Origin of the sequence: Chryseobacterium sp. RLHN22, from assembly GCF_051011795.1 — a bacterium.
Lineage (GTDB): Bacteria > Bacteroidota > Bacteroidia > Flavobacteriales > Weeksellaceae > Chryseobacterium > Chryseobacterium zhengzhouense.
Genome location: NZ_JBPCHW010000026.1, coordinates 1 through 40,728 on the forward strand (window position 1 = coordinate 1; position 40,728 = coordinate 40,728).

Below are 40,728 nucleotides of genomic sequence, written 5' to 3' on the forward strand. Positions count from 1 at the left end.
CGGCCTTCTTTCCCCTTTTTCCCCCCCCCCCCCCCCCCCCCCCCCGAAACTTTATATTTATAAATCAAAGAAAATTATTTTTCTTTTGATCTCTGTAAAACTTCATCTACCATTCCGAAATCTTTTGCTTCGGTAGAAGTCATCCAGTAATCTCTGTCTGAAGCTTTCTCAACCCATTCGTAAGTCTGTCCCGAGTGGTCTGAAATAATGTCATACAACTCTTTTTTAAGTTTTAACATTTCTCTCAAGTTGATTTCCATATCAGAAGCAACACCTTGAGCTCCGCCCGAAGGTTGGTGAATCATTACTCTTGAATGTTTCAACGCAGAACGTTTTCCTTTTTCTCCTGCAACCAAAAGCACAGCTCCCATCGAAGCAGCGATACCGGTACAGATTGTTGCTACGTCTGGCTTAATAATCTGCATCGTATCGTAGATTCCTAAACCTGCATAAACACTTCCACCAGGAGAATTGATGTAAATCTGAATATCTTTTGAAGGATCAGCACTTTCTAAGAATAGCAACTGAGCTGTTACGATGTTTGCCACCTGATCGTCAATTCCTGTTCCCAAGAAAATAATTCTATCCATCATCAGACGAGAAAAAACGTCCATCTGAGCAACGTTCAATCTTCTTTCTTCCATGATGTAAGGTGTAAGATTGGTAGGATTGAACATTCCCATATACTGATCGGTTACCAAACCGTTGTTTCCTAAATGTTTTGTAGAAAAATCTCTGAATTCTTTTTTAATGTCCATATTTCTATTGGTATTATTTTAAAAATTTATTTACCCTGTAAATTACAACTTTTATTCCTAAAAATTTATAAGACTTTTTGTCCGATTTTAAATTAATCTTCATGTGTTGTACATTTAGATTTTGTTTTTCATCAATAAGCATTAGGCCTTTGTTTAGCTTAAAACTAAACATAATTTTAATTTTTTGTCTACCCTTGCGTTATTTTTTTATTGCTAGGTTAAACAAAGAAAAAAGAGTTTAATTAGCTTATGAATTTAGGATAAACAAAGCCACTTCGTTTATTTAAAGAAACACAATTAGTTAATTTTGAATATTACGTTTTAAATATTTAAATACACAACAGGCTAATCTTAAATATTTAGGCTTCTTAAAACTGATTATTTATAAGTATAAATCCCTGTAATCGCAGAATAATCAAGAATTTTGGCTAACTCAACACGAACTTCAGATAGCATCTGAATTTTCTTTATCGCTGCAAAATAGATTTCAGGATCTGGAATTTCAGAAAGTTCTTTGGTAAATTTAGCAATCAGGAAATTTACATACCTGAATTTATGTACCAGAATATCACCTGCAACCTGTTCAGGCATTTTATCGCCGTAATTTGGCGCAATAATATTTCTTGTTGTCCAATCCTGAAGGTCATTGTAAATATTCATAGAATTTGCTGCGGCGGAACTTATCTCTTCATCCATTAAAGTAAAAAAGAAACTTCCCTTTCGTAGCTCTTCGTTTTCAATACCTTCTTTGATGTGCCTTACAATTTCTTTATTAATCTCAACCTGAAACTCATAGTTATCTTCTTCAAAATGATGCAGAATTTCTTCAATCACTGTAATGTCATACTTTTGATTGTCTGGTGTTGTACGATGCAGAATCATATCGCCGTAATTCAGAATATGTTTTATCAGATCATTTTCAAGTTTTGTAACCGGAAAAAGTATTAAATCCAATTCAGATACAGGTTCATCGGAAACTTTCAGCTGAACAGGTTTTTCTTCTGCTTTTACCTGAGCTTTCTGAGTCTGATTCTGGGTAATCTGCTTCTGAATATCAAGTTCATTAAACAAACTCTGCTCTGAAAGCCCGAATTTTGTAGAAACTTCCTTTAAATAAACTTCCTTTTTTAAAGCATTCTGAACAAACGAAACCGATTTTACAATATCACGAATCGCTTCAGCTTTTTTTATAGGATCATTTCCAACTTCTTTTAAAAGGATTTCAGCTTTAAAATCAATGAAATCCATCGCCTGATTTTCGATGAATTTTTCAACATATTCCTGCGGATGTTTTCTGGCAAAAGAATCGGGATCGTCGCCATCAGGAAAAAGAAGAACTCTGATGTTCATTCCTTCCGTTAGAAGCATATCGATACTTCTGAAACTCGCCTTAATTCCTGCATTATCACCGTCAAAAAGAATCGTCACATTTTCCGTGAGTCTTTTAATCAGTTTAATTTGTTCGGTTGTTAAAGAAGTTCCTGAACTTGCCACTACGTTTTCAATTCCGGACATATGAAGTGAAATCACATCCATATAACCTTCTACCAAAAGGCAGACATTTTTTCTGGAAATTGCCTGTTTGCTTTGGTTTAAACCATACAGAACATTTGATTTATGATAAATCTCGGTCTCCGGAGAGTTGAGATATTTGGCCGTTTTAATATTATTCTTAAGAATTCTGGCTCCAAAACCCAAAACTCTTCCAGAAAAACTGTGAATAGGGAACATCACTCTTTCCCGGAAACGGTCTAATCCGTTCGGAGCATTTTCAGGAAAAATTGAAAGCCCGGATTTTTCTAAAACTTCTTTGCTATAACCTTTTTCAATCGCAAATTCGGTAAAAGCATTTTTCTTTTCAGGAGAAAAACCGAGCTGAAATTTTCTGATGATGTCATCTTTGAGTTCACGCTCTCTGAAATACGAAAGTCCAATGGCTCTACCCTCTTCATTTTCCCAAAGAATATTCTGAAAAAAATCGTTGGCAACTTCATGAATTTTATAGAGTAAATCCCTTTCGGATTGAGCATTTTTAGCTTCTTCAGAAAATTCACGCTGGTCTTCTTCAATTTCGATTCCGTATTTTTTTGCAGCGTGACGAAGTGCTTCAGGATAGGTAAAATTTTCAATTTCCATTAAAAAAGAAATCGCTGTACCTCCTTTTCCTGTTGAGAAATCCTTCCAAATCTGTTTACTTGGAGAAACCACAAAACTGGGCGACTTTTCTTCATGAAAAGGACTCAAACCTTTAAAATTTGATCCCGCCCTCTTCAGCTGCACATATTCCCCTACAATCTCCTCTACGCGGATTGTGGAAAATATTTTATCGATCGTCTGTTTGGAAATCATACTGCAAAAATAATGAAATGATTTTGAGCTTGAGCTAAATTATATCTAATTGAAAATATTTTAGTTTAAGTCGTTGTTTTTTAGTGTATTTTTAGCAAAAAAAATAAATGAAAAAAATTTACTTTGTGTTGGCTTTTATTTTCAGCATGCACCTTCTGATGTCAACAGATTGTTCAGGGTTTCATCACGAAGTTGAGGAAATACCCAATAAAATAAAAGTGAGTTTAGATAATTCAAAAGTTTATCATATTAATGATACGATAACGATTCGGGGGCGTGTTTCTGTAAACGGACTTAACTCGATTTCTCAAGATTCGGTAAAACTTCAGGGAAATCCACTTTTTATGATTACAGTTTCTAAATTAATAAAAAATAAAACCAGTTACAATTTACAGTACGCTCTGAATAAGTTTAAAATTATAGCTAAAGATTTTCAGATCGATAATTATGCAAACTGTCCGAATGCTAATTTATACGCTTCAGCAACGGAATATACAGCAGCAAAACTGTACCGTTATGAAGTTAAACTTATTCCTTTGGAAACAGGCGATTTTTCAGTTTATTTTAATGATACTTTTTCGCTTCAGAATATCATCAAAAAGCAAAATTTATTACAAAACTACCCTATTACAGGTACAAATTCTATGGTTTGGGAGGTTTGTGGAAATAGCAATGTGACAGCAAATCTTACGGATGGTGATGTTTTTATTGAAGTTCAGTAAATAATCACAAAAAGACAGTCCGACTTTCATCAGACTGTCCTACGCAACCACCAAAATAACTATTATGAATAGTCTAAAATTATATTTACAAAGTCGTATTTACAACTCCAAAATCAATGGTGAGTACCGGCTCATAAAATGAAATCGGACCATTATCGCCACTTCCCAGATATAATTTTATCCCGTTAGTAATCATTTCCTGCGTAATAATTATAGGTGAAAGAACCAATTCATCACGAATTGTTGTAAAACCACTCGTCTTGGTCTGTTTAAACATTAAATCTTTAATTTTAGTACCTCCGGTAACTGTTCCTGCAGCTGCATTATAAACTGCATTTCCTGTATAGGCAACAAATCTAGAAGCACCCGCATTGGCTGTAATTTCCTGATATTTTAGTGAAATATTGATGGACATTATATTCCCTAACAATTGCTGCGGAATATTGATTTTAGAATTAGCATTATCCCAAATCACAAAATTATTTGGCGGCCCCGAAAGTGGATTATTTTCTATGATAACATCTACAGGGCTTAGATAACTGCAGTCAAACAGTTTTAGTTTAGGAGAATTCGGTACTACAAATGCGTTTGTACTGTAAGGATATGTGTTTACATCATTCAGTAATATATTCATAGGTTTCACAAATGCAAGTAAGTTATTGATGGTTGTGGTTGTATTGTCTAATGTAGCCCAAAGATTCCCATCCCAATAAAAAAAACCTTTATTTTTTAAATTAACTCCTATCCCTACCTGATTTACCAATGAAGCTGGAGAGGTAGCATAAACAAGATTTGATTCTAAGGCAGCTCCCGTAATAGGCATATTGAATATAGCGTCACCTGTTAATCTTGGAATCATTAATCCTTCGACAGTGTTAGAAGAAGCTTTTCTGTCGATTTGAAGTGTAGTTGTAGGAACAGTTGTATTAATCCCAACTTGCCCATAAAACAAACCATGCATAGAAATGCAAAAAAGTAGAATTAAACTTTTCATATCGTATTTTTAGAATATAAATTTACGACTACGTTATAAAAATATTCAATAAAAAAGTATTTTATTTTAATTATTTTATTCTTAAATTTGTAAAACAGTCAATTTATCATAATAAATTAAAATATTTGTTTAAAAAATCACAACCACCAATTTAATTCATTTTATATTTTAATTTTAACTCAAATAACTTAATTTTGATTTTTATTCTAAAATGAATTTTAATATAAATCAAATCCAAGACTGGCAAAAAGTAGTTGACTCCATTTTACCCGAACTGAAACACAATATCCTATTATTAAAAGGAAATTTAGGTGCCGGTAAAACAACATTCACGCAGTTTCTACTGAAAAATTTAGGCAGTGATGATGAAATAAGCTCACCTACTTACTCTATAGTAAATGAGTACAATTCGCCTAAGGGAAAAATATATCACTTCGATTTATACCGTTTGAAAAATATTGATGAGGTATACGACATCGGTATAGAAGAATATCTGGACAACGCATTTTTATGCATCATTGAATGGCCTGAAGTGTATGAAGAAGAACTTTACGGACTGGATTATCATTCGATGAGCATTAGTAATACCGGAGAAAGCAGGGAAATTAAATTCGATTAAAATATTATATCTTTGCTTAAAGAAATCGATTGTACAAAATAATTTTCTGTAAGCCATAATTGTATCAAAAATGAGTACGACAAATATTTTTACTCCTTTTTCCGAGGAAGAACTGATTCCAAAGGAGGAAAAGTTGGAAGTTATAAAAAAAGGAAAGCAATTCAGTATAGGAATTCCTAAAGAAACCTGTCTCAATGAAAGAAGAGCATGTATCACACCGGATGCCGTACAGGTTTTGGTAGAACACGGCCACGAAATCATTATCGAATCCGGAGCCGGACAAGGTTCATTTTTTACAGATTTACAATACTCAGAATCGGGTGCAAAGATTACTCAGGATGCAAAAGAAGCATTTTCTCAGGATCTGGTTTTAAAAATTAATCCGCCTACAGAAGAAGAAATAGATTATTTTAAACCCAATACTTATCTGGTTTCTGCACTTCAGATCAATCTTAGAGATAAAGATTATTTCATTAAACTCGCCGAGAAAAAAGTCAACGCTATTGCTTTTGAATTTATTGCTGATGAATACAAACAGCTTGCTTTGGTAAGACTGATCGGTGAAATTGCAGGATCGGTATCAATTTTATATGCTTCCGAGCTTCTTGCTTTATCAAACGGCTTAATGCTTGGCGGAATTACTGGAGTAAGACCTACTGAAGTTGTGGTTTTAGGAGCAGGAATTGTAGGAGAATTTGCTACAAAAGCCGCAATCGGTTTGGGAGCAAGCGTAAAAGTTTTTGACAATTCACTTTCAAAACTGAGAAGGCTTCACACTTTGGTCGACAGTCGCGTTCCTACATCGATTATTGATCCTAAAGAATTAAGCAAAAGTTTAAGAAGGGCTGATGTTGTGATCGGAGCTTTGCCAAGACTTAATATGCAGCCGATTGTGACCGAAGATATGGTCATGAAAATGAAAAAAGGCAGCGTCATTATAGACATCGTCATTGACAATGGGAAAGCCATCGAAACTTCCGAGTTAACGACAATGGAAGATCCTTACATCATCAAACATGGCGTCATTCACTGCGGATTACCGAATCTTACATCAAAAATGCCGAGAACAACAACAAAGGCAATCTCTAATTTCTTCCTTTCTTATATTTTAAATTACGACGAAGAAGGCGGTTTTGAAAATATGCTGATCCGCAAAAACGAAATGAAACAGAGTTTGTACATGTACAAAGGCAGACACACCAAAAAAATTATCTGCGACCGTTTCGGACTGACGTATCACGATATCAATCTTTTAATTTTCTAAATGAAAAAAATAAAATTCTTTTTAATTGGTCTTGTTCCGGGATTGATTATTGTATTTTTTGTGCTTAATAAAAAAGGAGTAAGCTGCAGTGGTTATTTACCAAACAGCCGTGTTATTGCAGAAACACTTTCAAAAGATTTTACGTATTCAGATGATTTTAAAGCTGAAATGGTCCATCTAAAACTCAACGAAAAATTCTTAAAAGACAGCATCATTACTTCAGGAAAAATTGATTTTGATCGAAGCCATGCTCAGAAAAAGCCTTGTCCTGATTATGTTTTGACTTATCCTGAAAAAAATCCCGTTTATGAAATCACATTCGAAAAGTGTGATGAAAAAGCAGTTTTAAACAGCCTAAAGAAACTTAAATAGTTCTAAAATACAGACTTAAAAATGGAAGGCAATCTCTATCTGATTCAGGATTATCTGATTTTCATCGGAGTTTTTGCCATTTTCCTTTTTCTTGCAATAAGCATCTATCTTTTCGGGCAAAACCAGCGTTTAAAAAACAGAAACCTGAGACTGAATGCAGCCAATAAACTGATTGAGCAGAAACTGAATGAAGTTCAGCTTGAACATATCGGAACCAAACTTAACCCACATTTATTTAAAAATATTCTGAACTCGGTACAATCGCACGCTTATCAGACGTATATGTCTTTGGACAAGCTTGCCAATGTTCTCGATTACATTTTATATGAAAGCAACAACAAATTTGTAAGCCCGAAAGAAGAGCTTCAATTTGCCTTAAGTCTTATAGAAATTAATAAAATAAAGATCAATCCCCTGTTTGATTTCAGAATTAAATCTAAAATTGACAAATCGGATTCTATTTTTGAAGAAAAAGTATTCGCCCCGCTTATTTCGGTTGATTTAATTGAAAATGCTTTTAAACACACTGATTTTCTGGCACAAGATTCGTTCATTTCTATTAACCTGGAATTTGAGAACGGAATTTTTTCAATGAAAGTAAGCAATAAAGCTTCCTTGAAAAATATTTTACCTAAAGAAAACGGCGGATTTGGAAGTCAGTCTTTGGATCAGAGATTAAAAATGATTTACACTAATTTTTACTCGCTTCAGAAAAATTCAAAAAGCGGTATCTTCACAGCAGAATTAACAATCAATTTAGGCGAATTCTATGATAAAATGCGTTATTCTTGATGATGAATTACTGGCGATAAGCTATTTAAAACTTCTTTGTGAACAAATTGAAAACGTAGAAGTTGTAAAAGCCTTCAATGACCCAAAAGTCTTTTTGAACGAAATCGGGAATATCGATTGTAATCTCTGTATTCTGGATATCGAAATGCCGGGAATGACCGGATTGCAGGTTGCCGAACTTATTTCAGGATCAAAAAAAATCATTTTTACGACCGCATATAAAGAATATGCAGCCGAGGCTTTTGACCTGAATGTCGTAGATTATGTACGAAAACCCATCAAAAAAGAAAGGCTGATTCAGGCATTTGAAAAGGCAGCAGATCTTTTAAACAACAGCCAAAAGAAAGAGTACATCGAATGGAACACCAACATCGGTAAATCAACAATTTTTACAGAACAAATTGCTTATATCAAAACTTCTGAAATTGATAGTCGTGACAAAGACATCATTCTGAAAGACGGAACCACCATCGTACTGAAAAACATGAATTTCAAATCTCTTCTGGAAATGCTCCCTTCAAAAGATTTTGCACAGGTGAATAAGAAAGAAATCATTGCTTTATCTTCGGCAAAGGTTTTGTCGACCAACGAAATTATCACTACAATAGCCACAGATTCTGATCAGTTTCTGAAACTTCATATTGGTGAAACATACAGAAATTCTCTGATGGAAATGTTCGGAAAATAGCCATTTATATTACATTAAGTTAAGCTATCTTAAAAATTCCAATCTTTATTTCTAAAAATCTTAAATTGCAAATCTCTTTTATATTCTGAAAGGGATTCATTTTTAAACAAAATAGTATGAAAAAAATAAGCATTCTCTTTATTTTGATTTCGGCATTTGTTTTTGCCCAACAATCTGTTTTAGACCAGAAAATAAATTCCATTATCAAGGATAAAAAAGCGACAGTCGGAGTTTCGGTTTTAGGATTTGAAGATGGTTATAATTACAATAAAAACGGATCTACAAAACTTCCAATGCTTAGTGTATTTAAGTTTCATATTGCAGCTACAGTCCTCGATTTAGTAGACAAAGGGAAGCTTTCATTAGACCAGAAAATTTTGATTAAAAAAAGTGATTTGTTGGAAAATACATGGTCACCAATTCGCGAAAAATATCCTGACGGAAATATAGAACTTTCTTTAGGTGAAATCATTAATTACACCGTTGCATGGAGCGACAATAACGGTTGCGATGTATTATTAAGGCTAATTGGAGGCACACAAGTTGTTCAAAAATTCATGGACTCTAAGGGCGTGAAAAATTTCCAGATTAAGCATAATGAAGAACAGATGCACAAAGGAGCAAAATATCTGTATGAAAATTACACCACCACAAATTCTTTGAGTCAGCTTTATAAAAACTTCTACTACGGTAAGATTTTATCTGAAAAGTCAACAAAGTTTTTATATGACATCATGCTGAACACTACTACAGGAGTAAATAAGCTGAAAGAGCAGTTACCTGCAAAATCTATAGCTCACAAAACAGGTTCTTCAGGAAAAGACGGAGAACTAACAATCGCAGAAAATGATTCCGGAATCGTAACCTTACCGAATGGCAAACATTATGCAATAGTAGTATTTATTAGTAATTCTACCGAGACAGAACAGGTGAATTGCAAGATGATTTCAGACATTTCAAAGATTGTCTGGGATTATTTTAATAAGTAAAATTTTAAGCTTAATTTTAAAACCAATAAAATGAAAAAGATATTTTTGATTTTCGGAGTCTTCGTAATCACACTTTTCTTTGCACAGAAAAGCGAGAATTTCTACGAAATAAGTTACAACAGCATTTGTTGCGGGCCGCCTTCTACATCTCCTGTTATGAGTTATATTGAATCTTTCCAAAAGAAAAACAAAGGAAAGACAGTCGAAGTTTTCAAACAATCCGGTTTAGGAAGAGAAGGCGAATTTAAACTGTTTATCGGAATCGATGCGCTATCAAAATCTCAAAAAAGTAAATTTTTAAAAGGTCTTGAAGCAGCTGTAAATTCTCAAAACAGTGCAAAAAATCAAAGCAGTGACGGTACAGTGAATTTCAACTCTCAGCCTGTGAAGAAAGAAAGTCTTAAACAGATTAATAATTTAACTATATATAAAAAAGAAAAAGTAAAATGATCAAAAACATTGTTGTTATCGGAGCAGGAACCATGGGAAATGGTATTGCACATACTTTCGCACAAAGCGGTTTTAAAGTAAATTTAGTTGATGTATCTCAGGACGCTTTAGACAGAGGATTAAAAACGATAACCACTAATCTTGACAGAATAATTGCCAAAGGAAACCTTACAGAAGAGCAGAAAGCTGAAACTTTAGGGAATATCACAACCTTCACTGAACTGAAAGATGCTGTTACAAACGCAGATTTAGTCGTGGAAGCTGCAACAGAGAACCAGGATCTGAAGCTGAAAATTTTTGCTCAGATGGATGAGTTTGCTCCTGAAAACTGCATTCTATCAACCAACACCTCTTCAATTTCCATTACAAAAATTGCTGCGGCAACAAAAAGAGCAGATAAAGTAATCGGAATGCACTTTATGAATCCTGTTCCAATCATGAAACTGGTAGAAATCATTAAAGGGTATTCTACTTCCAAAGAAACTTTTGATGCGATCTATGAAATGAGCAAAACACTGGGAAAAGTTCCGGTAGAAGTGAACGATTATCCGGGTTTTGTAGCCAACAGAATTTTGATGCCGATGATCAACGAATCTATCGAAACTTTATACAATGGTGTTACCGGCGTTGAGGAAATCGATACGGTGATGAAATTAGGAATGGCTCATCCGATGGGGCCGCTTCAATTGGCAGATTTTATCGGTCTTGACGTTTGTTTGGCAATCCTTAACGTGATGTATGATGGCTTTAAAAATCCTAAATATGCTCCAAATCCGTTATTAGTGAATATGGTCATGGCAGGGAAATTAGGCGTGAAATCAGGAGAAGGTTTTTATGATTATTCAGAAAGCAAAAAAGCTGAAAAAGTAGCGAAAATGTTCGCAAAATAAATTAGAAAATCATTCAATAATCAGTTTGAATTATAAATTGAATTCAACAAAATTATACCTCAAAGAGAACAAATACCAATAATTTTATTATCTTTGATTTAAAGTTAAAACATTAAAAAAATGAAATTACCAAAGTTTTTATTAGCAGACAATTCGGAATTTCCTGAAGATTTATTCGTAGTTCATACAGAATATCCAAGATTCATCCTAAACGTTGAAGAAGAGGAAGTTGAATGGCTTGATGATTTGGAAGGTGACGATGAAGAAACAATGGCAGACGAAGCTACCAAAGTAGTAGAAGCAGCTTTCAAGTGGTGCGACGAAGAGTTGGCTAAGTACGATGAAGAAGACGAAGAATAAGAAAAATACTTATAAAAAAAGGAACTCACTACGAGTTCCTTTTTTATTCTATCTATTCTGACTTATTAAACTTCAATAACAGCAAATTATCCTGGTATAATTCTAAAGTAGTTCCTGAAACTACATATTTGTTGGCTTTCTGAAGCATATCCATAAAGTTTTTCTCTACGCTCATATTTTCACAAGCCATTTTGGTAGATCCCAATCCTGAAGGCGAGAATTGTCCTGAAGCCGTTTCCATTACTACCGAACCGAAATATCTGTTACATCCTGCATTACCATTCAGTTTTGAACCTTCAATATTCAATGTAGGAACCTGCCCTTTTACGTTATCTGCTAAAGTCCACTTTGTATTGGCGATTGATGGTTGCGCTTTGCCAACTTTAGACGCAGAAGTATTTTTCATTGTTCCGCACGAAGCGACAAGCGCCATTGCGAATATTCCTAGAACTATATTTTTCATTTTACTTTTTGATTTAGCTCAAATTTACGGAAAACTATTTAATTTTTATAAAATGCTTTTTAAGATTTTCGGCGTCTTCATTGTTCTGAAAATTTATACCAATTAGGCTGGCGTGTCCCAACTTATAATCTTTATTCGTTAATAAGAAAGTTTTTTTTCTAAGATTTTGGTCTAAAGTGCTCATTCCAATACTCTTCCGTCTTCTGTCGATATCTTTCACCAAAGCATTTCCTTTTTCTCCTCTTTTCTCAGGATAAAACCATTCATGTACGTAACAGCAATCTGCTTTTTCCAACATTTCTTCAACTCCATCATGAGGTCTTTCAGAATTACCCTCATTTTTTAAAATCTGAACAATATCAAAATATTTAGCAGAGTAATCGGTAGTTCCGTTACTTAAATCTAAAAGAAAAGCTGCATTATCAGGAGTAATTTTTCCTCTGTTTAAAGCCTTAATAATTTCACTTGAAAAATTGACAACTTGTGGTTTGTAAAGACTAGTTGCCAATTGATGCCAAATAATAAAATAAAAATTCTGAAAAAATACAGGATCCGCCGAACTCAGGCTCAAATCATATTCATTGGGAAACCCTTTTTTCTGAATTAGCTGTAAAAGTTTTGTACTTGTAATACTGTCGTTCCTGGTAATCTCTTTTTTATATTTTGCATAATCTCCGCCGGAAAGCTTTCTGTAATGTTGGTCAGTGACAAACAATTCATCTAATTGTTTTCTGTAATCATTATCAAACTTATTTGTGCATTTCAGTTTCTTATAATTTTCATGGTTGGGGAAATTTACTGAAATAAAATGGTCTTCAAATTTATAATTCATGCAGTTCAAAGACTGATAATGTTTAAATGCATTTTCATATTCCTTTTTATTCAGCAAAACTTTCATATGATTATATATATCATTCGCATGAGGTTCATTAAAATGTTTAAAGGCCTTTCGATAATAAAAATCAGCACTGTCTAAATCATCGGTCACAATTTTATCTTCAGCCGAATTTACCGCTTCATGGTACTTTATTAATTTTTTGTTCGTCAGTTCACGATTTTGGGAATTTATAAAAGCAAAAACGAATAGAAAGGCAAGTAATGAAAATGATTTCATGTTAATTGGCAATTAGTTTAAAACAAAAAAACGGACAAATGTCCGTTTCTATTGTGTGAAAAAAATATTTTTTATCCTCTCAATTCTGCATTAAATTCTTTCTGGAAAGATTTAATTAAAGAATCCATTACCTGAGAAATTTCTTTTTCTTCTAAAGTTTTTTCTTCGTTCAGCAATTCAAAGCTCATCGCATAAGATTTTTTCCCTTCCGGAAGGTTTTTTCCTTCGTACACATCAAAAAGATTAATGTTTTTAATGAATGGAGATTTATTCTTTTTAGCCGTCTGATACAATTCCTGATACGTAATATTTTTATCGATCAACAACGCCAAATCTCTTCTGATTTTGTTGAATTTCGGAATATCTTTAAATTTCAGCTCATTCTTAGAACGTAATTCCTGAGCAAACTCCAATTCGATTTCTGCGTAGAAACATTCCTGGTCTACATCGAAATCTTTCAGCATTTGAGGAGCTACTTTTCCGATTCTCACTAAAGTTTTTCCTTCAGATTCGTAAGCAATTGCGTCTGAGAATCTTTCTTCATCTAAAGCAACTTCCTTATAATCAATTGCTAATTTTTCCAGTAAAACTTTCACGTAAGCTTTTAAATTGTAGAAATCGGTCGCAGATTTTGGCTGAAGCCAGTTTTCAGCAACATTTCTTCCTGAAACTAAAATTGCCAACTGCTTTCTTTCTTCGTATTTCTCTTTTTTATGATAGATTTTTCCGAATTCGAAAAACTTTATATCCTGATTTTTTCGGTTGATGTTATACACTGCATTCTGCAAAAGACCTTCCAACAAAGACTTTCTCATAAATGCCAAATCTCCGCTTAATGGGTTTAATAACTTCACAGCATCGGTTTCATCTTTCACAGAAGTCAGCGAATTATTAATCACTTCGTTGAAACCTAAACTCTGTAAGGTTCTCGCCCAAGAATTTTCCAGTTCATCCTGATCGTTTGCACTTAGTTTTACAGGGGTAAAAGATATTTTTTGCGGAGCATCAATTTTATTGTATCCGTAGATTCTTAAAATCTCTTCAATCACATCGATTTCTCTCGTCACATCAGCTCTGTAAGCAGGAACAGAGATTTCAAAACCATTCTGAATTTCATTCAATACCTGAATTTCAAGCGCTTTTAAAATTTCTTTAACTTTCTCTCTGTGAATTTTTGTTCCTAAAATCTGTTCAATTTTTGAAAATCTAATGATCACATAATTATCTTCAATCTTCTTAGGATATTCCTCCAACAACTCTCCTACCAATTTTCCTTCCGCTAATTCTTCGATTAACTTAATTGCATGTGTAATGGCAGTTCTTGTAATGTTTGGATCAACACCTCTTTCAAATCTGAAAGAAGCATCGGTATTCAAACCATGGAATTTAGCTCCTTTTCTTACCGCAACCGGATTGAAATAAGCACTTTCCAGGAAAATTGTTTTTGTTTCATTAGAAACTCCTGAATTTAGTCCCCCGAAAACTCCGGCAATACACATCGGATTGTCTTTTCCGTCTTTGATGATGATTTCAGAACCGTTCAATGTTCTTTCAACCCCGTCTAAGGTCGTGAATTTCGTTCCTTCCGCAACGGTTCCTACTTTTATTTTTTTGTCTGCAATTTTATCTGCATCAAAAGCGTGAAGCGGCTGTCCGAAACCATGAAGAATATAATTGGTAATATCTACAATATTGTTAATCGGACTTAAACCGATTGCTTTTAGTCTGTCTTTTAACCAAGACGGAGAATCTGCCACTTTTACGTTTTCAATAACAGCTCCGATGTATCTCGGTGTCAATTCTGCATTTTCAACTTCAAGTGTGAAACTGTGAGAACCTTCATTATTCAGGGCAACAGAAGAAATTTTTTCAAATTCAGATTTCTGCTGGTTTGTAGAAAGAAAAGCGTGCAAATCTCTTGCAACACCATAATGTGACATTGCATCGGTTCTGTTTGGCGTTAAACCGATTTCAAGAACTTCATCATTCGTCAGTTCAAAATAATCTGCAAAGTTTTTCCCAACTTCATATTTTGTTTCGTCTAAAACCATGATTCCGCCGTGATCGTCGCTCAAACCTAACTCGTCTTCTGCACAAATCATTCCCTGAGAAACCTCACCTCTGATTTTAGCTTCTTTAATTTCGAAAAAACTTCCGTCTTTAGCATAAATTTTCGTTCCAACTACGGCAACAGGAACAGTTTGTCCTTCCCCAACATTAGGAGCACCGCAAACGATGTTTAAAACTTTTCCGTTTCCTACGTCTACCGTTGTTTTGTTTAATTTATCAGCATTCGGATGTTTCTCACACGTCAAAACTTTTCCTACAACGATGCCTTCAAGACTTCCTTTTACACTTTCAAACTTTTCGATTCCCTCAACTTCAAGACCTATATCCGTAAGAAATTCTCCGATTCTCTCGGTTTTCAGTTCTGTTTTGATGTAGTCTTTCAGCCAGTTGCTTGATATTTTCATTGCTAGAATTTTAAAAATTTAATCTTCAGATTTTAGAATCACAGTTTTAATTACTATGATCAGCCCTCTGAATTTTGCGTCTACAAATGTCGTGTTTTTTTAAGAAATACCGAAATTCAAAAAGGTTAAAAAAATCATATAAAAGCTTATTTGGATTGAGGAAAAACTATTATTGCACAAACTTAATTTTAATAAGTTTATTTGGAATTTATAAAGCTTAACTACTTTTGTTCGGTTTCAACAGATTTGTTTTATATTTGAAATCATAAATAAAAGCTTCAGTTTTTATTTTTCCACTTGACTCTTTTTAACCCAACATTTTGAAAAAATTTCTTGCTTTAGCCATTACTTTTTGTACTTGGATTTGTTTCCATTCTCAAAACACGTACGCATTTTTCGGTTCTTTTAACTGGGATAAAAACACTGAAGGTATTTATGTCTATGAATTGGATACTATTAAAGGAAAACTCTCAAAGGTAACTTCTTACACGGGTATTTCAAATCCGTCTTTTATCACTTTGTCGCCCGATGGAAAATACATTTTCGCCTGTACAGAAAGTAAAACAGAAAACGGTGGAAGTGTAAGCAGTTTTGAATTTAATCCTGAAAATAAATCATTAACTTTTATCAGCAAACAAAAAAGTGGTGGTGAAAATCCAGTTTATTTAACGGCTCATAAAAATGGAAAATGGCTTGTTAACGGAAATTATACAGAAGGTAGTGTTTCAGTTTACCCTATTTCAGAAGGCGGAAAAATTGAACCCTATGTTCAGAACATACAATTCAAAGAAGGAAGTATAAATCCTGACAGACAAGAAAGGGCACATATTCATTCAACGGTTTTTTCTCCAAATTTCGATTATCTATTTCTTCCTGATTTAGGTGCAGATAAAATCAGAGTTTTTAAATTTGAAAATGAAAAAAATCAGCCATTGCAGGAGGCTGAAATTGCTTTTACAAAAACCACTTTAGGAAGCGGACCAAGACATTTCACATTCCATCCCAACGGAAAATTCGCTTATTGCATTGAAGAAATGGGAGGTGCAGTAAGTGTTTATTCTTACGAAGATGGAAAATTAAGTAACCTTCAAAGAATTTACACTCACTCTGAAAAATATAAAGATAATTTTGAAAGTTCTGACGTTCACATTTCCCCTGACGGAAAATTTCTGTACGCTTCAAATCGCGGAAAAGAAAATAATATTGCTATATTTTCAATTCAGAATGATGGGAAATTGAAAACAGTTGGTTATCAGTCGGTAAAAGGTAAACATCCAAGAACATTTAATCTTGACCCAAGCGGAAATTTTTTGATTACAGCTAATACAGGAACTAATAATGTGGCTGTATTTAAAAGAGCTCCTGAAACAGGATTGCTTAAAAAAGTTGGTAAAAAGATTAAAATAAGGAATGTTTCGAGTGTGCAGATTAAGAAGTATTGATTTTTCTATTGAAATTAGTTTTATATTTATTTAAATCATAAATTTTATATGTATAAAAAATTTACATCTCTTTTATTGTTTCTTCTTTTCATTAATCTTTCAGGTTTTTTAAAAGCACAAATTCATACTTTTGACCAAACTAAAATTGACAGCACAATTTTTATCCAAACAAGAAATGCTATCAACAAAATTCCAACTGATCAGTTTAAAAAATTTGTTTACAAGAATAGTTCAAAAGAGCTTCCTTATCGATTATTGTTCCCTAAAAACTATGACAAGAACAAGAAATATCCAATTATAATAGCATTTCATAATTCTTCAAGAATTGGGAATGATAATGAAAAACAGCTTGAACATTTAACCAAAATATGGATTAGAGAGGAAGTTTACAATCAATACAATGCATTTGTTTTAGCCCCTCAGTTTAATCAGCGTTCTTCTATATATTCTGAAAATCCGGAAGGTATTCTCACCTCAAAACCAAGTGATTATGCGCATCAAATTTTAGAGTTATTAAATGAAATTGAGAAAAATTACCCGATTGATAAATATCGAATTTATTTAATAGGATATTCAATGGGCGCTTCTACTGCACAAAACTTAATGAATTTGAGGCCCGAAAAATTCGCAGCAATAGTTTCTGTAGCTGCCGTGCCCGATTTTTCAAATTTGAAAGCATGGAAAAATAAAAATATCTTTTTAATTCACGGACAAAAAGATACTTCCAACCCTTATCAAGGAAGCGAAGAATTATTTACCAAAATGAAAAACAATAAGAAATTAATTTTTAAAACCTTTACAGAGCTCACTCACGATAATATTACAATTCCTTTGCTCTTAAGTGATGAAATTCCAAAATGGTTATTTCAACAACATAAATAACTATTATAATTAAAAAGATTACCTCCTTACAGAATCACTCTTCTTAAACGCATCCACAGGTTGATAAGAATCATTCTCCTCTTTTTTCTTTTTATCTGAAATTAAGATTCCGAAAAGATGATCGATTTCGTGCTGGAAAATTACTGCGGTAAAGCCTTCTACCATTTCTGAAAATTTTTGTCCTTTCAAATCTACATATTCCAGCTGAATAACTTTGCTTCGGTAAAACTGGTCTCTGAACTCGGGAATTGACAAATCTCCTTCCGGACCGAGATTCTGTAATTCTGATCTCCAGGTAATGACAGGATTCAGAAAATATTCTAACGGTTCGCCTTCTTTGTCGAAACGCTGTACCCAAATCACTTTTCTGTTGATTCCCACTTGCGGAGCGGCAATTCCTACTCCACCGTCGGTAGATAATAGAGATTCTTTCATTCTTTTTACCAAAATTGCCGTGTTTTTATCAAGCGGATCAATTTCTGTGGAAAGACTCAGTAAAGTTTTATGTTGGTGTTCATCTGTTGTCTGATAAATCGGTAACGCTGAATTGATATTACCCTGATTGATCAATGAAATTTCAGATTTTGTGAATTTTTGTGCGTTGATAAGTCCGATGAACAGAACAAAAAGTATAGAGATTTTTTTCATTTTTAAAGAATGTTGAACAAAGATAGAGCATGTTTTTTAGGTTTTGGCTAAAGCCATGGAATTTTTCAAATTAAAAAACGGGCTAAAGCCCGTTTCTATTGAATATTTCAATTTGTCATTCTGACACAGCCTGAATGACAGACCTCACCATTTTTTTCTCTCGCAAATTTAGGAGATTTCGCAGATTTTTCTGCTTAATTTGCTCAATCTTCGTCGAGCTAAACTTGTTTCTTTTTACTTTTTACTTGGCTCTTTTTAGTACGTTTTCGTCATATCCGCCGGTACAATCAGATTAAAGTCTGTTGGAATATACTCTTTTTCAGGAATTTTTAATTCGGCATCTTCAGATTCAAAAACAGAGATCACCGCCATTTTCAGATTCGGATTTTTCTGTTTGATATACCAATAAATTCCTCCAAATTCTTTGCTGTGAAAGTTTCCGTTGTAATGGATGAATGTTTTTCCGGGTTGCAGGTTTTTAAGAATAGACTCTGCCATTGTAGCATCTTTCGTTGCCTGAGCCGAAATAAAATTCATGACTTTAGTTCCTTCTGCGTGATCACCCATCATTTTTTTCATTTCCGGATAGCCGGGAGTTTCTAACGTCACAGTGATCGGCAACTGAGCGATGTAAGATTTTTCTTTTTCACTGAGTTTATTTAAAGATTCCAAACCTTCTTTTGCAGTTTGTGAAGCATATTTTCTCGGAATATTGGTTGCAATGAAATTCAGGTTTTTATCTTTTGCAAAATCGACCAATGGTTTATAATCTGTCGTATAATTATTCCACAAACGGACCGAATCTTTCAGGTTTTTAGCATCAATTTTACCCGAAAGATATTTGTTAAGCTGAACCTGATTGTCTCTTTCAAACATTTCGGCTCCCAAAGTGATCTGTTTGTTTTTTTTCTCGTACAAAGCTTCCGTAACTTTCAACTGAAGCCAGTGAACAATTGAATTGTTGTGCAGCTCCCCAAAGAAAACAACGTCGTAATCTGCTAGTTCCTTGACAAGCTTCTCTGTTTTAACGGCTTTACCTTTTTTATTATAGAACTGATAAGGTTTAAAATCCTGTGCATTGATAACAGAAAAACCGAAAACTAATAGGGCTATAAATATATTTTTCATTTTAATTTTTTTAAACACGAATAACACGAATGTCTTTCACAAATATCACAATCTTTTCAACCACAAAAGTCACAAAAGATGATAACACTTCAGCCATTTTAAGTTTAATAACATTCTGCAAAAAGTTCAAACAAGTTCAGAAAATCAAAGATTTTCTAAAAGCTTTAGCGCTCTTAACAAGAAATAAAGTTAGGATTAAGTATTTATATTAAAAAAACTTTTGTGACTTTTGTGGTAAAATATTAAGTTAAAAAAAAGACCGCTTTGAATTTTCATACAAAACGGTCCAGGCAAATCAATTAATTCTTATTTTTCTAAATCTGCTACAAGATCTTTCCATTCCTGTAGTTCAGGGATTCCCGGTTTTCTTTTTCCGAAAAACTGTACGATAAATTCACCGTCTTTGTTGAATACCTCAATTGCAGTTACTTCGCCGTCTTCAGTAGGCTTTTTCACAATCCATGCTTCGGCAATTTTAGTAACATCTAAATGCAGGTTGAAATCAGGATCCATTACATTGAACCATTGCTGATGCCACAAAGTTTTCTTCACATTTCCTGTGTGGATCTGGATAATCCCTCTGTTTCCGACAAAAATCATGATCGGAAGTTCTTTTTCTGAAGCATCTTCCAGCACATTTACCACTTTCGAAGGATCAATTTTTTTTGCATAACCTTCAGGAGCCAGTCTCAAAGCCTGAGTTCTCGACACTCCGAATTTTCTGGTCATCATAAAGAAATCGTGGGTATCTTTTAATTCTGTCCATGCTTTTTTGAAACCTTCAGCATCAATCTCCGAATCTGCTTTTTCAGGAGCTTTTGGAGCTACCGTTTCAAATTCTGAAGCTTCGTTCTGGTTTTCAGCTTTAAATTGATCAACGATCATATCAAACGCTTCAACATTGCTGTCTTTTGTAAGATAAATTTTATGAAGAGCCAACCCATCCTTTCCGAAGAACTGTAGGCTTTTTTTATCGCCTTCTATAACTGCGAAAGCAAACTTCCAGTGGTTCATAAAAATTCTCAAATCAATATCTTCACCTACGAAAAGCTGCGCATGAGGACTGCTGAAATCACCATTAAGATAAGTTCCTTTTCTTTCGTGAACACATTCATCATTTCTTGTAAGTGCCATTACTTTGCCTAATTTTTCAACTTCAGTAAGGATATTCTGGAATTCAGGTTTTAAAACGGTTACTCCCTCTCCTACATTTGTTGTCAATAATTCAGCTTCGCTTACTCCCAACTGATCTGCAGCATTTCTTATTCTTAAATGTGGGTTTTCTGCTTTCAGAGCTTCCCATTTTACCTTTAAATCGTTAACTATTGTATTCATTATATTTATTTTTTTATGGTTAAAACTGTATATATTCTTTTAATGGTTTCATCACCGGTTTTGCTTTTTATTTCTTCTTCTTTTTCGGAAATTTTCATTCTTTTAAAATGGCTCTGAGAAATCAGTTCTTCCATTTCGGAATTGTTGTAAAGCTTAAAATCGAATACGGTGAAAGGTAATTTCTCCATGAAGTCTTTCTGACCAAATGTTAAAACAAATGTTCCGTTATCTTTTAAAACTCTGTAAATTTCATTCAGAAACTCAACAGGATTTTCCCAGAAATAAACAGTGTTTACCGTAAATATTTTATCGAACACCTCATCTTCAAAAGGAAGCTTTTTCCCTTCATACAAAATAAATTCAGCCTGATCTTTAAATTCCAGATTCAGATTCCGGGCTTCTTTATTCATGGTTTCAGAAATATCAATTCCTGTGTATTTCAGTTCTTTGGCTTTATCTAAAATATTTTTAAGATGTCCCGCATTTCCATGACCGATTTCGAGAATGTGTTCGCCGTCTTCAATCAGAAGCGTTTTGATACTTTCCAAAGTCATCCCGATATTGGTGGCGTTCATCATTTCACCGATTTCGATTCCTTTTTCACCTTGCGGATTGGCGAGATGCTGTGCTAATATTTTTAAATCTTTTTCTTCCATTATCCAAAAATAATCATCGGGTTTGCATTCACAGGGTGTGCACAAATGGTGCATGGGAAATTGTAAGCCTGCGAAATATTGTCGGAAGTAAATACTTCTTCCGGAGTTCCATACGCTGAAACTTTACCGCCTTTCATTAATAAAATTTTGTCTGCAAACTGAGCAGCAAGATTAAGGTCATGTAAAACCACAATAGCCGAATTGGCATTATTGGTGAATTTTTTAATGATTTCTAAAGCTTTGTACTGATGTTTCACATCGAGATTATTTAGTGGCTCATCAAGAAAGACAAGCTTCTGCTCAATTTCATTTTCAAGCTGAGCCATTACTCGCGAAAGATGTACTCTTTGTTTCTCACCGCCCGACAAAGTATTGTAATCTCTTTCTTTAAGGTGATAAACATCGGTTTCGTGCATCAATTTATTCATGGCTTCCAGGTCTTCCTGCTTTGGTTGGGAATCAAAATAGGGATAACGTCCCATCATTACGACATCCTTTACCTGCAAAGGAATTTCATTGGAATTGTGCTGAGAAAATTTAGCTTTATGCAATGACAATTCTCTCACATCCCAGTCAGCAATATCTTTATCTTTAAAAAGTATTTTTTGCTTTCTGTTTTTCACCTCATTTGCCAAAATACTCAGCAAACTTGACTTTCCGGCTCCATTAGGTCCCACTATAGCTAAAAATTCACCATAATTGAGTGAAACATTTACATCGTTCAGAATAAAAAATTCTTTATGTTTATAATCAATCTGACGTGCCTTTAACATTAGAGTGATTTTTTAAATTTAATTAAAATAGCTATGAAAATCGGACCTCCCATTAATGCCGTCAAAATACCAATAGGTAATTCCGAAGGCTGCACTATACTTCTGCTGAATGTATCGGCAACCAAAAGCAAAATACTTCCGCAAACTGCAGACAAAGGCAAAATGAAGGTGTAATTTGATTTAAATAAAAGCCTCAAAATGTAAGGCACAATCAAACCTACAAAGCCAATCGTTCCTGAAAAAGCAACGCATGTTCCAACCATTAAAGCCGTTACAATAACAATCTGTTTCTTCAGTCTTTCAACATTAATTCCTAAATGTTGCGCATCTTTTTCGCCCAACATCATCGCATTTAAAGCTTTTCCTTTTGGAAGAAGAATCGTGTAAGAAATGATTGCAACGATAGTCAAAACAATATTTTTAGTCCATGTCGCAGCAGCTAAACTTCCCATATTCCAGAAAGTGAGGTCTCTCAACTGCTCGTCTTTGGATATATAGATCAAAAAACCTGTAATTGAAAAACCGATTGCCGTAATGGCAACGCCACTAAGCAACATCATCACTACATTTGTTTTTCCGCCACTTGTAGAAATTCTGTAGACGAGCATCATTGCTAACAATGCTCCAACAAAAGCTGAGATACCCGTAAGTGAAAACTGAACCATCTCAGGAAGATATTCTTTAAAATGCCCTCCTAAAACAATTGAAATTGCGGCAAGTAAAGTTGCTCCCGATGTAAGACCGATTAAATCTCCCGTCGCTAAAGGATTTTTGAATAATCCCTGTAAGCTTGTTCCCGAAACCGCCAACATACTTCCCACCAGAATTGCCATCACAATTCGGGATGCTCTCACATCCCAGATCACATATTTGTCACTAAGCTTCAAATTCGCATCACCCTGAATAAACTGACTTAAAACAGTAAAAGGAGAAACGCCATTAAAATCATAAACGCCAACATAAAGTGCCACAATTGCCAGTAAAACCAGCAAAAGGACACTTGTAATGAAAAAAAAGTATAATTTATTTTGTGTTTTCAACTAATAGTTTGTTTAATCCAACTGCAGCTTCACCCAATCTAGGTCCGAAACCTGAAACCAAGCCTCCGTCCATAGCGATAATTCTCTTATTTTTACCTGCGTTTGTCTGAGAAACTCCCGGCATTTCCAAAGCGCCTTTATTTCCACCGGAACTTTCAAGACCTGATGAGAAAAAGAATAATACGTCCGGATTGGCTTTTACCACGGCTTCCGGAGTTAAAGGTTTGAAATCTTCAAAATCATTAATTGCGTTTTCACCTCCTGCAAGACTAATCAAAGCGGCCATTGGTGTATTTTTTCCTGAAACCATCATCATATTTCCTCTTGCGTAGATGAATAAGACTTTCGGTTTTTTAGCCATTGGCTGAATTTGCTTTAAATCAGCATCAATTTTATCGTTTAATTTCTGATAATCTGCATTACCAATTGCTTTTGCAACATTTTCTATTAATTTTTTAGTTCCTTCGACTGTATATTCCTGTTTAAAAGTTTCGGTTTTAATTCCTGAAGCTTTTATTTTCCCCATCAATTCGGGGTTAATATCTTTATCTGAGGCTAAAATCAAAGTAGGACTTACCGCCATGATCGGCTCAATGGTAATCGATCTTACGTGACCTAAATTTTCTGAAGTTTTTTTTAAAGATTCAGGGTATGTGCTTGTAACATCTGTTGCTACAATTTCTTTTTCGTACCCTAAAGCGGCAACGATTTCTGTAATTCCACCGTTTAAAGTTACTATTTTATTGTTCGTTTTAGGAGTTTCAGCAACAAGTTCATTTCCGTTTTCGGTAGGTTTCTGCACTTCTTTTTTGCAAGAATACACTGCCATTAAAACTGAAGCTGCAAGTAAGAATTTTTTCATTTTTATACTGATTATTATTTGATTTTACTTAAATTAAAGAGGTTTAAACTCAAATTGCGGTCTTCCACGTTCCCCATCCGGACTTGATAACCTCATGAATTTTAATTTAAAATAATACCCGTTCGGATCTTTAATAATATAAAAAACGCTATTGTTTACTGCTGATCCCGACGGGCTTGCTGTTCTCCAATTCCCTCCTATTGTACGCTGATCGTTATAAACAAATTTGGAGTTATCAATATCTGATGCTTTGAAATTGTTAAAAGCCTCTGTAGCTGTCATTGGAGCTGTAACTTTCTCTTCATACGCTCCTGCACCACCCATAATATTGTGAGTAACAAAATCTGCATAAACATAGCTTCCTGCTCCTTCAAAAATATTGGTAAAGACAGTAAATGATATATCCCATTTTTTCTTCTCCGGCTGTACAGAAACTTCAGCATTATTTTTCAGACTGAAAAATTTGAAATTGTATGCATTATTTTTTGTGATTACTGCTTCTTTGATGACATTAGAGTTTAGCTCTGCATATTTAATTTTATATCCTTCACCGTTTCTCACGATCTGTACCTTCATCCAACCTCTAAGATCACCTCCTGTAAGTGCCGATCCGGAAGGAACAGTTCCAGCGTATATATCTTTACCCATATTAATCAGATAAATACCATTTTCAGCATCATTTGCTTTTACTTCTCCGATAGCTGTTGTAGAAGTCGGAAAATTTCCTTTTACATCATCAATATAAATTTCATTCCCTGCATCAAAATTAGCTACCTGAATTAGATCTGTAAATGGTTTAGCATTTATTTCGTTTACCTGCGTAAGATCATTTAGATTAGGACCTTTACCTGCACCCATAGCAATAGATGAATTGAGTACAACTTTAAACTCATTTCCGGTATAAAATGCAAGATCCCAGTCTGTTCTTCTGTTGAACGTTTGTTTAGGATTTCCCTGACTATCTGTTTCGCTCAGATCTATCCAAACCTGATTAGGTTGAGCTCCTCCTCCTACGGAAGGTTCTACAGTCTGCCCTTCAATGGGCGGAACTGCAATAGGATCTTCATTATCATTAATACACGACTGAGAAATTATAGATGCACCTGCAAGCAGACAGAATAGTAATTTTTTCATGTAATTTTATTTAAAAATTATAATTTAATCGAACAAAATAGCTTCTTCCATAGAAAAGATTTTGATTTCCGGTGGCCGCAGTGTGAGCATCACCTGCAAGAACAGTATTTCTGATAGATGAAACATCAAATATATTTTTCACACCGGCACTTACTTCAAAATGATTATTGAAAAATGGCTGGCTTACTGTAAAATTCATCATGTTAAAAGCTTCCATTTCACCAAGAACATACTGTCCCGGATCTGTAGAAATATTCATTGAAGATCTATGGGTATATTGCTTTCTTTTACCTGTATATTTGTAGTATAAAGCAAATAAGGTTTTTGTTTTGTCTAGCGTATAATTCGCTCCCACATTAGCTTCAGCATAATAATTATAATCTGTTGGCGAGCTTACCTGGCCTGTACTTAAGCTCTGTGAAATTCCCATTACGGAAACTCCTGTGTTGATTGAAAAGTTTTTCTTTCCAAGATTTATTCCTGCTCCAAAAACCATCGATTTATAATTATCTACATTGAGATAAGTAAATCGAAGAGGCTGATTATTTATAATAACATTTTCAATCCTGTCCTTTACGTCAAGGTACATTCCTGAAAGACTTAAATTAAACTTCCAGTCAGCAGAACTCACAGTATTATAATCCCAGAATAATCCTGCAGAATAACCGGTTTCAGGATTTAAATTTTCATTTCCTCTAATGTCATGATTGTTGTCGACAACATAGGTATACAGCTCATCGTAGGTAGGAAACCTGTTGGCAGAACCAAAAACCGCACGAAGATCAGATTTCTGTGATGTATTGTATTTAGCTGTTACCGAATAATTATACTGAGAATCAAATTTATCACTCAGGGCTAACCTTACACCGGGACGAAGAGAAAGCTTGTCATTTACTTTCCATTCGGCAGAAAGGAAATTTGCATAATTAAAAATTGTTCTGTTGATATTGATCCCATTATTATTAGATTCAAATGTAGAAGCAGCAGCAAAACCACTTGTATGATCTAATTCATAACCCAACTGGAAATTAATTTTCTCACTGTTCACGAAGTTACTGAACATCCCTCTGGAATAAAATATTTTTGAATCGTAGAACGTAGATTTATCTTCTTTCGAAAGTACCTGTCTGTTTGGAACGTCATAGATATAATTTTGTGATTTTCTTTCCTGAGTCTGGTAAGAAAAATCTCCGTTATAGTGAATTCTTGAACCTATTGTCGTTTGAATATTAAACTGGTGAATCCATCTGGTTGTAAAATAGTCTACATCATTAGCAGTGTATGTTCTGTTACCATTACCAAGAGGAAGATCGGTTAAATTGTTATCGTAAAAATTTATTTTCTCAGTCAAAAAATTTATTTTATAAAACAAAGAGGTTTTACCTTTAGCATAGCGAATCGCCGCATTTGTGATCAGTTGGTCTTTTGGAAGCCATTCATTGCCGCGAAGTTTTTCATCGCCTTTATTAAGATATTTATACCCTCTCAAATTTCCTTTATATCCCTGAAAATCATTATGGTTAATATCTGCGGTAACCGTCCAATGATCTGAAATTCTGTATCCTAAATTAAGAGTTTGGAGATGCCTTCCTTCGCCTTTTTTGAACCAGTCATAATCTTTATTTACAGTTTCTTCCTGTAAGCTGATTTGAGCATTAAACTTTTTAGAATAATTTTTCTTCGTAATAATATTGATGACTCCAGCAACAGCATTATTCCCGTACTCTACACCCATCGAACCTTTTACAATCTCTATTCTCTCGATATTATTAACATTGATTTTTGAAAGATCTACGAGGTTGCCCATTCCCTGATCACTAACAACAGGAATATTATCAATAAGAACTTTTGTATACTGCCCGTTCAGTCCTAAAATATTCGCATTAGAATCTCCGGTTCCGGAATTAGGCTCAACAAGAATATTAAGATTTTGATTAAGAACTTCTGCTGCATTCGTTACTGCCATATTTTTGATCTGCATTACATCAATTACCTCAACTTTATAGATTGATTTATTAATAGACTGCTGTGTGTACTGACCTGTAATAACGACTTCCTCTATTTTTTTCTGATTGAGAGAATCTCTTTCCTGAGCATTGATCCAAAAAACAGCAGATAATGAAACGACAGAGAGCACTTTCTTCTTCATGAGTTCTAAAATTTTCGACAAATATATGTTTTATTTAGAATAGTTAAAAATAAATACACCAATAAATATATTACTGTTTTAATAAATTTGTTAAAGATTTAATAAAAGTACAATATTTAATAATCACAAAATATTAGTAATCAATATATTAACACACTAATTTTTATGGCTAATTTCAATAGAAAATTCTAAACAAGATAAAAATCATATTTTTATTTAGAATGTTTAAAAATTAATATATATTTTTGTAGAATAATTCTAAATAATAAATAGTTATGAAACTAAAACTACTTTTCGGAACTTTACTATTTTCAGCTGTAAATGCCAATGCTCAAGTAGCAACAATTGATGAGAACTTTGAAAGTGCTGTAATATCTACTCCTGCAAACTATAACAACCTTGTAAACGGATGGACTAAAAAAGTTCTTGCCAGTGCACCGCATACTGTTTACGTAGATCAAGGTAGTGGTAATAAATATGCTCAATTTTATGCAGCAGGCTCAACCAGCACGGATGTTTTTTTAATTTCACCACAGATTACTGCTCCAGACGGCACTAAACAAGTAATTTTTACTGCAACTCCTACAGGTGGATCCACTCTTGAAATAGGATTAGTAGACAATCCGGAAAATCTTGTTCCAAACAACGGTGTTCCGGCTTCTTATGAGCTTTTGCAAACTTTTACTTTTACAGCGACAAATACACCAGCAATTACTCCAGTTACGATACCAGCTTCTACAAAGCAATACATTGTTTTCAGATTCAGAAACCCTCAGTTAATGGGGGCTCCCGGTTCAGGTGTTTCGCATGCTGCTTTAGCAATTGATAATATCAAATACAATACCTCATCGGTTTTGGCAACATCTGATATTAAAAAATCATCTGGTCAAATCAGATTCGTCATCAACAATCAGAATACAGCGTTACAGTTTGTAGGAAAAGAAAGCCCTAAATCCATAGAAATTTATTCAGCGACAGGCTCAAGAATTGCAGAGGGAGCTGTAGAAAATAATAAATTCGACATCACCACCATCCAAACCGGAGTTTATTTTGTTTTAATCAAAACCAAAGATGGTAAAATTCAGAAATCGAAATTTATCAAAAATTAATACTTTCTATTTTTTCTAATAAAAAGGCAGTTTCAAAAATGATGAAACTGCCTTTTGAATTTTTAGCATCTAGCAAAATAATTAATAGATTTTAAATCCTTTATAAACCTGGGCTGATTCTTCAGAGATTTTAGAAGCATTTTTTCTGAATTCCATTAAATGATCTGTTCCGTTGTGTGCATTGTGATGCTCTACACTTTCCCACAGTTCAACAAGAAAAAAAGTTCCTTTGTTGTCTTTGTCTTCGATAAGGTCGTATTGAAGGCAACCTGCTTCTTTTCTAGTTTCTCTTACTAAGGTCTGAAATAATTCAACTGCTTCCATCAAATGATTCTCTTTAAATCTGAACAGCGCAACAATATGTAAATTCATGTGTTATTTTTAGGCTGTAAATGTAAATTATTTTTGATTTTAGTTTAAAAACAATTCTGCTAAATTTTTCACAAAAAAAGATAATGTCTTTATTTTAAACGCAAAGGGCGCAAAGTTTTTTTAATATCAGCTTGTATATTTTCCGTTCGCAAAGACGTTTCACTCAGCTAATGTTTGTAATACATTCAGATGACAAGCTAAAGCTTGAACTTTAAATTTTAAATCTTGAATTAAAAAACCGATTTAAAAATCGTGATTGAGCTCATTACAATTACTAAAATCCCGATGACGACAAACATACTTTTCACAGGAAGTTTGGCAGTCAGCATTGCGGAAAATGGTGCGGTAATTATTCCGCCAATTAGAAGTCCGAGAATAATATTCCAATGCTGAATTCCTAAAGTAAAAAAGAAAGTTACAGCAGCGGTAATCGTTAAAATAAATTTAGCAACCGTCGAACTTCCCACCGCAAACCTTGGAGTAAAAGCATTTTTTATTAAAGTTCCCGTAACCAACGGTCCCCATCCTCCACCGGCAAAAGAATCGATAAAACCGCCAATGATGCCCAATCTCGTGAGATTTGTTTTTCTTTTTAAAGCTTTATTCTGTTTTGGCTTAAAAGCATTTGAGAAAATTTTAAAACCAAGATACAGAGTGTAAAAAGAAATGACAGTTTTTGTAATTTTAGAATAATATTCACCCAAATAAGTCAGAGAAATAGCTCCGAGAATGGCTCCGATGACGGCAGGAATGGCTAATTTTTTAACCAAACTTTTACTCACATTTTTCAGCTTGATATGACTGATGCTTCCGGCTGCCGTTGTAAAACTTTCCGCAGAATGAATACTTGCACTTACCGCATGCGGCGGGATTCCCAAAAACAAAAGTGTTGTCGTACAAATTACGCCATACCCCATACCCATTGAGCCTGCAACAATTTCGGCAAAAACTCCTACCAAAAGCATCCAGTAAAAAATATAATTATCTTTGGCGAGGGTAACCTGAAGTTCATCTAAATATCCTAAACTATAAAGCGAAAGAAATGCAATAACCAAAACAACAACGGTTATCAGAAGTACATTAAGTCTGAACTGAATTTTCGGAGTAATTACCATATCATCAAGTGTTTAATCAAAACCTATAAAATCATTACCGCCCCCACTGTCGAATTACTCGTTTCATCAATCAAGATGGCATTTCCCGTTGATTTACTTTCTTCAAAACTATCAAAAACCAAAGGCGACGCAGTTTTTAATCTCAATTTAACAACTTCATTCAGCTTAATGCTTTCTGTAATTGGAATTTGCTCTAAAGTATTGACATCGATTTTATATTCAATCTCTTTTACAATTGCTTTTAAAGTTTTGCTTTTATGCTGAATAAAATATTTGTTGCCTTCATTCAGTTCTTTCTTATCGAGCCAGCAAACAACAGCTTCAAATTCATTTTTAACTTTGGGTTGTTGACTGGTTTTCACTAAAAAATCTCCACGACTGATGTCAATATCATCTTCAATATGAATTACCGCAGGTTGATTGGTAAAGACAAAATCTGCCTCTCTTCCTCCTGTTTCAATTTTTGAAATTTTGGTCTGAATATTTTGTGGCAGAACAGTAATATCATCTCCTTTTTTATAAATTCCCGAAATCACTTCTCCGGCGTAACCTCTGTAATCATGCAGTTCATCGGTTTGTGGACGAATCACATACTGCACCTGAAATCTTGGGTTTTCATTTTCCTGATTTCTGTTAATTTCTACATTTTCAAGAAAGTCTAAAAGTGCTTCTCCGTCATACCAATCGGTTTTCTTAGATTTAGAAACAACATTATCTCCATGAAATGCCGAAATTGGAAAATAATTAACGTTTTCCAACTTCAGTTTTTGAGCAACCAGTTCGTATTGTGCTTTAATATCATTAAAAACTTCTTCAGAGTAATCAACGAGATCCATTTTATTGATGGCAACCACAACGTTTTTCATTTTTAGTAATGACGCAATAATCGAATGCCTTCTGGTCTGCTCAATCACACCTTGTCTTGCATCAATCAAAATCACAATCAATTGAGAATTAGAAGCTCCCGTAATCATATTTCGGGTGTACTGAATATGTCCCGGAGCATCTGCAATAATAAATTTTCTTTTTGGTGTCGAAAAATACCGGTAAGCGACATCAATCGTGATTCCCTGCTCTCTTTCAGCTCTCAAACCGTCTGTTAAAATCGCAAGATCAATTCCGTTTTCGTTTTTATTTTTTGACTGTTTTTCCAACGTTTCAAGCTGGTCAATAAGTATATTTTTGCTGTCGTAGAGAAGTCTTCCGATCAGCGTACTTTTGCCGTCGTCTACGCTTCCTGCGGTGATAAATCTTAGTATGTCCATAAGTTTATTTATTAATGATAATTGATGAATGATCATTGATCAATTATCGCTCATCATTTATATTAAAAATATCCTCCTTTTTTTCTGTCTTCCATCGCCGCTTCTGTTACTTTATCGTCGATTCGGGTTTCACCACGCTCGGAAATTTTCGAAGCCGTAATTTCGTTCACAACCTCATCCAATGTTTCAGCTGAACTTTCAACGGCGGCAGTACAAGTCATGTCACCAACGGTTCTGTAACGAACTTTCTTATTGACAATTGTATCATTTTCATCAATTTGGATAAAATCTGAAACGGCAATCAACTGTCCGTCATATTCTATCACATCACGGTCGTGAGCAAAATAAATTGATGGAAGCTGAATATTTTCTTTCTTAATATAATTCCAGACATCGAGTTCCGTCCAGTTTGAAATCGGGAAAACTCTTACGTTTTCGCCTTTATTGATTCGCCCATTGTAGATGTTCCACAATTCGGGACGCTGAAGTTTCGGATCCCACTGTCCGAACTCATCACGAACTGAGAAAAAACGCTCTTTTGCCCTTGCTTTTTCTTCATCTCTTCTCGCTCCGCCAATACAGGCATCAAACTGAAATTCTTCAATTGTATCTAATAATGTATGGGTTTGTAACCAGTTTCTTGAAGCAAATTTTCCTTTGGGTTCGGTTAAATTTTTAGCTTTAATCGTATCTTCTACTTTTCGAACGATTAATTTGGCACCAAGACTTTCGGCAAAATAATCTCTGAACTGCAGTGCTTCCGGAAAATTGTGTCCCGTATCAATATGCACAAAAGGAAAAGGAATTTTCATCGGAGCAAAAGCTTTTTTAGCCAGATGAACCAACGTAATCGAATCTTTTCCGCCACTGAAAAGCAAGGCAGGTTTTTCAAACTGAGCCGCAATTTCACGCATGATGTAAATGCTTTCAGCCTCTAACTGTTCGAGATAATTTAGTTTATAGTCACTCATTATGATTTAAAAGATTAAATGTGAATTAATGTGAATGCAGACCGCATTCTTTTTGTGAAGTTTCCCACCACCAACGTCCGGCTCTAGGATTTTCGCCTTCCAAGATTGCTCGTGTGCAAGGTTGACAACCAACACTGATGAAACCCTTTTTATGTAAAGCCAATTCCTGAACTTTATTCTGTTCTAAATAATTTAAAACATCCTGATAGGTCCAATTGATAAGTGGATTATATTTGTATAAATTTCTTTCTTCATCCCATTCCAAAATCGGCATATTTTCACGGTTTTCCGATTGTTCCGCACGAAGTCCGGTAATCCAGACTTTGGCATTTTCTAAAGCTCTGTTTAAAGGTTTTACCTTTCGGATGAAACAACATTCCTTTCTGTTTTCTACGGAATGATAGAACGCGTTGATTCCTTTTTCAACGACATATTTTTCTACATCGGAAGATTCAGGAAAATATACTTCTGTTTTTTTCTTGTAACGTGAATTGTTTTTTGAAAGTAAATCGTAATGCTCGTAAAAAAGTCTACCGGTATCTAAAGTGAAAACTTTAATCGGCAAATCATTTTTAAAAATAACATCGGTGATCACCTGATCTTCCTGACCAAGCGAAGTTGAAAATACCACTCCTTCAGAAATTTTAGATGAAATAAAATGTAATCCGTCTTCTAAACTAAGCTGTTGTAAGGTATTTATATCTTCTTTTGAAAACATAATTTTCTGTTTGATATCAGCAAATATCGAACAAAAATATTATCCCACCAAATAAGTAGACTTATGAATTTGAAATTTATGATTTATTTAATCGATTAAATCCAGCAAAGTTTTCTCTTCCAGAATCTTGAGCGATGCATCTCTTACTTCAATTAAAACGTCATGCAAACTGCAGTGTTCTTCGTTGCAATCTTCACATTTTTCGTAGAAATTCAGGCTCACACAAGGTAAAAGTGCAATCGGACCGTTTACTAAACGGATAATCTTTGCCAGTTTTACATTCTGTGGGTCTTCCTTAAAAAAATAACCACCTCCTTTTCCTTTTTTACTGTCGAGAATATCTGCTTTTTTCAGTTCGAGCAAGATATTTTCAAGAAATTTCAACGGAATTTTCTTGTGTTCTGCGATTTCTGAAATAAGAATCGGGCCATCATTTCTCTTTTCTACGAGATATGAAAGCGCCTTAAAAGCATATTGAGATTTTTTAGACAGCATTTCAGCAAAAATAGGAAAAGTTTTGGTAAAGAAACAAGGCAAAAGTAAAAAGAGCCAAGCGAGATAGCAACATCAAAAGTTTATAAGGAATTGTTACTAAATTTGAATTTCTTATACTTCTTTCTTTTGCCTTTTACTTGGCTCTTTTTACTTAAATTTGCCTTATGTTTAGTAAAGAAGAAGCTCAAAAATTAAAGAAAGAATTTTGGACGGCCTTTGGGAAATCTTTTCCGAGGAAATGGATTTTGTACGATACTAAAATCAAAGATTTTTCTTTTAAATTTTATGCTGATAAGAAAAAAGCCGAGGTTTCTTTGGATATTGAAATGAAAGATGAAGTTTTCAGAGATGCCTATTACAATAAAATCTGGTCGCTTGAAGATATGTTAAAAGATTACATCGGAGATTTCCATAAAGAAGAATTTTACACACTGGAAAACGGTAAAGTCATCAGCAGAATCTGGGTTGAAAAAGAGGGAATTTCTGTTTTCAATAAAAACACATGGCAGGAAGCTTTTGAATTCTTCGTTGAAAAGATGGATGGCTTTGAAAGGTTTTATTATGAATTCGAGGATTTTATAAAGGATGTTTAGTTATGAAAATGTCTGAAAAATATGGTCTTACTTTTAAAAGAGTTATTCTTAAAAACTATAATGACTTTAGGTGTGAATATTCTACAATTCCAGGGTCATACTGTGCCGCAGATTTGCTTCAAACATTTAGATTAGAATCTCCTTATTTAATAAAAGAAATTGACGCAGTTTTAAAGGATGAATATTATGATGAAATTTTTCTACCTGATTTTGGATTTAGTGAATTACGATTTGATCCACCAAATGCAATTTTTAATAATGATTTTACGATTCCACTCATTGATTTAAAAATACTGTTGAAAGAATGGATTGAATTTATGAAAAAAGAAAACTCAATATAAAAGAAAACTTTAATAAATTTAAAAACAAAAAACACACTTATGAAAAAGATTATTCCATTACTCATTCTATTGGTATTCCCTTTAATTTCAGCTCAAAACGTTTTCAAATCACAAAAGCAAATCTATTTAGCACAATATTACGCTCATCTGAAAAATGATAAAAAAGCTCTTGACTGTTATTTAAAAGCCATAGATTTTAATTCCAAGATAAATAGCTACGATTATCTCAGTGCGGCTTCTATTGCATTTAAACTCGATAAAAAAAATACTGCTAAAAATCTTCTAATTAAAAGCATTACTAAGCAGCAGGCTCCTTTGGATTTTATAAAAGAATATAAAAGTTTAAAACCATATCAAGACTCTAAAGAAATGAAAGAGGTTTTGGATCAATATAATGATTTCGAAAACCAATATTTCAGAGAACTGAAAAATCCGAAAGCATACATGGAAATTCAGAATCTTATTGCTAAAGATCAGCTTATAAGAGAAGAAGAAAATACTTTTCTAAAATTATCTGATAAGGTAGACTCTGTAAATATTACAAAACTGAAAGAGCTTACCATAAAATATGGTTGGGAACCAAGAGCATGGGTCTTACTATGGCATCATCGTGACTCTTATAATGAAAACAATTTTGTATGGAACTTCTTCAAACCATTTCTTCAGAAAGAAATTGAAAAAGATAATGTGAATAAAGATTTTTTTGTTGATTTTGAAGAATTTGATAATTCTACAAGTAATTTACAAGCTCCCGCTATTTATGAGCTTGGCGGAATTGGCACATTGAGTATGAACCAAACGTACGATGATATAAAAAATCTTGATAAAAGAAGAAAATCTCTAGGCTTACCTCCTTTATATTTTGAATATTTTCTTAACAACAATTCAGAACTTCCAGAAGGTTATAAATACAACCCCGAAAATCTTCTGAAAGATTTGGAAAATTTATAGTTAAAAAATTTTAAAATAAATAAAATTAAACTTATGTTTAATTTATTTCTGTATTTTAGTAATTCAAAACATTAAATCTATCTATTCATAAAGCTTTTAGGTAGAATGTTTTTTGGTGTTCATTCCAAACTAAATCACAAATCTTTACAATACAATGGAAAACAACTCGTTTATTTTCTCGGACGGAACCGACCCAAAAATGATTGCAGCATATGAAAATGCACGTAAAACCTTTAAATATTTCTGGAGAGAAATTTCGTGGGAGCAAAGAAGAATCATTCCTGCCATGAATTTAGCGTGTGTAAAAGCACAGTTTTCAGAGAAACATCCCGATTCAGGAGAAGAAATTGTAGAACATATGTGGCTGAATGATATTCATTTCGATGGAGATACTGTTAGTGGATTTTTAATTAACGAACCAAACAATCTTACCACAATACAACCCGGTGATTATTTTGAAATTCCTTTGAATGAAATCAGTGATTGGCTCTTTGCAATGATTCCTGCTCAGAAAAAAAACAAAGGACTTTCAAAGCTATTTTCTTCGTCATCAGAACCTATTCCGAAAGCGTACGGCGGATTTACCATTCAAAAAATGCGTAGCGATATGTCGGAGTCTGAAAGAAATGACCATGATGAAGCATGGCAACTTGACTTTGGAGATTTTAATGAAATTGAAGTAGTCTACGAACAAAAAGATAAGCCTGAAAACCTCATCGAACATCCGATGAGTAAAAATATGAAAGAAAGTTTTGTGACGTTTTTAAATGATTATCCTGCTGAGCTTACCAATATTGATGAAGATGGATTTACGCTTTTACACAGAGAAACAATTGCCGGAAATTTAAGTTCAGTGGAAGTTCTTCTCAAATCCGGAGCAGATAAAAATTTAAAAACAAATAAAGGGAAGACACCTTTAGATTATGCAAAACAGCTGAATTGGGAACATTTGATTCCTATTTTGGAAAACTAATTTATAAAGAGAAACTTTCGGGTTTCTCTTTTATTTTTTACCAAATGGCAAATGCTGTCAAAATTTCTTTAGCTAAATTGCATTCATGAAAGAATTATTTGATTTTATCTTAAAATTTGGAAATCTTAATCAACAACAAATTGATTTTATTACCAGTAAAGCAACTGAAATTAATTTTTCTAAAGAAGAGTATTTTTCAGAAGCCGGGAAAATTGCGAAACAAGTTGGTTTTGTTGTGGACGGAATTCTTCGCGTTTGCTATTACAATAATCAAAGTGAAGAAATTACAAAATATTTCATTGAAGAAAATAATCTAGTCGTAGATTTGGAAAGTTTCGACAACCAAATCTGTTCGAGTGCTTATGTTCAAGCAGTTACTGATTGTAAAATGATTGTTTTTGAAAGAAAAGACTGGCTCGAACTTTTACAGACAATCGTTGGTTTTGATGCCATTGTTCACAAAATTATTTCCCGAGCTTTGATTCAAAAAGTAGAAAGAAGAAGTCCGCTTGTTTCTGAAGATGCAACAACACGATACTTAAAATTTCTTGAAATTTATCCGACTACGGTTAACAGAATTCCGCTTTCGTATGTTGCTTCCTATTTAGGAGTTACTCAGTCTTCTTTAAGCAGAATCAGGAAAGGGATTCGGCTATAAAATGGATGTTGGATGATGGATTTTATTGATTCACTGTTTGGTTTTTTCTTTAGTTGAATACTTAATTACGTAAACTTCCAAATTCAAGTTTTTTTGCTTTCAACCAAAACCTTCTCTTTTTGCCAAATGGCAAATGTCACGTTGTTTTAATGGCGGAATTTTACACCATTATTAAAACATACAAAATGCAAACAGTATTAATTACAGGAGCCAACAGAAGTATCGGCTTAGAAACCGCAAAACAACTTTCAGAAAAAGGATTATTCGTTTATTTAGGAAGCCGAAATCTTGCAAGAGGCGAAAAAGTTGTAAAAGAATTAAATCAAGAAGGATTTCAAAATATCAAAGCAATAGAAATTGATGTTACGGATCCTGAATCAATTCTAAAAGCTAAAAACATTGTCGAAAACGAGCAAGGAAAACTGGATATCCTTATCAATAATGCTGGAATATTGGGAATCAATCCGCAAACCGCAATTGAAACGTCTATAAAAGACATTCAGGAAGTTTTTGACACCAATTTCTTTGGAGTAATCAGTGTCACTCAATTTTTTTTAGATTTACTAAAAAAATCTGAACAGCCGAGAATCAGTAATATTACTTCAGGATTAGGTTCTTTAACTTTACACAGTGATCCAAACTGGAAATATTACCATGTAAAAGGAGCAGCTTATGGTCCGTCAAAATCAGCTTTAAATGCTTACACCATCGCTTTAGCTTATGAATTGAGAGAATCGCAATTCAAGGTAAATGTGATTGATCCCGGATACACAGCGACAGATTTTAATCATCATAGTGGTTCTGGTTCTGTTAAAAGTGCGGCTTCATTTATTATTAAACACACTTTAACGGACGAAAATGCTCCGACCGGACAATATTTCAGCAATGATATTGAAGATGAAACAGGAATCAGTCCATGGTAATTTTAAAATAATATTTATAAAAGAGAAACTTTCAAGTTTCTCTTTTTTGTTTTCTAAATTCTCCTTATTTAGTGATATTTTGAAGTGTTTTTATATCTTTGGCTGTTTAAAATAACTATGAATGAAGAGTTAAACGGATTTATTCATCTTTAAATAAAAAAAATTTCATTGCATAAAATTTACCAACATTTCCAGTTCAGATTTAATCAGAGTTTCAGGATTTTTAATTTTAATCCGAAAGTCAGCCTGCCGGTAATTTTGGTTTTTGGTGCATTGATGATTGTTGAATTTCCGAAAGCATATCTATATCCGCTACTCTACTTTTCTTTAGCATTGGTTTTTCATATTAATAGAAAAGATATTCCCTTTCTCAGAAAAATTTTCGTGAGTAATTGGAGATTCATTATTTTTCTTGAATCGGCCGTTATTTATTTTATTTTTCTGTTGACAAATATCAATTATAAAATTGAAAAATTCGGTTTAATGATGTTAGGAGCATTGATCTTATTGTGCTTTTTAGAACCAAAATCAAAACCTTTTCCTACACTTCAATGGAATTTTATTTCAAATGATCTGTTTGAATGGAAAAGCTATCTCAGAAAAAATACATGGATGTTTATTTTCACGTACGTCATTATAATCGCTTCGGCTTATTATCCTGCAAGTCTGATTTTAGGCGGAATTTTTCTTCTTGATTATCTTTCTCACGTTTATGAAAATAACGAGAACAAAGAAATGCTTGAAGTTTATTTTAAAAAGATAAGTTTTAAAGATAAAATTTATAAAAATTTGATTTTCTTCAATTCGCTTCTTTTACCCACTTACATTACTTTTTTAATCATCAATTTTAACGAAAATCTATATTTGCTCTACTACATCTTCTTTATGAATCTTTATTTTTTATTGATTATTACAAGAAAGTATAAAGTTTATCATCATCATGAAAAGTCAAGTTACTTCAGCATTGCGGTGTTTATTGAATTTTTCGCATACAGCATGTTGATTATTCCCGCTTTTATTATGATTCGTTTAAATAGCAAAGAAGCTCAGCAAAACATTAAAAATTATGTTGGAAATTAAAAATCTGTCGGTCAGTTTTAAAGATAAACATGTTCTTCAGAGTTTAAATTTAGAAATTGAAGAAGGAAAAATTTTGGGTATTCTTGGTAAAAACGGAGCCGGAAAAACAACTTTGTTTGAATCTTTATATCAAAGTCAGAAATACAGTGGCGAAATTTTATGGCAAAGTAAAAATCTTCTTCGTGAAAACATTTCTTACCTTGAAACGGAAAACTATTTCTATCCTTACATTACCGGAAAAGAATATCTTTCTTATTTCTCAAAAGAAAAGCTTGTAAAAACTATTGAATTGGCTGAGAAATTTCAGCTTCCGATGGATAAATTTGTGCAGTATTATTCAAGTGGAATGAAAAAGAAACTGGCTTTGATCGGAATGTTGATGCTTGATAAACCGATCAATATTTTAGACGAACCATTTAACGGAGTTGATTTTGAAGGCGTTCATTTATTGTACGATATTATTTTAGAATTAAAACAAAACAATAAAACTGTGATTATCAGTTCGCATATCATTGAAACTCTTTTTCATACCTGCGACAGAATCGTCACTTTAGAAAACGGAAAAATCAGCAATATTTTTGAAAAAGATAATTTTGAAAAACTTCGACATTTTAAATTTTAGAATATATCAAAATGTGTCGCTCCTACGGAGCTTATGTAAGACCTTAAATCTCTTTTCTACAAAGGTTTCGCTCCTCCGGAGCGCGCCATCATTAATCCAAAATTCGATTCTATACAGGTTTTGCTCCTCTGGAGCAATGTAAATTGACAGTTTAATAAAGTAAAAAAGACATCTGCATTTCTACAGATGTCTTTATATTTATAGCAATTGCTGATTATTTTTGGTCAGCTTTTACGTCGATAGCAATTTCGATGTCTTTGCTGATCATCCACTCTGCAGGATCAGTTTCGTCAGTTCCGAATTTGATTCCCCAATCAGCACGGTTTACAGTAAATTGAGCTTTCAAAGTTGCAGATTTATCAATGATGTCCACTTTTGCAGGGAAAGTTACGTTCATTGTTTTTCCAAGAAGCGTAAGGTTACCGCTTACTGTTTTATTAGCTCCCGCTACAGCATCTGCGCCCGGAGTTGCAAGATCTTCAACTTTAGTGATTTTGAAATCAGCAGTTGGATGTTTTTCAACATCGAAGAAATCTGCATTTTTAAGGTGACCTTCAAGGTCTGTATATTTTTTATCTTTTTCAGTTACAGAAGCCGGATCTACCTTTAAAGATTTCATGTCAATTACAAATTCTCCGGATGCCAATTGATTGTCAGCAACAGATAATTCTCCTGTACTTACAGAAAGAGTTCCCCAACGTGGAGCAAAACCACCTTTGTGGAAAGCTTTCCAGTTTACTTTAGAAGCAGCCACATCAACTGTGAAAACATTTCCTTGTTTTTCAGCTACCGTTTGTTCCTGTGTTGCTGTAGCAGCTTCAGTTTTTTTATCTCCACATGATGCAAGAAGCAAACCTAAACCTGCTAAAGCGATTACGCCAATTTTCTTCATTTTTTTAGTATTTAATTATTATCGATTATTGTTTTAATAAACCTCAAAACTTTTATTTTATTGTTTTGACTCTGCAAACCTCCGAAAAAAACATGATTCAAATCATTATCATAGGATAAGAAAAGATTAAAATTATAAAAAAGATTCGGAAATTGCGATATTGAGAAAATTTAATATTAAGCCTGTTTAAACTTTTTTAGAAAAAGAGTTTCCAGAAAATTAGCAATTTAGAGTTGCAAAAAAAAAGAACTAAAATCTGGAACTCATAAGCAAAGATAAACTGGAAAAATGGATTTTACCTCA

At 33.6% G+C, this 40,728-nt stretch carries 43 protein-coding genes; 21 read left to right on the plus strand and 22 right to left on the minus strand.

Annotated features, from left to right (window positions below; all coding sequences use genetic code 11):
- Nucleotides 1-74: 74 nt before the first annotated feature.
- The gene (clpP, locus tag ACR1PN_RS18295) at nucleotides 75-758 is read right to left on the minus strand and encodes an ATP-dependent Clp endopeptidase proteolytic subunit ClpP (RefSeq protein ID WP_378181565.1); all 684 of its coding nucleotides are present in this window, start codon (nucleotides 756-758) and stop codon (nucleotides 75-77) included.
- A 378-nt stretch (nucleotides 759-1,136) separates the two neighbouring features.
- Nucleotides 1,137-3,107, minus strand: coding sequence for a DNA primase (dnaG, locus tag ACR1PN_RS18300; protein ID WP_433981199.1), 1,971 nt, complete (start codon nucleotides 3,105-3,107; stop codon nucleotides 1,137-1,139).
- 107 nt (nucleotides 3,108-3,214) lie between these two features.
- Here dnaG and ACR1PN_RS18305 point away from each other — a divergent pair, with 107 nt between their 5' ends.
- Complete coding sequence (locus ACR1PN_RS18305) at nucleotides 3,215-3,829, plus strand: hypothetical protein (protein ID WP_433981200.1); 615 nt, start codon at nucleotides 3,215-3,217, stop codon at nucleotides 3,827-3,829.
- A gap of 85 nt (nucleotides 3,830-3,914) precedes the next feature.
- Here ACR1PN_RS18305 and ACR1PN_RS18310 read toward each other — a convergent pair whose 3' ends face one another.
- Nucleotides 3,915-4,823: a hypothetical protein gene (locus tag ACR1PN_RS18310; RefSeq protein WP_433981201.1), complete on the minus strand. Its 909-nt coding sequence runs from the start codon at nucleotides 4,821-4,823 to the stop codon at nucleotides 3,915-3,917.
- 211 nt (nucleotides 4,824-5,034) lie between these two features.
- On the opposite strand from ACR1PN_RS18310, the gene tsaE reads away from it, so the two are divergent.
- The 9 genes from tsaE (at nucleotide 5,035) to ACR1PN_RS18355 (ending at nucleotide 11,247) form a co-directional block, all read left to right on the plus strand.
- On the plus strand, nucleotides 5,035-5,442 hold the full coding sequence (gene tsaE, locus ACR1PN_RS18315) for a tRNA (adenosine(37)-N6)-threonylcarbamoyltransferase complex ATPase subunit type 1 TsaE (protein WP_433981202.1): 408 nt from the start codon (nucleotides 5,035-5,037) through the stop codon (nucleotides 5,440-5,442).
- A gap of 70 nt (nucleotides 5,443-5,512) precedes the next feature.
- Nucleotides 5,513-6,706, plus strand: coding sequence for an alanine dehydrogenase (locus tag ACR1PN_RS18320; protein ID WP_378181550.1), 1,194 nt, complete (start codon nucleotides 5,513-5,515; stop codon nucleotides 6,704-6,706).
- Nucleotides 6,707-7,078 carry a hypothetical protein gene (locus tag ACR1PN_RS18325; RefSeq protein ID WP_433981203.1) on the plus strand — a complete coding sequence of 124 codons (372 nt, stop codon included), beginning with the start codon at nucleotides 6,707-6,709 and terminating at the stop codon, nucleotides 7,076-7,078.
- Nucleotides 7,079-7,099: 21 nt separating this feature from the next.
- Nucleotides 7,100-7,870: a histidine kinase gene (locus tag ACR1PN_RS18330; protein ID WP_433981204.1), complete on the plus strand. Its 771-nt coding sequence runs from the start codon at nucleotides 7,100-7,102 to the stop codon at nucleotides 7,868-7,870.
- Entirely contained in the window at nucleotides 7,848-8,558 is a 711-nt protein-coding gene (locus tag ACR1PN_RS18335; protein WP_433981205.1) for a LytR/AlgR family response regulator transcription factor, read from the plus strand. The genes ACR1PN_RS18330 and ACR1PN_RS18335 overlap by 23 nt, the downstream gene beginning before the upstream one ends.
- Nucleotides 8,559-8,674: 116 nt before the next feature.
- Entirely contained in the window at nucleotides 8,675-9,547 is an 873-nt protein-coding gene (gene bla-A, locus ACR1PN_RS18340) for a CGA/CIA family class A beta-lactamase (protein ID WP_433981206.1), read from the plus strand.
- A gap of 30 nt (nucleotides 9,548-9,577) precedes the next feature.
- Entirely contained in the window at nucleotides 9,578-9,997 is a 420-nt protein-coding gene (locus tag ACR1PN_RS18345) for a hypothetical protein (RefSeq protein WP_433981207.1), read from the plus strand.
- Nucleotides 9,997-10,887 carry a 3-hydroxybutyryl-CoA dehydrogenase gene (locus tag ACR1PN_RS18350; protein WP_433981233.1) on the plus strand — a complete coding sequence of 297 codons (891 nt, stop codon included), beginning with the start codon at nucleotides 9,997-9,999 and terminating at the stop codon, nucleotides 10,885-10,887. Before ACR1PN_RS18345 ends, ACR1PN_RS18350 begins: the two co-directional genes overlap by 1 nt.
- 120 nt (nucleotides 10,888-11,007) lie before the next feature.
- A complete protein-coding gene (locus ACR1PN_RS18355; protein ID WP_378181532.1) occupies nucleotides 11,008-11,247 on the plus strand; it encodes a hypothetical protein in 240 nt (79 codons plus the stop codon).
- A 52-nt stretch (nucleotides 11,248-11,299) separates the two neighbouring features.
- Here ACR1PN_RS18355 and ACR1PN_RS18360 read toward each other — a convergent pair whose 3' ends face one another.
- From ACR1PN_RS18360 to pheT, 3 genes are all read right to left on the minus strand, one after another.
- On the minus strand, nucleotides 11,300-11,710 hold the full coding sequence (locus tag ACR1PN_RS18360) for an META domain-containing protein (protein WP_378181529.1): 411 nt from the start codon (nucleotides 11,708-11,710) through the stop codon (nucleotides 11,300-11,302).
- Between the two features lie 34 nt (nucleotides 11,711-11,744).
- Nucleotides 11,745-12,824, minus strand: coding sequence for a hypothetical protein (locus tag ACR1PN_RS18365; RefSeq protein WP_433981208.1), 1,080 nt, complete (start codon nucleotides 12,822-12,824; stop codon nucleotides 11,745-11,747).
- A 71-nt stretch (nucleotides 12,825-12,895) separates the two neighbouring features.
- Nucleotides 12,896-15,298 (minus strand): phenylalanine--tRNA ligase subunit beta, encoded by a 2,403-nt coding sequence (gene pheT, locus ACR1PN_RS18370; RefSeq protein WP_433981209.1) that lies wholly within the window; start codon nucleotides 15,296-15,298, stop codon nucleotides 12,896-12,898.
- Between the two features lie 320 nt (nucleotides 15,299-15,618).
- Here pheT and ACR1PN_RS18375 point away from each other — a divergent pair, with 320 nt between their 5' ends.
- On the plus strand, nucleotides 15,619-16,740 hold the full coding sequence (locus ACR1PN_RS18375) for a lactonase family protein (RefSeq protein WP_433981210.1): 1,122 nt from the start codon (nucleotides 15,619-15,621) through the stop codon (nucleotides 16,738-16,740).
- Between the two features lie 48 nt (nucleotides 16,741-16,788).
- On the plus strand, nucleotides 16,789-17,622 hold the full coding sequence (locus ACR1PN_RS18380) for an alpha/beta hydrolase-fold protein (protein ID WP_433981211.1): 834 nt from the start codon (nucleotides 16,789-16,791) through the stop codon (nucleotides 17,620-17,622).
- 18 nt (nucleotides 17,623-17,640) lie between these two features.
- On the opposite strand, the gene ACR1PN_RS18385 is transcribed toward ACR1PN_RS18380, so the two are convergent.
- From ACR1PN_RS18385 to ACR1PN_RS18425, 9 genes are all read right to left on the minus strand, one after another.
- The gene (locus tag ACR1PN_RS18385) at nucleotides 17,641-18,270 is read right to left on the minus strand and encodes a peptide deformylase (RefSeq protein ID WP_433981212.1); all 630 of its coding nucleotides are present in this window, start codon (nucleotides 18,268-18,270) and stop codon (nucleotides 17,641-17,643) included.
- Nucleotides 18,271-18,525: 255 nt separating this feature from the next.
- Nucleotides 18,526-19,398: a ChaN family lipoprotein gene (locus ACR1PN_RS18390; RefSeq protein WP_433981213.1), complete on the minus strand. Its 873-nt coding sequence runs from the start codon at nucleotides 19,396-19,398 to the stop codon at nucleotides 18,526-18,528.
- Between the two features lie 306 nt (nucleotides 19,399-19,704).
- Entirely contained in the window at nucleotides 19,705-20,733 is a 1,029-nt protein-coding gene (locus ACR1PN_RS18395) for a hemin-degrading factor (protein ID WP_433981214.1), read from the minus strand.
- A 5-nt stretch (nucleotides 20,734-20,738) separates the two neighbouring features.
- Nucleotides 20,739-21,389 (minus strand): class I SAM-dependent methyltransferase, encoded by a 651-nt coding sequence (locus ACR1PN_RS18400; protein ID WP_433981215.1) that lies wholly within the window; start codon nucleotides 21,387-21,389, stop codon nucleotides 20,739-20,741.
- A complete protein-coding gene (locus ACR1PN_RS18405; protein WP_378181499.1) occupies nucleotides 21,389-22,162 on the minus strand; it encodes a heme ABC transporter ATP-binding protein in 774 nt (257 codons plus the stop codon). The genes ACR1PN_RS18400 and ACR1PN_RS18405 overlap by 1 nt, the downstream gene beginning before the upstream one ends.
- Entirely contained in the window at nucleotides 22,162-23,202 is a 1,041-nt protein-coding gene (locus ACR1PN_RS18410) for a FecCD family ABC transporter permease (RefSeq protein WP_433981216.1), read from the minus strand. The genes ACR1PN_RS18405 and ACR1PN_RS18410 overlap by 1 nt, the downstream gene beginning before the upstream one ends.
- Nucleotides 23,186-24,064, minus strand: a complete 879-nt coding sequence (locus ACR1PN_RS18415; protein ID WP_433981217.1) for a heme/hemin ABC transporter substrate-binding protein — start codon at nucleotides 24,062-24,064, stop codon at nucleotides 23,186-23,188. The genes ACR1PN_RS18410 and ACR1PN_RS18415 overlap by 17 nt, the downstream gene beginning before the upstream one ends.
- A 33-nt stretch (nucleotides 24,065-24,097) precedes the next feature.
- Nucleotides 24,098-25,198: an HmuY family protein gene (locus ACR1PN_RS18420; RefSeq protein ID WP_433981218.1), complete on the minus strand. Its 1,101-nt coding sequence runs from the start codon at nucleotides 25,196-25,198 to the stop codon at nucleotides 24,098-24,100.
- Between the two features lie 10 nt (nucleotides 25,199-25,208).
- Entirely contained in the window at nucleotides 25,209-27,347 is a 2,139-nt protein-coding gene (locus ACR1PN_RS18425; protein WP_433981219.1) for a TonB-dependent receptor plug domain-containing protein, read from the minus strand.
- A 275-nt stretch (nucleotides 27,348-27,622) separates the two neighbouring features.
- On the opposite strand from ACR1PN_RS18425, the gene ACR1PN_RS18430 reads away from it, so the two are divergent.
- Nucleotides 27,623-28,456: a T9SS type A sorting domain-containing protein gene (locus tag ACR1PN_RS18430; protein WP_433981220.1), complete on the plus strand. Its 834-nt coding sequence runs from the start codon at nucleotides 27,623-27,625 to the stop codon at nucleotides 28,454-28,456.
- 81 nt (nucleotides 28,457-28,537) lie between these two features.
- Here ACR1PN_RS18430 and ACR1PN_RS18435 read toward each other — a convergent pair whose 3' ends face one another.
- From ACR1PN_RS18435 to ACR1PN_RS18460, 6 genes are all read right to left on the minus strand, one after another.
- Entirely contained in the window at nucleotides 28,538-28,828 is a 291-nt protein-coding gene (locus ACR1PN_RS18435) for a putative quinol monooxygenase (protein WP_378181481.1), read from the minus strand.
- A 230-nt stretch (nucleotides 28,829-29,058) separates the two neighbouring features.
- Nucleotides 29,059-29,943, minus strand: coding sequence for a sulfite exporter TauE/SafE family protein (locus tag ACR1PN_RS18440; protein WP_433981221.1), 885 nt, complete (start codon nucleotides 29,941-29,943; stop codon nucleotides 29,059-29,061).
- A gap of 23 nt (nucleotides 29,944-29,966) precedes the next feature.
- Complete coding sequence (locus tag ACR1PN_RS18445; protein WP_433981222.1) at nucleotides 29,967-31,208, minus strand: sulfate adenylyltransferase subunit 1; 1,242 nt, start codon at nucleotides 31,206-31,208, stop codon at nucleotides 29,967-29,969.
- Nucleotides 31,209-31,270: 62 nt separating this feature from the next.
- A complete protein-coding gene (cysD, locus tag ACR1PN_RS18450) occupies nucleotides 31,271-32,179 on the minus strand; it encodes a sulfate adenylyltransferase subunit CysD (protein ID WP_433981223.1) in 909 nt (302 codons plus the stop codon).
- A gap of 25 nt (nucleotides 32,180-32,204) precedes the next feature.
- Nucleotides 32,205-32,897 (minus strand): phosphoadenylyl-sulfate reductase, encoded by a 693-nt coding sequence (locus tag ACR1PN_RS18455; protein ID WP_433981224.1) that lies wholly within the window; start codon nucleotides 32,895-32,897, stop codon nucleotides 32,205-32,207.
- A gap of 87 nt (nucleotides 32,898-32,984) precedes the next feature.
- Nucleotides 32,985-33,392 carry an RrF2 family transcriptional regulator gene (locus tag ACR1PN_RS18460; RefSeq protein WP_378181466.1) on the minus strand — a complete coding sequence of 136 codons (408 nt, stop codon included), beginning with the start codon at nucleotides 33,390-33,392 and terminating at the stop codon, nucleotides 32,985-32,987.
- Between the two features lie 164 nt (nucleotides 33,393-33,556).
- Here ACR1PN_RS18460 and ACR1PN_RS18465 point away from each other — a divergent pair, with 164 nt between their 5' ends.
- The 8 genes from ACR1PN_RS18465 to ACR1PN_RS18500 all read left to right on the plus strand — a co-directional run bounded on the left by ACR1PN_RS18465 (nucleotide 33,557) and on the right by ACR1PN_RS18500 (nucleotide 39,533).
- Nucleotides 33,557-33,985 carry a DUF4268 domain-containing protein gene (locus ACR1PN_RS18465; RefSeq protein ID WP_378181463.1) on the plus strand — a complete coding sequence of 143 codons (429 nt, stop codon included), beginning with the start codon at nucleotides 33,557-33,559 and terminating at the stop codon, nucleotides 33,983-33,985.
- Between the two features lie 8 nt (nucleotides 33,986-33,993).
- A complete protein-coding gene (locus ACR1PN_RS18470; RefSeq protein WP_433981225.1) occupies nucleotides 33,994-34,326 on the plus strand; it encodes a hypothetical protein in 333 nt (110 codons plus the stop codon).
- Nucleotides 34,327-34,365: 39 nt separating this feature from the next.
- A complete protein-coding gene (locus ACR1PN_RS18475; protein WP_433981226.1) occupies nucleotides 34,366-35,277 on the plus strand; it encodes a hypothetical protein in 912 nt (303 codons plus the stop codon).
- 154 nt (nucleotides 35,278-35,431) lie between these two features.
- The gene (locus ACR1PN_RS18480; protein WP_433981227.1) at nucleotides 35,432-36,250 is read left to right on the plus strand and encodes a DUF2314 domain-containing protein; all 819 of its coding nucleotides are present in this window, start codon (nucleotides 35,432-35,434) and stop codon (nucleotides 36,248-36,250) included.
- Nucleotides 36,251-36,335: 85 nt separating this feature from the next.
- The gene (locus tag ACR1PN_RS18485) at nucleotides 36,336-36,908 is read left to right on the plus strand and encodes a Crp/Fnr family transcriptional regulator (RefSeq protein WP_433981228.1); all 573 of its coding nucleotides are present in this window, start codon (nucleotides 36,336-36,338) and stop codon (nucleotides 36,906-36,908) included.
- A gap of 185 nt (nucleotides 36,909-37,093) precedes the next feature.
- Nucleotides 37,094-37,831 carry an SDR family NAD(P)-dependent oxidoreductase gene (locus ACR1PN_RS18490; RefSeq protein WP_433981229.1) on the plus strand — a complete coding sequence of 246 codons (738 nt, stop codon included), beginning with the start codon at nucleotides 37,094-37,096 and terminating at the stop codon, nucleotides 37,829-37,831.
- Nucleotides 37,832-37,999: 168 nt separating this feature from the next.
- Nucleotides 38,000-38,911 (plus strand): hypothetical protein, encoded by a 912-nt coding sequence (locus ACR1PN_RS18495; protein WP_433981230.1) that lies wholly within the window; start codon nucleotides 38,000-38,002, stop codon nucleotides 38,909-38,911.
- Nucleotides 38,898-39,533, plus strand: coding sequence for an ABC transporter ATP-binding protein (locus tag ACR1PN_RS18500; RefSeq protein WP_433981231.1), 636 nt, complete (start codon nucleotides 38,898-38,900; stop codon nucleotides 39,531-39,533). The genes ACR1PN_RS18495 and ACR1PN_RS18500 overlap by 14 nt, the downstream gene beginning before the upstream one ends.
- 214 nt (nucleotides 39,534-39,747) lie before the next feature.
- On the opposite strand, the gene ACR1PN_RS18505 is transcribed toward ACR1PN_RS18500, so the two are convergent.
- Complete coding sequence (locus tag ACR1PN_RS18505; protein WP_433981232.1) at nucleotides 39,748-40,425, minus strand: YceI family protein; 678 nt, start codon at nucleotides 40,423-40,425, stop codon at nucleotides 39,748-39,750.
- Nucleotides 40,426-40,728: the final 303 nt, after the last annotated feature.

Excerpts from the sequence above, each read along its gene's own strand:
- ACR1PN_RS18335 (WP_433981205.1), top strand. The coding sequence starts at position 7,848 with ATGATAAAATGCGTTATTCTTGATGATGAATTACTGGCGATAAGCTAT.
- dnaG (WP_433981199.1), bottom strand. The coding sequence starts at position 3,107 with ATGATTTCCAAACAGACGATCGATAAAATATTTTCCACAATCCGCGTA.
- ACR1PN_RS18320 (WP_378181550.1), top strand. The coding sequence starts at position 5,513 with ATGAGTACGACAAATATTTTTACTCCTTTTTCCGAGGAAGAACTGATT.
- ACR1PN_RS18385 (WP_433981212.1), bottom strand. The coding sequence starts at position 18,270 with ATGAAAAAAATCTCTATACTTTTTGTTCTGTTCATCGGACTTATCAAC.
- ACR1PN_RS18485 (WP_433981228.1), top strand. The coding sequence starts at position 36,336 with ATGAAAGAATTATTTGATTTTATCTTAAAATTTGGAAATCTTAATCAA.
- ACR1PN_RS18425 (WP_433981219.1), bottom strand. The coding sequence starts at position 27,347 with ATGAAGAAGAAAGTGCTCTCTGTCGTTTCATTATCTGCTGTTTTTTGG.
- ACR1PN_RS18445 (WP_433981222.1), bottom strand. The coding sequence starts at position 31,208 with ATGGACATACTAAGATTTATCACCGCAGGAAGCGTAGACGACGGCAAA.
- ACR1PN_RS18440 (WP_433981221.1), bottom strand. The coding sequence starts at position 29,943 with ATGGTAATTACTCCGAAAATTCAGTTCAGACTTAATGTACTTCTGATA.
- ACR1PN_RS18330 (WP_433981204.1), top strand. The coding sequence starts at position 7,100 with ATGGAAGGCAATCTCTATCTGATTCAGGATTATCTGATTTTCATCGGA.
- bla-A (WP_433981206.1), top strand. The coding sequence starts at position 8,675 with ATGAAAAAAATAAGCATTCTCTTTATTTTGATTTCGGCATTTGTTTTT.
- tsaE (WP_433981202.1), top strand. The coding sequence starts at position 5,035 with ATGAATTTTAATATAAATCAAATCCAAGACTGGCAAAAAGTAGTTGAC.
- ACR1PN_RS18505 (WP_433981232.1), bottom strand. The coding sequence starts at position 40,425 with ATGAAGAAAATTGGCGTAATCGCTTTAGCAGGTTTAGGTTTGCTTCTT.
- ACR1PN_RS18435 (WP_378181481.1), bottom strand. The coding sequence starts at position 28,828 with ATGAATTTACATATTGTTGCGCTGTTCAGATTTAAAGAGAATCATTTG.
- ACR1PN_RS18480 (WP_433981227.1), top strand. The coding sequence starts at position 35,432 with ATGGAAAACAACTCGTTTATTTTCTCGGACGGAACCGACCCAAAAATG.
- ACR1PN_RS18360 (WP_378181529.1), bottom strand. The coding sequence starts at position 11,710 with ATGAAAAATATAGTTCTAGGAATATTCGCAATGGCGCTTGTCGCTTCG.
- ACR1PN_RS18430 (WP_433981220.1), top strand. The coding sequence starts at position 27,623 with ATGAAACTAAAACTACTTTTCGGAACTTTACTATTTTCAGCTGTAAAT.
- ACR1PN_RS18475 (WP_433981226.1), top strand. The coding sequence starts at position 34,366 with ATGAAAAAGATTATTCCATTACTCATTCTATTGGTATTCCCTTTAATT.
- ACR1PN_RS18465 (WP_378181463.1), top strand. The coding sequence starts at position 33,557 with ATGTTTAGTAAAGAAGAAGCTCAAAAATTAAAGAAAGAATTTTGGACG.
- ACR1PN_RS18310 (WP_433981201.1), bottom strand. The coding sequence starts at position 4,823 with ATGAAAAGTTTAATTCTACTTTTTTGCATTTCTATGCATGGTTTGTTT.
- ACR1PN_RS18380 (WP_433981211.1), top strand. The coding sequence starts at position 16,789 with ATGTATAAAAAATTTACATCTCTTTTATTGTTTCTTCTTTTCATTAAT.
- ACR1PN_RS18405 (WP_378181499.1), bottom strand. The coding sequence starts at position 22,162 with ATGTTAAAGGCACGTCAGATTGATTATAAACATAAAGAATTTTTTATT.
- ACR1PN_RS18500 (WP_433981231.1), top strand. The coding sequence starts at position 38,898 with ATGTTGGAAATTAAAAATCTGTCGGTCAGTTTTAAAGATAAACATGTT.
- clpP (WP_378181565.1), bottom strand. The coding sequence starts at position 758 with ATGGACATTAAAAAAGAATTCAGAGATTTTTCTACAAAACATTTAGGA.
- cysD (WP_433981223.1), bottom strand. The coding sequence starts at position 32,179 with ATGAGTGACTATAAACTAAATTATCTCGAACAGTTAGAGGCTGAAAGC.
- ACR1PN_RS18490 (WP_433981229.1), top strand. The coding sequence starts at position 37,094 with ATGCAAACAGTATTAATTACAGGAGCCAACAGAAGTATCGGCTTAGAA.
- ACR1PN_RS18365 (WP_433981208.1), bottom strand. The coding sequence starts at position 12,824 with ATGAAATCATTTTCATTACTTGCCTTTCTATTCGTTTTTGCTTTTATA.
- ACR1PN_RS18305 (WP_433981200.1), top strand. The coding sequence starts at position 3,215 with ATGAAAAAAATTTACTTTGTGTTGGCTTTTATTTTCAGCATGCACCTT.
- ACR1PN_RS18455 (WP_433981224.1), bottom strand. The coding sequence starts at position 32,897 with ATGTTTTCAAAAGAAGATATAAATACCTTACAACAGCTTAGTTTAGAA.
- ACR1PN_RS18420 (WP_433981218.1), bottom strand. The coding sequence starts at position 25,198 with ATGAAAAAATTACTATTCTGTCTGCTTGCAGGTGCATCTATAATTTCT.
- ACR1PN_RS18325 (WP_433981203.1), top strand. The coding sequence starts at position 6,707 with ATGAAAAAAATAAAATTCTTTTTAATTGGTCTTGTTCCGGGATTGATT.
- ACR1PN_RS18415 (WP_433981217.1), bottom strand. The coding sequence starts at position 24,064 with ATGAAAAAATTCTTACTTGCAGCTTCAGTTTTAATGGCAGTGTATTCT.
- ACR1PN_RS18400 (WP_433981215.1), bottom strand. The coding sequence starts at position 21,389 with ATGGAAGAAAAAGATTTAAAAATATTAGCACAGCATCTCGCCAATCCG.
- ACR1PN_RS18390 (WP_433981213.1), bottom strand. The coding sequence starts at position 19,398 with ATGAAAAATATATTTATAGCCCTATTAGTTTTCGGTTTTTCTGTTATC.
- ACR1PN_RS18460 (WP_378181466.1), bottom strand. The coding sequence starts at position 33,392 with ATGCTGTCTAAAAAATCTCAATATGCTTTTAAGGCGCTTTCATATCTC.
- ACR1PN_RS18345 (WP_433981207.1), top strand. The coding sequence starts at position 9,578 with ATGAAAAAGATATTTTTGATTTTCGGAGTCTTCGTAATCACACTTTTC.
- ACR1PN_RS18355 (WP_378181532.1), top strand. The coding sequence starts at position 11,008 with ATGAAATTACCAAAGTTTTTATTAGCAGACAATTCGGAATTTCCTGAA.
- ACR1PN_RS18395 (WP_433981214.1), bottom strand. The coding sequence starts at position 20,733 with ATGAATACAATAGTTAACGATTTAAAGGTAAAATGGGAAGCTCTGAAA.
- pheT (WP_433981209.1), bottom strand. The coding sequence starts at position 15,298 with ATGAAAATATCAAGCAACTGGCTGAAAGACTACATCAAAACAGAACTG.
- ACR1PN_RS18470 (WP_433981225.1), top strand. The coding sequence starts at position 33,994 with ATGTCTGAAAAATATGGTCTTACTTTTAAAAGAGTTATTCTTAAAAAC.